This is a genomic window from Caballeronia sp. dw_276 (assembly GCF_018449635.1).
GTDB lineage: Bacteria > Pseudomonadota > Gammaproteobacteria > Burkholderiales > Burkholderiaceae > Caballeronia.
On the sequence record NZ_JAAVUV010000011.1, the window covers coordinates 1 to 56,599 of the forward strand.

Genomic DNA, 56,599 nt, shown 5'->3' on the forward strand with positions numbered 1-56,599 from the left:
GGCCGGTGCGATCGATGTCGAGGCGAAGGTTGCGTTCGGGAAATGCGCGACGTCGAACCAGTCCTTGTCCTGCGCCTGCTTGTTGTAGCTGTCGTCGCCGAGATCGTAGCTGGCGGTATCGATGTTGATGCTCGCGTTGCCGCCAGTCGGCTTGGCGGGATCGAAGTCGAGGGTTGCGGTGAACTTCTTGAACTTGCCATCGACGGGCACGTTCATTTGCTTGGACGTCGCCGTGACCGTGCTTTTGGCGGTATCGACCTGGGCTTGAGCGAACGCGGAAACCGTCGCGACCAGCGAAGCAGCCGAAACGCCGGCAATCCACCAACGGGAAAATTTCACGTGTTTCATGTAGGTCCTGGTGCGATGCGAATATTGAGACAAGCCGCTATTTGAGAATCAAAAGCAAATCCGCGCAACCCGCCTGCGGGAAACTGGCTATCAACAACCAGGAATCAATAAAGTCCAAATTTCGGCGAATACACCCCGAATTTGCACGTATCGGGCTTACCGAAGAAACGGGATCATGCGTGCGAGCAGGCCATCACGATCGACGAAATGGTGCTTCAGCGCCGCGAGCACGTGCATGGCAACCAGAACCAGCAGCGTGTAGTTCAGGTAGATATGAACCATTTTCAGCGTGACTTTCAGCGCGTTGTCCGGCCCGATGATCGTCGGCAGCGGCAGCACGCCGAGATAAACGACCTGAATCCCGGCGGCCGAACTGTACAGATAACCCGAGATCGGAATGATCAGCATCAGTACGTAAAGCAGGAAATGCGTGAGATGCGCGACGCCCTTCTGCCACCCCGGCATGCGCCGCGGCATGGACGGCGCCTTGTGCGTGCTGCGCCAGAGCACGCGGATCACGGCGAGCGCGAACACGGTCACGCCGATCCATTTATGCCACGAGAAGTACTTGAGTTTGGTTGGCGTGAAACCGGGGATGTCGGTCATGATCCAGCCGAGATAGAAGCCGCAGATAATCAATAGCGCGATCAACCAATGAAGGCCGATTGCGGTGCGGCTGTAGTTCTCGGAGCTGGCGAAATTCGGGCTGCGTTCCATACGGTGTCCACCAGAAAAAAGTGCGGAATTGACGTTTCCGACCTATGGGTTTATCGCTGGCAAAAGGGCGGCAAACCGAGAAGCAGGTCTTAAGGCCGCCATCCTACCCGAACAAGTAAAAAACGGCTTTCGGGAGGGAAAGATTTGCCGATCAGCAGATGGCTTCAGGCTGACGCCGGGATGTCTTGGACATGACATTTCGCTGCCATGCTGGAAAAACGGACTGAACCGGCATCGAACATGGTGGGAAAAGCGCCACCGCCGCGACAGCGGAACACCTCCAGGATTGATTGATCGGACCAAAACGTCCGGGCGCATCATATACCGGTGTGTTTCGGGCGCCGCCGTGCCTAGACGCGCCGAAGCGCCGCCGTTTGTTACCATGCGCGCTGGCCCGGCCCTTGCTCTTTTAAGCGGCTGCCCCGAACCAGGACGCAACACGACACTGAATAACACGCCCGCACGAGCCAGCATTCCACTCATGGAAGAAGACGAACTGATTGCCTGCCACGAATGCGACACGCTTTTTCACAAGCGTGCGCTGCCCGCGCGCAGTTCAGCAAAATGCACACGCTGCGGCGCCACGCTCTATCCCAGCGTGGCATCGAATCTGGACAAGCTTTGCGCCATCACGCTCGCTGCGCTGATCACGTTTCTGATCGCGCAGGCGTTTCCCATCGTGGAGCTGGAAACGAACGGGATCACCTCGCAGACCACGCTGATCGGCGCGATCGTGGCGTTGTGGGGCGAGAACATGGAAGTCATCGCCGTGATGGTTTTCTGCGCGACGATCCTCTTTCCGCTCACCGAGCTCGTCGCCATGCTGTATCTCATGGTCGCGCTGCGTGCCGGGTTCGTGCCGGCCGGGTTCAGCCAGGTGCTGCGCGCGATCCAGTTCGTGCGCCCCTGGGGAATGATCGAAGTCTTCATGCTCGGCGTGCTGGTCACGCTGGTGAAAATGGTGAGCATCGCGCGCGTGATTCCTGAAGCCGCGCTCTTCGCGTTCGGCGCATTGACGCTGCTTTTCGCGGTGATCCTGACTTTCGATCCACGCGCGCTCTGGGAAATCGCCGAGCGCCTGACCAAACGCGGTCCTCTCCGATACACCCCGTTCGGCGGCCTGCAATCCGGCATGGGCGCCGACCGGCAAACCGATCTCCAGGCCGAATCCCCGCTCGATTTGCTGCGGCCGCTTTCGCCGTCGGCAAGCACGCCGGCCGACGCATCCCCGGCCAATGCCGCGTCGGCCAACGCCGCGTCCCCACAGCCGAAGCCATGACTGACATACCCGCTTCACCGAAAGCCGAAGAAACCACGGAACCCGCGGAAAGCACGCCGTTCTACACCACGGCCTCGCGCGCCGGCCTGATTGGTTGCCACGCATGCAACCTCGTGCAAAAACGCGCGGTCACGGTCGAAACGCAGCGCTGCACGCGTTGCGGCGCCAAGCTTCACAGGCGCAATCCGGATTCCGTCGCGCGCACCTGGGCGCTGTTGCTCTCGGCCGCGATCCTCTACATTCCGGCGAATCTGTATCCCGTGCTGCACACGTCGTCGATTGTCGGTTCCGAGGACGACACCATCATGAGCGGCGTCGCCATGTTCTGGAACGACGGCGACTATCCGCTCTCGGCAATTATTTTTATCGCCAGTATCCTCGTGCCGATGTTGAAACTCGGCACCCTCGCCTATCTCACCTGGGCCACGCAAACGGCATCGAAATGGCGTCCGCGGCAGCGCACGACGCTTTATCGGATCGTCGAAAAAATCGGCCGATGGTCAATGCTCGATGTCTTCGTCGTCACCCTCACCGTCGCGCTCGTGCGCTTCGGGTCGCTGGCCGTGATCACGCCGGGGCCGGGCGCGCTGGCGTTCGGCTGCGTCGTGGTGCTGACCATGCTCGCCTCCATGCAATTCGACCCGCGGCTGATGTGGGATCACATCGAACCTTCAGGAAAGAAATATGACTAGCCCGCAAGGCCCCTCCAACGATACGGCCAAGGGCCCCAACGAGCCTTCCCGAAATGCCGGCGGCGGCGGATTGCCGCCGAACCTGCCCGATCCCGTGATCGAACCGCGCAGCCGATGGATCCCGTCGCTCGTCTGGGTGATTCCGCTGGTCGCGGCGCTGATCGGCATTGCGCTGGTCGTGAAGTCGGTCGCCGGGCGCGGACCGACCATCACGATCAGTTTCGTGAGCGCCGAAGGGCTGGAGAACGGCAAGACGAAGCTGAAATACAAGGACGTGGATGTTGGTACGGTCAAGAACATCACGTTGTCGAAGGACCATTCGCGTGTTCTCGTCGATGTCCAGCTGACCAAGGTCGCCGAGGATTTCGCGGTGAAGGACACGCGCTTCTGGGTCGTGCGTCCGCGCGTGGCGGCGAGCGGGGTGACCGGGCTCGGCACGTTGTTGTCGGGCGCCTACATTGGCGTCGATGCCGGCAAGTCGAAGGAGGACGAGACGCATTTCGTGGGGCTCGAATCGCCGCCAGCGGTGACCGGCGACCAGAAGGGCCGCCAGTTCACGTTGCGCGGTGATTCGCTGGGTTCCATCGATATTGGATCGCCTATTTATTACCGTCGCGTTCAGGTGGGCCAGGTTGCAGGCTTTTCACTCGATAAGGACGGCACCGGCGTCACCATGCAGGTCTTCGTGAACGCGCCGTACGATCAATACGTGGGCACGAATGCGCGCTGGTGGCACGCAAGCGGCGTGGATCTGCGGCTCGACTCGAGCGGCTTCAAGCTCAACACGCAATCGCTCGCGACCGTGGTGCTCGGCGGCATTGCGTTCCAGACGCCGCCGAATCAGGAACCGGGTCAGCAGGCGCCCGACAACATGACATTCCGCCTCGGTTCCGACGAATCCGACGCCATGCGCGATCCGGATGGCCAGCCCATACGCGTTGTCATGAACTTCAACCAGTCGCTGCGCGGTTTGTCGGTGGGTGCACCTATCGATTTCCGCGGCATTTTGCTGGGCAGCGTGACGGGCATCGCGATTGAATACGATCCGAAATCGCGCGCCTTCCAGATGCCGGTCACCATGAACATCTATCCGGACCGCCTGGGCAAGCGTTTCCGCGATTCGGTTCCACGCCAGAACACCGTCGCCGGGCAGGAATTGCTGCAAAAGCTGGTCGCAAACGGCTTGCGTGGACAATTGCGCACCGGCAATCTGCTGACCGGGCAGCTTTACGTTGCGCTCGATATCTTCCCGAAGGCGGCGAAGGCCACGGTGGATGTCGCCGCCGATCCGCTCGAATTGCCGACCGTGCCGAACACGCTCGACGAACTGCAGTTGCAGGTCGCGGACATTGCGAAGAAGCTCGACAAGATTCCGTTCGACGATATCGGCAACAACCTGAACAGCGCGCTGAAGAACGCAAACAGCCTCTTCAAGCAACTCGATACACAAGTGGCGCCCGAAGCGCGTGACACGCTGACCGCCGCGAAGAAGACCTTCACGGAAGCGCAAAGCACGCTGCAGCAGGATTCGCCGCTGCAATCGGACGTTCACCAGGCGCTGCAGGAACTCACGCGGACGCTGCAATCGCTCAATGCGCTCTCCGATTATCTGGAACGTCATCCGGAATCGCTGTTGCGTGGAAAACCAGGAGATAAGCCATGAGTCTGGCCGGAATGTTCAAGGCCGCCGGCGGCGCGTCGGCGCTCGCCTTCGTGGCGGCGCTCGCCGCATGCAGCAGTTCACCGCCCGCGCGTTTCTATACGCTGGGCGGCGCCTCCAGCGACAACGCCGTGAGGACGGCCGCGCCTGCATCGTTCTATCTGGAACTGGCGCCCGTGGATATGCCGCCGCAGGTCGCCAAAAACCAGATGGTCGTGCAGGACGGCGCCGCGCAAGTGCGCGTGCTCGAGGACCAGCGCTGGGCATCGCTTCCTGCCGACGAAGTGCGGCGCGCGTTATCGGCGGATCTGTCGCAGCAGCTTGGCGCCATCGATGTCTATGGCACGCCGCATCCAGAAGGCGTGGCGGTGTATCGCGTGAAGGTGAATGTGCAGCGCTTCGAGTCGTCGCCGGGAAAACGCGCGTTGATCGATGCCGTATGGAGCGTGCGTGGCGTCAGCAATCAGGCGGTTTTGACATGCCGGACCGTGGCCGAGCAACCCGTTGCGGATGGGTATGACGCGCTGGTCGCGGGGCATCGGCAAGCCGTGGATTCGCTGGCGGGCGCAATTTCCGCCGGTGTGAAGACCGTGAGCTCGGCGCCCGCGCCGTTGACGGCTGCCGCGCCGGCCAAAGGCGCGAAGGCGGCAATCCCGACGCCGCCGCGCGTGTTGCCTTGTCCGGTGGCGGCCATGTCGGCGGCACAGTGATTCGGGTTCGACACCTGCATTAACCGTAGGCCAGCTGCCACTAATGCAACCCGGTTGCACCGAAAGGTGCGCCGGGTTTTTTGTCGCCCGACCACAACGCCCTAATCTCGAAATTAAGTCGGTACGCGCCGGGGCGGTTAAGATCGCTCTCCGTGACTACTCATTGCAGAATCCAAAATACAGATGATGAAACTGATCGGTTCGCTCGCCAGCCCGTACGTTCGAAAGACGCGGATTGTGATGGCAGAAAAGAAGATCGACTGCGAACTGGTGCTCGAAAACGTCTGGGCATCTGATTCGAATATCCATGCTTACAATCCGCTCGGCAAGGTGCCTTGCCTGATCCTGGACGATGGCGAAGCGGTTTTCGATTCGCGCGTGATCTGCGAATTCGTCGATACGCTCACGCCGGTGGGCAAGCTTTTGCCACAGGAACGTCGCGAACGCACTGAAGTGCGGTGCTGGGAAGCGCTTGCCGACGGCATGCTGGACGCGGCCGTGCTGATCCGCCTGGAAGGCACGCAACGCGAGGAAGCGAATCGCAACGACGCGTGGATCGCCCGGCAGCAACGCAAGATCGACGACGGCCTGAAGGCGATGTCGAAGGGACTCGCCGCCAAGAACTGGTGCTCGGCGAATCACTTCACGCTCGCCGATATTGCTTGTGGGTGCTCGCTCGGTTATCTCGATTACCGTATGCCCGAGTTGAACTGGCGCGAGGATTACCCGAATCTCGACAAGCACATGCAGCGCCTGTCGTTGCGTCAGTCTTTCATCGATACATTGCCAGTTTGATTTCTGACCGGCTCGACGAAAAAAGCCCCTTGCGGGGCTTTTTTTATTGCAGCGTGATTACTTCGCCAAAGCCTTCTTCAGTACCGTATTCGCCTGTTCGATCGCGGCGCGCGTGGCCGGCGTCTTCGCCAGCGCGTTGAGCATCACGAAGTCGTGGATCGTGCCTTCATAACGCACGGCCGTCACGCGGACGCCCGCCTGCGAGAGCTTGCGGGCGTAGGCTTCGCCTTCGTCGCGCAGGACGTCGTTTTCGTCGGTGATGACAAGCGCTGGCGGCAAGTCCTTCAACTGATCGAGCGTCGCCCGCAGCGGCGATGCCGTGATCTTCTCCCGATCGGCCGCGTTCGGCGCATATGCGTCCCAGAACCACTTCATCGCGTTCTTTGTGAGCCACGGGCCATCGGCAAACTCGTTGTACGAGCCGTCGTCGAAGTTTGCGTCGGTGACCGGATAGAACAGCACCTGATAACGCAGCGCCGGGCCGCCCTGTTCCTTCGCCATCAGCGTGACAGCCGCCGCCATGTTGCCGCCGACGCTGTCGCCCGCTACGGCCATGCGGGTCGCATCGACATTGAACTGTTTTGCGTGCTCAGCCACGTAGCGCGTCGCGGCGTAGGCCTGCTCGGTCGGCACCGGGAATTTGATCTCGGGCGAGCGATCATAATCGACGAAAACCACGGTCGCCTGCGCGCCATTCGCAATTTCACGGATCAGGCGGTCGTGCGTGTTTTTATCGCCGAGGACCCAGCCGCCACCGTGGAAATACATGATCACAGGCAGCACGCCTTTGGCATGCGCCGGACGCACGATGCGAAGCGCGATCTTGCCGGTCGGACCGGCATCGATCACGCGGTCTTCGACCTGCGCGGCCTCCTTTTCCACCGGCTGCGACTGGGCGCCGGCGAGGACATTGCGGGCATCGGCGGGAGACAGGGTGTAGATCGGCGGGCCTTTTTGCGCGGTGAGTGCATCGATGAACTGCTGCGTCGCCGGTTCGAGGACGGGCGCAGCGTGCGCGATGACGCTTGCGGTCAGCGTTGCAGCGACAGCGGATGCGATGGCAATAGACTTGAGCTTGAACATGTTGACTCCTTGGATGGTGTTGGTGGTCAAAAAAACCAGATAAAACTTCTTGAATATCAAATGCATCTACTTGTAGATAGACATCAGTAGTTGATGCTCCGGTAAAGCATGGTGAACATGAGTAAACTTTGATAAAGCAATGCCATTCGTAATGCGGCAGAAGACCTTTGGCGTTCTGCTTACGTTAATCCGGCTCTATCCTATTCAAATGCGGTAAAAAAGTGACACCGCTTTAAAAATCGGAAATCAAAATCTACCTACTCAAAGGTAGACTAAGCGTGGTTAATTTCCATTAAATTTGATAAACGCTTATTCATTCTTAACAATATTCCGAACAATTACTTTTCATTACAGCGTCACGAGCGCGAAGAATGCCAATTCCCGATCACCGTTTCACGGTTTGCGTAACTTCATCGAGACGAACCTTGGAATGAAACAATCGACACGCTAACAGACTGCCCTGATACGCCGCGAACAATGCCCGCGCCGTTACCTCGGGCTTGCCGTTCACCCGCAGGGTTTCCTGCTTCTCGCCCTCGGCCAGCACTTTCGCCAGCCATGATTCATTCGCCTTGAAAAAGGCTTGAACCGCGTGACGAACGTCGTCGGGCAATGATTGAATATCCGCAGCCAGCATTCCGCACAAACACACCTGATCGCCTTCGCCCACGATCTTGCCGAACAGCTTTACGTATCGATCGAGTTTTTTCTCGGCGGACGCCGAGCTGTCGATGGCGTAAATAGACGACATGACATCTGCGCTATAGGTATTCACCGCTTCGAGCACCAGATCTTCCTTCGACGGGAAGTAATAGTGAATGCTCGATGTCTTTACCCCGACCAGCGCCGAGAGGTCTCGATAACTGAAACCGTTATAGCCACGCGTCATCAACAGGATTTGCGCGTGATCGAGCAGTTGCTCGCGAACGGTATTCTTGTCTGGAGTTTTCTCGGTGTTCATATCGGGGTTGTTTCAACCTGCGGATACCTGCAATGAGTCGTAATTTATCTACTAGAAGGTAGATAGTCAAGTAATTTTTAAGATTAAAGAAGATTAAGACGATCAACAAAAAAGCGGGCCGCAGCCCGCTCTTCGACCATCCGCACGGCTATGCGCGTCATCGAGGCGTCAACAACGCCGCCTGAGCTTCGCGCCGCGCCGGCTGCGCCGTTGCCGCATGTTCGATGATGCCGCCGCCCAGACAAACATCGCCTTGATAGAGCACCGCCGATTGTCCCGGCGTGACGGCCCACTGGGCATCGTTGAAACGCAGCTCGAAGCGGCCATCCGCCTCCGATGCGCCCACCACGCAGGCCGAATCCGCCTGCCTATAACGCGTCTTCGCCGCGCACTCCAGCCCTTCAAGCGGCGCCGCGCCTGCAACCCAGCTCGTGTTTCCGCCAACGAGCGAATGCGACAACAGCCACGGATGATCGTGACCCTGCACCACATACAACGTGTTCGACGCCATGTCCTTGCCCGCGACGAACCACGGATCGCCGCTGCCGTCCTTGCTGCCGCCGAGGCCAATGCCCTTGCGTTGCCCGAACGTATAGAACGCGAGCCCGACATGCTCGCCGATCACCTTGCCATCGGGCGTTTTCATCGGGCCGGGTTGCGTAGGCAGATAGCGGTTCAGGAATTCGCGAAACGGCCGTTCGCCGATAAAACAAATCCCCGTCGAATCCTTCTTCGCCGCGTTCGGCAAACCGATCTGCGCCGCGATCTCGCGGACCTTCGTCTTCGGCATCTCGCCGAGCGGAAACAGCGTCTTCGACAACTGCGCCTGATTCAGCCGATGCAAAAAGTACGATTGATCCTTGGTGTGATCCGTGGCTTTGAGCAGCTCGAACAAACCGTCGCGTTCCCGCACGCGCGCGTAATGGCCGGTCGCGATGGTTTCGCCGCCAAGCGACATCGCGTGGTCGAGGAAAGCCTTGAATTTGATTTCGGCGTTGCACAGCACGTCCGGATTGGGCGTACGGCCAGCTGAATATTCCCGCAGGAATTCGGCGAACACGCGATCCTTGTATTCGGCCGCGAAGTTGACCGCTTCCACGTCGATGCCGATCAGATCCGCTACCGACACTACATCGATCCAGTCCTGCCGGGTCGAGCAATATTCGCTGTCGTCGTCATCTTCCCAGTTCTTCATGAACAGGCCGATCACGTCGTAGCCCTGCTCTTTCAGCAGCCACGCGGTCACCGACGAATCCACGCCGCCCGACATGCCCACCACGACTTTCTGTTTTCCGGCCTTGCTCATTTTGCTTTCTGCCTGATGCTTGAATAAATCCGAAACTTAATCCCGCACCGGCGCGACCGAGTGCGTATGAATGAAGTCGAGCGGCACGCGCCGCCCGGCGAGGTAATGATCGAGACATTCCAGCACGGCCGGCGACCTGTGCCGCCCGGCGCAAGCGCGCAGTTCGTCGGCGGTCATCCACATGGCGCGCACGATGCCGTCGTCCAGTTGCGCACCCGCGACCGGGCCGGATGTCGTGCCACAAAACGTAATCCGCAGATACGTCGCCGATTTCCCCGGCCGCTCGAAATGCGTGAGATACGTGCCGACAAGCGCCTCCGGCTCGAAACGATGTGCCGTTTCCTCGAGCGTCTCGCGCTTCACGGCATCGACAAGCGTTTCCCCCGCTTCCAGATGGCCGGCCGGCTGATTAATCTTGAGTCCGTCGGACGTTTGCTCCTCGATCACGAGAAAGCGCCCGTCCCGCTCCACAATGGCCGCGACGGTGACGCGCGGTGTCCAGCGTTCAGTATTCATGGGACCGTATTTTACCGTTTTGCGCGTTTTCCCGCCGTTCGCGGAGTTGATGAACGTTGTTGCCCGATGGCGTCAATTTTCGCGAATGTTTCGGTTACAGTGGCAATCAGTCGCAAAAATCAGCTTAAAGAACCGCCCGCTGGACCGCTCATTCACGTGCGCAGGCGTCTCCACCCAGCAACAGCGCGAGCGACTGCACACGGCCATAACAGAACTAGAACGTGAGGAGGATAAAGATGCATATCGGAGTGCCTGCCGAGACGCGGGCGAACGAGGCGCGCGTCGCCGCCACGCCCGAGACGGTCAAGAAGCTCGTGTCGCAAGGTCACCGGGTCACGGTGCAGCGCGGCGCGGGGCTGCCGGCGAGTTATATCGATGAAGCCTTCGCCGCCGCCGGCGCCGAGCTAGTCGATGCCAACACCGCATTCGCCGCCGATCTCGTCCTCAAGGTCCATTCGCCCAACGAAGCCGAATTGCCGTTGCTGAAACACGGCGCGGTCCTGGCCGGCATGCTCGACCCCTTCAACGCCGACAACAACACGCGTCTCGCCGCGTCCGGCATCACCGCGTTCGCGCTTGAAGCCGCGCCGCGCACGACGCGCGCGCAGAGTCTGGACGTGTTGTCATCGCAGGCGAATATTGCCGGGTACAAGGCCGTGCTCGTTGCGAGCAACATCTATCAGCGCTTCATGCCCATGCTGATGACCGCGGCCGGCACCGTGAAAGCGGCGCGCGTGCTCGTGCTGGGCGCGGGCGTCGCGGGCTTGCAGGCGATCGCCACGGCCAAGCGGCTGGGGGCGGTCATCGAAGCGTCGGATGTGCGTCCTGCCGTGAAGGAGCAAATCGAATCGCTGGGCGCGAAGTTCCTCGACGTCCCCTATGAAACCGATGAAGAGCGCGAAGCCGCAGTCGGCGTCGGCGGATACGCGCGGCCAATGCCCGCAAGCTGGCTCGCGCGGCAATCCGTACTCGTCGCCGAACGCGCGAAGCAAGCGGATATCGTGATCGCGACAGCGCTGATTCCCGGACGTCCCGCGCCGACCTTGATCGCGGCTGAAACCGTCGCGCAGATGAAGCCGGGCTCGGTCATCGTCGATCTGGCCGCTGGACGCGGTCCCGAATTCGAAGGCCGGCGCGGCGGCAATTGTCCGCTGACCGAACCCGATCAGGTCGTGATGAAGCACGGCGTGCATCTGGTCGGCTACACCAATCTTGCATCGATGGTCGCAACCGACGCCTCCGCCCTTTACGCGCGAAACCTGCTCGATTTCATCAAGCTGATCGTGACGAAGGAAGGCACGTTGAACATCGATATGGCCGACGACATCGTCGCAGCCACGCTCTTGTGCCGCGACGGCCAGGTCACGCGCGGGATCAAAGGAGACTGACATGGAACTGGTTAATCACACGGTCATCAACCTGATCATTTTCGTGCTCGCGATCTACGTCGGGTATCACGTTGTCTGGAACGTCACGCCTGCCTTGCATACGCCTTTGATGGCGGTCACGAACGCGATATCGGCGATCGTGATTGTCGGCGCGATGCTCGCCGCCGGACTCACCATAGGTGGCGCCGGCAAGTTCTTTGGCACGCTTGCCGTGTTATTGGCGGCGGTCAACGTGTTCGGCGGATTTCTGGTGACGCGGCGAATGCTCGAAATGTTCAAGAAGAAAGCGCCGAAGCAAATCGCCTCGTCGAAGGAGATTGCGCAATGAGCATGAGCGTAGTCACCCTCCTGTATCTCGTGGCGTCAGTGTGTTTCATCCAGGCGCTCAAGGGTTTATCGAATCCGAAGACAGCGCGTATCGGCAACACGTTCGGCATGGCCGGCATGGCGATCGCGATCCTCACGACCATCGCGTTGATCGTGAAGCAGGCTTCGGCGCTGGGATCGGATCTGTCGCTGGGTTTGGGATTGCTGTTTGCGGCGCTCGTGGTCGGCGGCGCGATTGGCGCGTACGTTGCAGCGAAAGTCGAGATGACGAAGATGCCCGAACTCGTCGCCGCCATGCACTCGCTGATCGGTCTGGCGGCGGTTGCCATTGCGTATGCCGTTGTTTCGGAACCCTCGGCATTCGGACTTGCCGCGTTGGGCGAGCCGATTCCCGTGGGCAATCGCGTGGAGTTGTTTATCGGCACGTTCGTGGGGGCGATCACGTTCTCGGGTTCGGTGATCGCGTTCGGGAAGCTCTCGGGCAAGTATCAGTTCAGGTTGTTCAAGGGCGCGCCGGTGGTGTACGCCGGCCAGCACATGATCAACTTGCTGCTCGCCATCGCGATGCTCGGCTTCGGCATCATCTTCATGTTCACGCAGTCGTGGCTGCCGTTCGTGATCATGACGCTGATCGCGTTTGCGCTCGGCGTGCTGATCATCATCCCGATCGGCGGCGCGGATATGCCGGTGGTTGTATCCATGCTCAACTCGTACTCCGGCTGGGCGGCGGCGGGCATCGGCTTCTCGCTGAACAATCCGATGTTGATCATCGCCGGATCGCTGGTGGGTTCGTCGGGCGCGATTCTCTCGTACATCATGTGCCGCGCGATGAACCGCTCGTTTTTCAACGTGCTGTTGGGCGGCTTCGGTAATGAAGGCGGCGCGGCGGCAACCGATGGCGCGAAGGAACAACGACCGGTGAAATCCGGTTCCGCCGATGACGCCGCGTTCATGCTCGGCAACGCCGAAACGGTGGTGATCGTGCCGGGTTATGGATTGGCCGTGGCACGCGCTCAACACGCGTTGAAAGAACTCACCGATAAGCTCATCGAGAAAGGCATCGATGTGAAGTACGCGATTCACCCGGTGGCCGGGCGGATGCCGGGGCATATGAATGTGTTGCTGGCCGAAGCCGAGGTGGACTACGAGTTGGTCCACGAGATGGAGGACATCAACGGCGAGTTCCAGCAGACGGACGTGGTCCTGGTGCTTGGGGCGAACGATGTGGTGAACCCGGCGGCTAAAACCGATCCCAAGTCGGTGATCGCCGGGATGCCGATTCTGGAGGCGTATCGGGCGAAGACGATTATCGTGAACAAACGGTCGATGGCGGCGGGTTATGCAGGGCTTGATAACGAACTGTTCTATATGGACAAAACGATGATGGTTTTCGGGGATGCGAAGAAAGTGATCGAGGATATGGTGAAGGCGGTGGAGTGAAGTGCGCTATCGGGATCGGCGTCTCAATTGAAACGCCGATTTCCAATTTTTCGATGTTCATAAGTCTGGATTCTCAACGCATATCCATGTACTATCAGATTTTAATCTGATTGGAATCGTACCATGTTACTCGATCGAGCCGACCAAGCGATTTCGTCAACCGATCTACAGAAAAATACGAAGGCACTTTTGGACCGTATTACGTCAGGCGAGCAAGACCGTTATGTCGTCATTCGCGACAACCGACCTGCGGCCGTTTTAATGCCTACCGAAAGGTATGAGGCGATCATGAACGAGTTAGAGGATTTGAGGATTGACGCGTTGGCTCGGGAGCGACTTGCAACGCTGGACGAATCGACTAGTCTTTCGCACGCCGACATGCTGAGCTACTTTGAGAAAGCCGACTGATGGTGTGGACGGTCAAGTATCACCCCGCCGTGAAACGCGATTTGCTAAGCATGGGGCGCGTTGAAGCGGCGGCTATTCTGAAGGTCATCGAGACTCGCATTCTTCACGGTGAACCCGACAAGTCTGGTAAGGCGCTTAATGGTCCGCTGGCCGGGTGCCGCCGTATCCGCACAGGGCAGACGCGAATCGTTTATCGCGTGAATGGACAACGCGTGGAGGTCCTGATAATTGCCGTCGGCATGCGTCGGGATAACGAAATATATGAAGCGGCGACAGACCGCGTCGACTAGCTGTCCGCCGTCAATCAAAACGCTCCGCCTATGGCTGGATCAATCCACGCCTTCTGTTCCTATCAAGTTAGTGCAAGTCCAGGACGCGCGGCGGGTCGATAAGCCCACCCCCGCCCCCGCGTACAATATCCCCCTTCGATTCCCCTAAAAAAGCACCGCCCCATGGCCACTACTTTCCTTTTCGACTGGTTTGTCCCTTGCCCGCGCGGTCTCGAGGCGCCGCTCGCGGCCGAACTCGCCGAAATCGGAGCGAAGCATGTAGAAGGCTCGCAATTTCGCACCGGCAAGGAAGTCCCGGGCGGCGTGCATTTCCGCGGCTCCTGGGCGGCCGGCATGGCGGCGAACCTGCATTCGCGCATCGCGAGCCGCGTGTTGCTCAAGCTCGCTCACGGTCCGTACCGGAGCGAACACGACATCTACGAACTCGCGTATCAGCAGCAATGGGAAAAGTGGTTCTCGCCGAATGAAACCATTCGCGTCGATATCACCGCCATCAAATCGCCGTTGCGCAGCCTCGAATTCGCGACCCTGCGCGTAAAAGACGCCGTCTGCGACCGCCTGCGCGAACTCACGGGAAACCGTCCGAGCGTCGATACCGCGCAACCCGACGTCCGCGTCTTCGCGTTCCTGACGCTGAATGAATGCACGCTTTACATCGATACCTCCGGCGATCCGCTTTTCAAACGCGGCTGGCGTCTGGACAAAGGCGCGGCGCCGTTACGCGAAAACCTCGCCGCCGGCATCCTGCGCCTGACCGGCTGGACGCCCGGCACGCCGTTGTTCGACCCGATGTGCGGCAGCGGCACCTTCCTCGCCGAAGCCGCGCAAGTCGCGCTGAACATTGCGCCGGGCGTCGAACGCCGTTTTGGTTTTGAAAAGCTCAAGCAATACGACGTAACCGCGTGGCAAAAGCTGAAGGGCGCCGCACTCGATGCAAAACACGCCGCGCGATCATCCGGCAAGGACTTGCAGATCTACGGCAGCGACATCTCCGGCGACATGCTCGACAAGGCCTATTCGAACCTCGAACGCGCCGGTTTGCCGGAACTATCGTTGAAACAGGTCGATGCGCGCCACATGACGCCGCCGTCCGGCGAACCCGGCATCCTGGTCGCGAACCCGCCGTACGGCGAACGGATCGAAGTGCGCGGGCGTGGTCCGCGCGGCGAACTTCGCGAACCGAAGAACCGTGGCCGCGATGAAGACGAAGAAGCGTTTCACCGCGCGCAACCCGATCCGGCCGATCAGGAATTCTTCATCTCGTTCGGCAACGCGCTCAAACAGCGCTTTCCGGGCTGGCGCGCATACGTGCTGACATCGGATAGAAAATTGCCGGGCATGTTGCGCTTGCGCGAATCGACAAAAACGCCGCTTTTCAACGGCGCGCTCGAATGCCGCCTGTTCCGCTTCGACCTGATTGCCGGAAGCGTGCGCAACCGGCCGGCCGCGGCGGAACCCGCGCCCGACCAAACTCCGGAAGCGCCCGAAGCGAAGGAATAACGCTGGGCCAAGCGGCGCTACAATCGCTGAATGAACTCATCGACTGAAGCCCAATCCTTAAGCCTCGACGTTTATCGCAACCGCCGCGAGCGCGTCCTCGCGGCGCTGCGTGAATCGGGCGGCGGCGTGGCGATCATCCCGACCGCGCGCGAAGTCATGCGCAACCGTGACGCCGATTACCCATATCGCCACGACAGCTATTTCTACTACCTGACGGGCTTCACGGAACCCGAAGCCACGCTCGTACTCGACGCCAGCGCTCATCCTGACCAACCCGCGGCCATCCTCTTCTGCCGCGAGAAAAACGTCGAACGCGAAACGTGGGAAGGATTCCGCTACGGTCCCGAAGGCGCGCGCCTCGCGCTGGGTCTGGACGCGGCATTTCCCATCGATCAGCTCGATGCCGAAATGCCTCGCCTCCTCGCCGATAAACCCGCCCTCCACTACGCGCTAAGCCGTTCCGCCGAACTGGATTCACAAATTCGCGGCTGGCTCGCAGCCGTCCGGGCGCAAAGCCGGATTGGGGTGAAAGCCCCATCGAAAGTGGTCGATTTGCTGCCCGTGCTCGACGAGATGCGCCTGATCAAGGACGACCACGAACTCGCGATCATGCGGCGCGCCGGCACGATTTCGGCCGAAGCCCATCGCCGCGCAATGCAAACCTGCCGTCCCGGCATGCACGAATACGAGATCGAAGCCGAGTTGCTCTACACGTTCCGCAAACGCGGCGCGCAAGCCCCGGCGTATGGTTCGATCGTCGCGGCCGGCGCGAATGCGTGCGTGCTGCATTACCCGGCAGGCAACGCGATTGCACGCGAAGGCGACCTGATTCTGATCGATGCCGCGTGCGAATTGGACGGCTACGCGTCCGACATCACGCGCACGTTTCCGGCGAGCGGGCGGTTCACATCGGCGCAAAGGGAGATTTACGACATCGTGCTCGCCGCGCAATACGCTGCCGTCGATGCCACCCGCGCCGGCGTGAGTTTCGATGCGCCGCACGAAGCGGCGGTGCGGGTCCTGTCGCAGGGATTACTGGACACGGGGATCATCGACCGAAATAAGTTTGCGACCGTCGACGATGTGATCGCCGAACGCGCCTATCAGCGTTTCTACATGCACCGTACGGGTCATTGGCTCGGCATGGACGTGCACGACGCCGGCGATTATCGCGATGCAAACGCACCGCTCGACGACCACGGCGCGCGCGCGTGGCGCACGTTGATGCCGGGCATGACGCTGACCATCGAGCCAGGTCTGTACATTCGCGCCGCCGCCGACGTGCCGGAACGCTACGCGGACATCGGCATCCGCATTGAAGACGATGCCATCGTCACCGCCAGCGGCTGCGAGCTGACAACGCGCGAAGTACCCGTCGATGCCGACGAAATCGAAGCCTTGATGCGCGACGCGCAATCTTCCGATGCAAATTGAAACCACAGAAACCATCGGCCACGAATTGCCGGCCGATTATCACTTCGATATCGCTATCGTCGGCGCCGGTCCGGTGGGGCTCGCGCTCGCCGGATGGCTGGCGAAGCGCAGCGCGACGTCGCGTTTGTCGGTCGCGTTGATCGATGCGCGCGAACCAGGTTCCGCGTCGAACGATCCGCGCGCGATCGCGGTATCGCACGGAAGCCGCGCGATGCTGGAATCGTCGCTGGGTTTTCCCGCCGATGCCACACCGATCAAACGCATTCACGTGTCGCAGCGCGGCCGGTTCGGCCGCACGTTGATCGATCACGATGAACACGGTTTGCCTGCGCTTGGTTATGTCGTGCGTTACGGCTCGCTGGTTTCCACCCTCTCGGAAGCGGTGAGCAAGACCGGCGTGCACTGGTTCACGCAAACGACGGCATCCACGCCCTTGCACGATCACGATGGCGTGACGCTGCCCATCCATTCACCGGCGGAGGGCGATCGCACGATTCGCGCGCGCATTCTGGTGAACGCGGAAGGTGGGTTGTACCAGGAAACGGATGCATCGACTTCAGTCAAGAACACGCGCGATTATGGCCAGACGGCGATTGTCGGAACGGTCAGTGTGAGCTCGCCACAACCGGGCGTTGCGTGGGAGCGCTTCACGCCCGAAGGCCCGATCGCGTTGTTGCCTTCCGGCGGCGCGCGTCAGGCGGATTACGCGCTCGTGTGGTGTTGCGAGCCGGAAGAAGCGGTGCGCCGCTCGCAACTTCCCGACGACGCATTTCTCGCCGAGCTGGGCGCAGCTTTCGGCGAACGCATGGGCCGTTTCACAAAAATCACCGGCCGCGCGATGTTCCCGCTCGGGCTTAACGCGCTGAACGCGCTGGTCGACCGGCGGACGGTCGCTATTGGAAACGCGGCGCAAACGCTGCATCCGGTCGCGGGACAAGGCCTCAATCTCGGTCTGCGCGATGCGCATGCGTTATGCGATGCGTTATCGACAAACGGCCCCACAACCGTCGCGCTCGGGCTTTTCGCGCAACGCCGCGCGCTGGACCGGCGGATGACGATTGGCGCCACGGATACGCTCGCGCGCGTTTTCACCATCGACTTTGCCCCGCTCGCTGCAATGCGCGGCCTCGCGCTGAGCGCATTGGAACTCGTGCCGCCGGTCAAAACAGTGCTGGCCCGGCAGATGATGTTCGGACAGCGCAGATAACTGTGCGTGAATCGTTTGCTTTTAGGATCAGGTCCGCACTTCGCGCCATACGGCCAAATCTGCTGAGTGGGGTGCCCGAAAAATCGAGCGTTCACTCTATGACGTTCGTAACTTTCATAGAAGATTTAACAACTTGCAGCGCGATTGGAACGAATTGACGCAGTGCGTTCGCGGTAAAATACGCGTTTTCCTCTAACGCTTTTGCGTCCTTTCAGATTCGGACGCTGCCAGTTTCATGCCCATTTCCACACCGGCCATCGGCCCCCATATTTTGCGCAATAACCTGTTCGTGGCCCCTATGGCCGGGGTGACGGACCGCCCGTTCCGGCAATTGTGCAAACGCATGGGCGCGGGGTACGCGGTGTCCGAAATGGTCGCATCGAACGCGCAGTTGTGGAAAAGCGAAAAGACCCTGCGCCGCGCGAATCACACCGGCGAGGTCGAGCCTATCTCGGTGCAGATCGCCGGCGCGGACCCGAAGATGCTCGCCGAAGCGGCGCGGCACAACGTCGCGAACGGCGCGCAGATCATCGATATCAACATGGGCTGCCCAGCCAAGAAGGTCTGCAACGTGGCGGCCGGTTCCGCGCTGCTGCAAAACGAAGCGCTTGTTGCGCAAATCGTGCAGGCCGTGGTGAACGCGGTGGGCGTAGGCCCGGACGCCGTGCCCGTCACGCTGAAAATCCGCACCGGTTGGAACCGCGAAAACAAGAATGCGCTGAATATTGCGCGCATTGCGCAGGACGCGGGCATTTCCATGCTGACCGTTCATGGCCGTACGCGCGCCGACCTTTACAAGGGCGACGCGGAATACGAGACCATCGCGGCCGTCAAAGCCTCGGTGCGAATTCCGGTCGTGGCGAACGGCGACATTGGCACGCCCGAAAAAGCGCGCCACGTGCTGGCCGTGACCGGCGCGGACGCCATCATGATCGGACGGGCCGCGCAAGGACGTCCGTGGCTCTTTCGCGAAATCGAACACTTCCTCCTGACGGGCGAACATCTGCCTGCGCCGCGTATCGACGAGATCCAGCAGCTGATGAATGCGCATCTCGAAGATCACTATGATTTCTATGGCGAATTCACGGGCGTTCGCACAGCGCGCAAACACATCGGCTGGTACACTCGCGGCCTTTCCGGCGCCAACACGTTCAGACATCGGATGAACACGCTGGATTCCACACGAGAACAATTGCTCGCCGTGAACGAATTCTTCGACGCCCAAAAGGCGTTGTCCGACCGTCTCGTCTATGTCGAAGAACTCGGCTCAGACGCTGATAACGGCGGCAACGACGCAGCGGAAGAATCGTGCGGCACGCAGAACCAAACAGACCGATTAGCCGCATGAGCAGACACAACATAGAACAATGCGTCCGCCAGAGCCTGGACAATTATTTCCAGGACCTGGACGGCTCGAAACCGCACGACGTCTACGAAATGGTGATTTCGTGCGTCGAAAAGCCGATGCTCGAAGTCGTGCTGAAACAAGCCGACGGGAACCAGTCGCTCGCAGCGGAGTATCTCGGCATCAATCGCAACACGCTGAGAAAGAAGCTCCAGCAGCACGGCCTGATTTAAGTCATTTGTCTCATTGATGTACCTCCCGGACCGTCGCGGCGTACGGCGGTCGATCCGAATTTACTGATTCCCTCGACTCCCCTACCGGCTTCCGCCGTTCCCATCATGATCAAGCAAGCGCTCCTCTCTGTTTCAGACAAGTCTGGCATCGTCGAATTTGCGAAATCGCTGTCCGAGCTCGGCGTAAGCCTGCTTTCGACCGGCGGCACCGCAAAACTTCTTGCCGATGCCGGCTTGCCCGTCACCGAAGTCGCCGACTACACCGGTTTTCCGGAAATGCTCGACGGCCGCGTGAAAACGCTGCATCCGAAGGTTCACGGTGGCATTCTTGCCCGCCGCGACTTGCCGGAACACATGGCCGCGCTCGAGCAACACGACATTCCGACCATCGACCTGCTGGTGGTCAATCTTTATCCGTTCGTGCAGACGGTATCTAAGGAAGAATGCTCGCTGGAAGACGCGATCGAGAACATCGATATTGGTGGTCCGACCATGTTGCGCTCGGCCGCGAAGAATCATCGCGATGTGACCGTGATCGTCGATCCTTCGGATTACGCGACGGTTCTCGAGGAAATGCGCTCGGCCAACAACACGGTCAGCTACCCGACGAACTTCCGGCTCGCGACCAAGGTATTCGCGCACACCGCGCAATACGATGGCGCCATCACGAACTATCTGACGAGCCTGACCGAAGCGCTGGAACACAAGAGCCGCAACACGTTTCCGTCGACGTTCAATCTCGCCTTCACCAAAGTGCAGGACCTGCGTTACGGCGAGAACCCGCATCAAAGCGCGGCGTTTTATCGCGATATCGCGACGTCCGCCGGCGCGCTCGCGAACTACGAGCAGTTGCAGGGCAAGGAACTGTCGTACAACAACATCGCGGATTCCGATGCTGCCTGGGAATGCGTGAAGACCTTCGACGTGCCGGCCTGTGTGATCGTGAAGCACGCGAATCCGTGCGGCGTGGCGGTCGGCGCGGACGCGCACGAAGCGTATTCGAAGGCATTCCAGACCGATCCTACTTCGGCGTTCGGCGGCATCATCGCGTTCAATCGCGAAGTGGATGAAACGGCGGCCCAAGCCGTTGCCAAGCAGTTCGTGGAAGTGCTGATGGCGCCGTCGTTCAGCGACGCAGCCAAGCAGATTTTCGCGGCCAAGCAGAACGTGCGTTTGCTGAAAATCGATCTTGGCGACGGCCACAACGCGTTCGACCTGAAGCGAGTGGGCGGCGGCTTGCTGGTGCAATCGCTGGATTCGAAGAACGTCCAGCCGCACGAATTGCGCGTGGTCACGAAGCGTCACCCGACGCCGAAGGAAATGGACGACCTGATGTTCGCGTGGCGTGTCGCGAAGTATGTGAAGTCGAACGCGATTGTGTTCTGCGGCGGCGGCATGACGCTCGGCGTGGGCGCGGGACAAATGAGCCGCGTGGATTCGGCGCGCATTGCGAGCATCAAGGCGCAGAACGCGGGTTTGTCGCTGGCGGGATCCGCCGTGGCGTCGGACGCATTCTTCCCGTTCCGCGATGGGCTCGACGTCGTGGTGAACGCGGGCGCAACCTGCGTGATCCAGCCGGGCGGCTCCATGCGCGACGACGAAGTCGTCGCCGCTGCGGACGAACACAACATTGCGATGGTGCTCACCGGCACGCGCCACTTCCGCCATTAAGCACGGTTGATCTTCGCAAAGCCCGGTGGCCAACAGGTTCTCCGGGCTTTTTACTTTCTGCGGCGCGCTGTTAGTATCGCAAGCACTACGTTCCAACGGCATTCCATGAGAATTCTCGGCATTGACCCGGGCCTGCGCGTGACTGGATTCGGCGTCATCGATAAAACCGGCCACACGCTGACCTACGTGACCAGCGGCGTCATCAAGACGGCGGACGCTGATCTGCCGTCGCGTCTGAATACGATATTCGAAGGCATTTCGACATTGGTCCGGCAACACTCGCCGGATCAATCGGCCATCGAAAAAGTGTTCGTCAACGTCAATCCGCAATCGACTCTGCTGCTCGGGCAGGCCCGTGGCGCGGCCATTTGCGGGCTGGTTGCGAACGGCGTGCCGGTCGCCGAATACACGGCGTTGCAATTGAAGCAGGCCGTCGTAGGCTACGGCCGCGCAACGAAAGAACAGATGCAGCAGATGGTGGTGCGCTTGCTCGCGCTTTCGGGCGTGCCCGGAACGGATGCCGCCGATGCCCTCGGCATGGCCATCTGCCACGCGCACGCGGGTGGCGCGACGGCAATCCTCGGCGGCATTGCGCCATCCCTGGCTAAGAAAGGCCTGCGCGTACGGCGCGGCCGCCTTGTCGGCTAACTCCATTACAAGTTCCTAAACATGATTGGTCGCATTGCAGGCGTCTTGCTTGAAAAAAACCCGCCGTATCTGCTCGTGGATTGCGGCGGCGTGGGCTACGAAATCGCCGTGCCGATGAGCACCTTCTACAACCTGCCGAACAGCGGCGAAAAGATCGTCCTGCTGACCCAGTTGATCGTGCGTGAAGACGCGCATTTGCTGTACGGCTTCGGCACGCAACAGGAACGCACGACCTTTCGCGAACTGCTCAAGATCAGCGGAATCGGTGCGCGTATGGCCCTGGCGGTACTGTCGGGCATGAGCGTCCAGGAACTCGCGCAAGCAGTGACGATGCAGGACGCCGCGCGCCTGACGCGCACGCCCGGAATTGGCAAAAAGACGGCGGAGCGCCTGCTGCTGGAACTGAAGGGCAAACTCGGCGCGGATCTGGGCACGGCAGCAGGCACCGTGGCCGGCCCGGATCACGCGAGCGATATCCTGAACGCTTTGCTGGCATTGGGTTACTCCGAAAAAGAGGCGCTCATGGCGGTAAAGAATGTTCCTGCCGGGACAGGCGTTTCAGAAGGCATCAAGCTGGCCCTGAAGGCGCTGTCCAAGAGCTAGTGAGGCAAGTCTCCCACGCCGTTGATCCGGCCAACAGTCGGCCGATTGGCTAGCTTTCGGCGCTTTAGTCACGCGGTACAATCAACGCATGATAGAAACCGACAAACTCGCCGCCGAACGCATCATCTCGGCCACTCCGGTCTCGCCGAACGAGGAAGTGTTCGAGCGGGCGCTGCGGCCGCGCCAGCTCGAGGAATACGTCGGGCAGGAAAAGATACGGGATCAGTTGCAAATCTTCATCGAGGCCGCGCGCAGGCGCTCCGAGGCGCTTGATCACGTGCTGCTGTTCGGGCCGCCCGGTCTCGGCAAGACCACGCTTGCACACATCATTGCGCGGGAAATGGGTGTCAATCTGCGGCAAACATCGGGTCCCGTGCTGGAACGCGCCGGCGATCTCGCCGCGTTGCTGACCAATCTCGAAAAGAACGACGTGCTTTTCATCGATGAAATTCATCGGCTGTCGCCGGTCGTCGAAGAAATTTTGTACCCGGCGCTCGAGGATTATCAGATCGACATCATGATCGGCGAGGGTCCTGCGGCGCGTAGCGTGAAGCTCGACTTGCAGCCGTTCACGCTGGTAGGGGCCACCACTCGCGCCGGCATGCTGACCAATCCGCTGCGGGATCGCTTCGGGATCGTGTCGCGGCTGGAGTTTTATACCGCGAGCGAATTGGCGCGGATCGTCACGCGATCGGCATCGTTGTTGAAGGCGAATATTGTCCCGGAAGGGGCGTTCGAGATTGCCAAGCGCGCGCGGGGTACGCCGCGTATTGCTAACCGCCTGCTCAGGCGGGTGCGCGATTACGCCGAGGTGCGGGCGAACGGCAATATCACGGCGGATGTCGCCGATGCCGCCCTGAAGATGCTCGACGTCGATCCTGTCGGCTTCGACCTGATGGACCGCAAGCTACTGGAAGCCATCCTGCACAAATTCGATGGCGGCCCGGTCGGCGTCGACAACCTGGCTGCGGCAATTGGCGAAGAGCGCGACACGATTGAAGACGTGCTGGAGCCTTATCTGATCCAGCAAGGTTATTTGCAGCGCACGCCGCGCGGACGCGTTGCCACGCTGCTCACGTATCGTCACTTCGGGCTCGCGGCGCCTGATGCAGGCCCTGTTCGGGATCTTTGGGACGCAAACTCACCCGAATAGCGGCTTACCGCGGCACTTCCTTCAGGTCGTCGTCGCTGCTGGGCGCGGCCAGATGCGCAACGTCGCCCCACGCGACGACCTTCGCGTGACCATTCTCGAAGTCCACCGTGTTGATGCTGGTGTTCAGCAACAACCAGTCGCGTGGAACTTCGAGCGGAATCCCGCGCGCATACCGGTAAATGCAATCCAGCACGCCACCATGCGCCACGCACGCAATCCGTCCGCCCGGATGCGCGGCCACGATCGGCTCAACAGCCTTCAACACCCGCTGCGAAAATTCTCTTTGAGACTCGCCACCCGGCGGCGCGAAATCGGGATCGTGGCTCTGCCAGACAGCGTGTTCGGCAGGAAATTTAGTCAGGATCTCTGCGCTATCGTGGCCTTGGAAGTCCCCGTACAGACGCTCGCGCAACCCTTCGTTCAGATTCAGCGATAACCCGAGCGCATCGGCAAAAGGCTTGGCCGTTTGCTGCGCACGTTGCAGGTCGCTGGAATACACCGCGTCGAGCCGCGCGCCGGATTGCGACTCGCGCAACAGGCGCTGTGCCAGCTGCTCCGCTTGCGCAACCCCGCTCGCGCCAAGCAGAATATCAATATGCCCCTGAATCCGCTTGATACGATTCCAGTCGGTTTCGCCGTGCCTGATAAAGAGGACTTGCGTAATCATGGGGATTCCAAAAGATGCGCTCGGGCTGAGCCGGCGCTGTGAGAAGACATCAGGGACGTACTTGCAGCCAGAACGTGACCGGCCCGTCATTCACCAGCGACACTTGCATGTCCGCGCCGAACTCGCCTGTCTCGACAATCGGATGCGCGGCGCGCGCCTGTGCAACGAAGTAGTCGAAGAGCTTGCGGCCTTCGTCCGGCGGCGCTGCGGGCGTGAAGCTCGGCCGCAAGCCGCTGGATGTATCGGCGGCGAGCGTAAATTGCGAAACCAGCAGCACGCCGCCCGCGCGCCCGGTGCCGTCGATATCGCGGACTGGCAAGTTCATTTTGCCGGCGGCGTCGCTGAAAACCCGGTACGCCAGCATCTTCGCAAGCAGCTTGTCCGCCGCCGCGGGCGTATCCCCGCGCTCGGCGCACACAAGCGCCAGCAGGCCTGCATCGATAGCGCCCGTTACCCGGCCTTCCACACGGACATCGGCGCGAAGAACGCGCTGAATGAGCGCAATCACGGACTCAAGCCGTCAGCGTGACGCGCGCAAAGCGGCGTTTGCCCACCTGCACGACAAACTCGCCGGCTTCGACTTTCAGGCCCTTGTCGGACACGATCGCGCCGTCGATCTTCACGCCGCCTTGCTCGATATTGCGCAACGCTTCGCTCGTCGATGGAACCAGCCCCGCCTGCTTCAACAACTGCCCGATGGCAAGCGGCGCACCGCTGAGCGTCACCGACGCGATCTCGTCGGGCACCCCGCCCTTCGCTCGATGATTGAAGTCTTCAAGCGCCCGTTCGGCATCGGCCTGCGAGTGGAATCGCGCGACGATTTCCTGCCCGAGCAGGACCTTGAAATCACGCGGATTGCGGCCGCCTTCGGCTTCGCTCTTGAAGCGCGCAATCTCTTCCATGCTTCTGAACGACAGCAGTTCGAAATAGCGCCACATGAGCGTGTCGGAAATGCTCATCAGCTTGCCGAACATGTCCGTGGGCTTCTCGCTGATGCCGATGTAGTTGTGCTTCGATTTCGACATCTTCTCGACGCCGTCCAGCCCTTCCAGCAACGGCATGGTCAAAATGCACTGCTGCTCCTGACCATATTGCTTCTGCAACTCGCGCCCAACCAGCAGATTGAACTTCTGGTCGGTGCCGCCGAGTTCCAGGTCGGCGTTCAGCGCCACTGAGTCGTATCCCTGCATGAGCGGATAGAGCAACTCGTGGATGGAGATGGGCATGCCGCCCTGATAACGCTTGGTGAAATCCTCACGCTCGAGAATGCGCGCCACCGTGTAGCGCGAGGCAAGCTTGATCATTCCGTCGGCGCCAAGCGGCATCGACCATTCGCTGTTGTAGCGCATTTCGGTCTTCTCACGGTCCAGCACAAGCGCGGCTTGCTCGAAGTACGTCTTCGCGTTCGACTCGATCTGTTCGCGCGTCAGCGGCGGGCGAGTAGCGTTTCGCCCCGAAGGATCGCCAATGAGCGATGTGAAATCGCCGATCAGGAAGATCACCGTATGGCCAAGGTCCTGCAGCTGACGCATTTTATTCAGCACAACCGTATGGCCGATATGAATGTCGGGCGCGGTCGGGTCGAGGCCGAGCTTGATGCGCAGCGGCTTCCCGCTCAACGCGCTGCGCGCGAGCTTCTGCGCGAACTCGGCTTCGATCAGCAGTTCGTCACAACCCCGTTTCGCGATGGCAAGCGCGGCCTGCACTTCGTCGGTAAGGGGCAAGGTTTTCGCAGCCGAAGCCGGAGAGTCGTTCGGTTCTGTGGTCATGCTTGCAACTTTTCGGATGATTTATTCGGGACGGGGACAGGCGCGCAAAGGTAATGGTCGCGGCGCTGCGGCTCTCATGCAGTAATTCGCAAGCTCAAAAATCAGCGCGGCTTTTGCTTGGTTCAGGGATCGGATTTTACGTGATGTCGTGCGCGTTCGCCCCGTTTTCCCCACGCGTTAGCCATTCGGCCAGGTTTTCGACCCCAGAGACAGCGAATCCTGAACGTAAAACATGGCCGAATGGCTAACGCTGGGGTCGACGGCTTAACGCCCGGCGTTGATGCGTGGATAATTCATTCATGGCGGCCGTTCGGACCGCGGGATCGCATCGAAAAGGAGAGGCAACGTGGCGCGACGTACCGAAGCAGGAGAAACAGGCAACGCAGCGGACGGCGTGTATTTCGGGCTCATGTCCGGCACGAGCATGGACGGCGTGGACGGCGTCGCGGTGCAATTCACGGAAGGCAGGCCGCCGGTTGTGCTCGGCGAGGCGCACGTCGGCTTCTCGGAAGGCCTGCGTGAAGCGCTCTTTGCCCTGCAGGCACCCGGCGAAAACGAACTCGAACGCGAAGCGCTGGCAGCAAACGCGCTGGCCACGCGGTACGCGGTGTGCTGTCACGAACTGGCAAGCATGAACGGTTATTCGGCGGCTAAAGTGCGCGCGATCGGCGTGCACGGACAAACTGTGCGGCATCGGCCGGAGAAGGGTTATACGCGGCAGATCAACAATCCCGCATTGCTTGCCGAAATGACGAACATCGACATCGTTGCGGACTTTCGCAGTCGCGACGTCGCTGCAGGCGGTCAGGGTGCGCCGCTTGTACCGGCGTTTCACGCGACCATTTTCGGTTCGAAGAACGAAACGCGCGTGGTCTGTAACCTGGGCGGAATCAGCAATATCACGGTTTTATCAGCAGGTGGCGGAGTGCACGGATTTGATTGCGGTCCGGCCAATGCTTTGCTCGACGAGTGGGCGCACCGCCACCTGAACCGCCCTTTTGACGAAGGCGGTCATTTCGCGTCACAAGGACAGGTGAACCGGCCATTGTTGAACGCCTTGCTCGATGAACCGTTCTTCGAACAACGTCCGCCGAAAAGCACCGGGCGCGATCTATTCAACCCCGCATGGCTCGATGCGAAGCTCGCCGGATTCGACGCGGTTTCACCCGCCGACGTGCAGGCGACACTCGTTGCTCTAACGGCGGTAACCGTTGCACGGGAAATCGAGCGCCACGCGTCCGATTGTCGGGCGGTCTATGTTTGTGGAGGGGGCGCACGCAACCCGGTACTCATGAGCGCGATCCAGCAGGCGCTTGCGGACACTGGTGTGACCGGCGTTCCTGTCATGACTACGGACGCGCTCGGCGTGCCACCGCAACAGGTCGAGGCGTTGGCGTTCGCTTGGCTGGCTATGCGCTGCATGGCGCGCGCGACGGGAAATGTGGCAGCCGTGACCGGGGCTGCGGGTGAACGCGTTCTCGGCGCTATTTATCCGCGCTGAGGACCACAGGAACATATCTAGGGTGACGGAAACAAATCCGTCCGCATAAAGAAAAACGGAGCCATAAGGCTCCGTTTTATCAAACCATCCAACCGCGTGCTCTAACCAGACTCAAGCCGAGAACGACGATCCGCAACCGCACGTGCTGGTCGCATTCGGATTCTTGATCACGAACTGCGCGCCATTCAGGTCGTCCTTATAGTCGATCTCTGCGCCGACGAGATATTGATAGCTCATCGAATCGATCAACAACTGGACGCCGGCTTTGTCCATCACGGTGTCGTCTTCGTTGATGGCTTCGTCGAACGTAAAGCCGTACTGGAAGCCCGAACAGCCGCCGCCCTGCACAAACACGCGCAGCTTCAATTCCGGATTACCTTCTTCGTCGATCAGTTGCTTGACCTTGTCAGCAGCTGCATCCGTGAAAACGAACGGCAGCGGCATTTCGGTCGTGGGGGTATCGGTGACAGCGTTCATTCGAACTCTCCAAAAAAGCTTCTAGGGACTATTGTAGGGCTGATCTCAATATCGTGCTGGAAGCCCATGTAATCAATAGGCTATCTCGCCACACTATTCCGAATTAGCCGCGGCTGCTTGTGCGTTGTTCACCAGGCGGTGTGCCACGCAAACGAAAAAAGCCGCCAGCGCATACACGCAGGCGGCTTTTTGAGCCATTTCGCCGCCAGAGCGACGAAACCGCCAAACAGCTTAACGCTTCGAGAATTGTTTCCGGCGACGTGCCTTGTGGAAACCAACCTTCTTACGTTCAACTTCACGAGCATCGCGGGTAACGAAGCCAGCTTGCGACAGCGTGGGCTTCAGCGTTGCGTCGTAGTCCATCAACGCGCGGGTGATGCCGTGGCGAACAGCACCGGCCTGACCCGTTTCGCCGCCGCCGTTCACGTTGACCTTGATGTCGAACGTGGTGGCGTGGCTCGTCAGTTCGAGCGGCTGGCGCACGATCATCAGCGACGTTTCGCGCGAGAAATAATCAGCAATGGGCTTGCCATTGACAATGATCTCGCCCGTACCGGACTTGATGAACACGCGGGCAACGGCGCTCTTGCGGCGGCCCGTACCGTAATTCCAATTACCGATCATATGGGCTCCCTTTAGATCTCGAGCGCTTTAGGCTGTTGAGCCGTATGCGGATGCGTTGCGCCAGCGTAGACCTTGAGCTTCTTGATCATAGCGTAGCCGAGCGGACCTTTCGGCAACATGCCCTTAACGGCTTTCTCGAACGCGCGGCCCGGGAAGCGTTCTTGCATCTTGTTGAACGTCGTTTCGTAGATGCCGCCCGGATAGCCCGAGTGACGGTAGTACTTCTTGTCAGTACCCTTGTTGCCCGTGACGCGCAACTTGCTGGCGTTGATGATGACGATGAAATCGCCAGTGTCGACGTGCGGGGTGAACTCGGGTTTGTGCTTGCCGCGAAGTCGGGCGGCCACTTCACTGGCGACACGTCCGAGAACCTTATCCGTCGCGTCAATCACGTACCATTCACGCGTCACCTCATGGGCTTTTGCGGAAAACGTCTTCATGATCGATCCAAAAAATAATTCTGCCCTGCTTTGTCCCGCTTGTATGTTCGTGCGCATCGAGGCGCGTGCGGGCTCTCCCTGGTTCTCGTCCGCGGGCATGGTGCGGATAGAGAACTTTGAATTATAAGGGAAATTTCAGCGCGAAGTCAAAACAAGCGAAGACACACGCTGAAATGACATTTGGGGGAACCAAATTGCTGCAAATTTCGGCACGTTGTTCACCGTCTCGGCAACAGCGTCGTGCTTCGGGAAACAGGGGCGAAAAAAAGCCCGGGCCTTGGGCTCGGGCTGAATCCACCTAGGAGGAGGTGGAGGAGACAGGAGCAAGTATATGAACTGGGTTTGTGCAAAGCAAGTAAATTTACATCGTGGGATTGAATTTCATAATGCAAAACAGTGAAATAAACCGTATTTCTCAGAAATATCGTTTGAAATCAATATTTTGAAGCAATAAGCCCGCAATCCGATGTTGCAGATTCCCAGTTATACACCCTTTTCGCGATAGGGAAATTCCCGATTTACCACCCTCATCGCGCTGCAACACCGCTATTGAAAAACGGTAATGGAAACGCCAGCTATGATTCCAGCAATAAGCTTAAACGCTACAATCGGCGGGAATAGACAAGTGCCGGACGGCACCGGAGTTTTCTCATGGAATGCAAAGTTAGCTGGATGGGACAAGACGGAATGGCGTTCGCCGCAGAAACGGGCAGCGGCCATCTGGTCACCATGGATGGCGCGCCGGAGGGCGGCGGACGCAACTTATCCCCGCGTCCAATGGAAATGGTCCTTCTGGGAACGGGCGGCTGCACGGCGTACGACGTCGTGATGATCCTGAAGAAAAGCCGTCAGGAAGTCGTCGGTTGCTCAGTGACGCTCAAAGCCGAACGCGCGAGCGAAGATCCGAAGGTTTTCACGAAGATCCACTTTCACTTTACGGTGACGGGCAAGAACCTGAATCCGGCGACCGTCGAACGCGCAATTACGCTTTCGCACGACAAGTATTGCTCGGCGTCGATCATGCTCGCGAAGACGGCCGAACTCACGCATTCGTTCGATATCGTTCCAAGCTGAAAGCGCGTATCGAAGAAAAAGGATGAAAAAAGCCGGCGTCACCCTGACGCCGGCTTTCTTTTTGAAGAGTCACAAAGCAGGCCGATAAGCCGGATTCTGTGCGCGCCCAACGCCCGAAAGCGTGAACGCGTGGCAGCCATTCCTCTAGTCGCGCCATTACTGGCGCGCTCAAGCTCCCTACCCGCAGACGAGACGGAGGCACCGTCCTGCATCGCGAAGATGCGCGCCTGCCTACTTGGAATTGCTCCGGGTGGAGGTTACCGTGCCGGTCTGCCTTGCAGCAGCCGCGGTGCGCTCTTACCGCACCGTTTCACCCTTACCTGATCCCCAGGCTTGCGCCCGGGGCCATCGGCGGTTTGCTTTCTGTTGCCCTGTTCCGCGTGTCGCCACGGATGGCCGTTAGCCATCACCCTGCCTGTTGGAGTCCGGACTTTCCTCGCCCTTTCCGGCCGAAACCGGATCAGCCGCGACTGCCTGGCCTACTTTGCGGGTCGAATTTTAACATGCGCCGGACTGGCTGATGCCGTAGATCAAGGCCCGTTCCGACGACGGCCGGGACGGAAAACCTGCGGGTCATCGTAGAAAGAATGCGCTTCGTTTTCCGGCCACCAGCCCGGGACGCCCAGCACGGGGAGCGGCGTGAAGCATCGGCTGGAAATGGGTTCGGAATCGAGGCGGCAGGATACTTCGCGATCGAGAATCGCGCGGCGTTCGGTATCGGCGGCGAGGAAATACGTCGGCTCGACTTCCACGATCCACGCGTGTCCCGTGCACGCCTTGTATGGCGCGATCAGCTTTTCGAGCAACGCGTGGCCAAAAATCCGCGCTTCGCAAGCCGTCCCCCACGCCGCCCGATGCTCGATAAACACCGCGCGCCAATCAAAAGCCCGAAGCGCCGCCGCGAGCGACGGGTCGGCGCAGGCAAACAGGATGGCGTTTTCATCGAACAGCGTGAGGGCATCGCGCGTGGCGCCGCGGCTCGAGCCGATACCGAGCGAATCGATTTCCGCCGCCTGGCGCGCGTTGAGGGCCGCCTTGATGCGCGGATACTGAAACCACATCGCGCCGTTGAAGAAATCGTGGAGGTTATGGCGCGTCGGCACGCATCCGGTTGCGGCAATGTGCCCTTCATAGGACGTGCCCGCCGGCAGATCATCTTGCGCGATAAATGCCAGCGGCTTGCCGCGCCCGGTCACCCGCGGTTCGGTGTGTGCATCGGCGTTCAGAGTGGAGAGGTATGCCGGATAACTATCGAGCGCTGCTTGCTGCCAGCGTGCGCCGCGCTCAGCCAAAGGCGCAAGCCAGGCACGCGACCAGTCGATATCCGCAAAGTCCGCCAGTGCGCGGGCATCGGACAATTTCGCCGGTCGCCGAGTGTTTCGAGCCGGATCAGACATGCAACCCGACGCGGCTTAAACCAGCCGCCAGCCGATTGATTCACCACCGCCGAGCGGGACGATCTCATTATCGCCGGCCATGAATTCAGCCGGCAGCGTCCACTCCTCGCGACGCAGCGTGACCTGCTCGGAAGCGCGCGGCAAGCCGTAGAAATCCGCGCCGTGGAAACTCGCGAAACCTTCGAGCTTGTCGAGCGCACCGGCTTGATCGAAGGCCTGGGTGTAGAGCTCGAGCGCGTGCAGCGCCGTATAACAGCCGGCGCAACCGCAAGCATGCTCCTTCAAGCCCTTCGCGTGCGGCGCGCTGTCCGTGCCGAGGAAAAACCGCGGATTCCCCGATGTCGCCGCCGCCAGCAACGCCACGCGATGCGTCTCGCGCTTCAACACCGGCAAGCAGTAATAATGCGGCCGAATCCCGCCGACAAACAACGCATTGCGGTTGTACAGCAGATGATGCGCGGTCAGCGTGGCGCCGGTCGGGCCGTCGGCGTCGCGGACATAGTCGGCGGCATCCTTGGTCGTGATGTGCTCGAACACGACTTTCAGCGCCGGAAAATCGCGCCGCAAAGGCGTCATGACCCGATCGATAAAAACCTTCTCCCGATCGAACATATCGATGGCCGGGTCTGTCACCTCACCATGCACGAGCAGCGGCAAGTCATGCTCCTGCATCGCTTCCAGCGTTTTTGCACACTTCGCGATGCTCGTCACGCCGGCATCGGAATTGGTCGTCGCGCCCGCCGGATAAAGCTTTACGCCATGCACGAAGCCGCTTTCACGCGCGCGGCGGATTTCGTCGGGCGGGGTGTTGTCGGTGAGATAAAGGGTCATCAGCGGTTCGAACTTCGCGCCCGGACCGTCCTTCGGCAATGCCGCCAGGATCCGCCCGCGATACGCCGCCGCCATTTCGGTCGTCGTCACCGGCGGCCGCAGGTTCGGCATGATGATCGCGCGGCCGAACTGGCGTGCGGTATGCGGCAAAACGGCGGCGAGCACGGCGCCGTCGCGCACGTGCAGGTGCCAGTCGTCGGGACGGGCAAGGGTGACGGAATCAACGGAAACTGCGGACGAAGAAGAAGCGGACATGGGCGTGGTGACGATGAGAATATTCAGGATAGGCCGGGGGCAAGACAGACCTTCATTTTCCAGCCGCCCAAACCGGTAACTTTGCCTCGCCGCCAGCGCCCGCACCGTGGAAATTCAACAACGATGCCGCCCGCGGCCCGACGACGCGATTTTTTGGCGGTTTCGTCGGTGCTATGCTTTGGTTACCCGTATTGTAACGGGTAGCTCCATTCACCCCGTCTGCAGCCCCAGCAATGTGCCAACTTCTCGGAATGAACTGCGCGGAACCCACGGACGTGACTTTCTCGTTCACCGGTTTCGCGGCGCGTGGCGGCGTGACCGACCATCACGCGGATGGCTGGGGCATTGCGTTCTTCGAAGACAAAGCGTGCCGGCTCTTCATCGATCATCAATCGTCGGCCAGTTCACCGCTCGCCGAGATGGTGAAACGTTATCCGATCAAGTCCAAGAACACGATTGCGCATATTCGCAAGGCTACGCAGGGGCATATCCTGCTGGAAAATTGCCATCCGTTCATGCGCGAACTGTGGGGCCGGCACTGGATTTTCGCGCACAACGGCGACCTGAAGGATTACAAGCCTTGCCTGAACGGCCAATATCAGCCGGTCGGCACAACGGACAGCGAACTCGCGTTCTGCGCGTTGCTGCAAGGTCTGAGGCGCGAATTTCCCAGTAGCCAGCCGCCGCTCGATGAACTTTTCGCCGCACTTGAAAAGCTCACGCGCGAAATAACGCAATTCGGTGTATTCAACTTCCTGATGTCGAATGGCCAGGCGCTGTTCTCGCATTGTTCGACGCATCTGTACTATCTGGTACGAAGCTGGCCGTTCTCGACCGCGCATTTGATCGATGCCGACATGTCGATCGATTTTGCGAAATACACCACGCCCGAAGATCGCGTGGCAGTGATCGCAACCTCGCCACTCACCGACGATGAAATCTGGACCCGCTTCGAGCCGGGCGACCTGGCGCTGTTCCAGCACGGCGCGCTGCTGAAAACGGTCAACGTACCGGTTCCGGCGGATGTCGCGGAGAAAGCGCGCGAGCCCTTGTGCAAGGTTTGCGTTGAATCGGTGCTGCGCGCGGATACTATCGAAACAACCGCCGACGTGGAGACCGAACTCGGCATTGAATAGCACTACACTTTGAAGATCACCTGAACTCACGCTCGTTCCACCCATCCGGGAGCACATGCCATGTCAGGAAAGTTCGTCATCGATAAAGCCCGCAACGGCCAGTTCTATTTCAATCTTCGCGCCGGCAACGGCGAACCCATTCTCAAAAGCGAAATGTATGTGACGCGGGCTTCCGCGGAACATGGCATTGCATCGGTGAAAACCAATGCGCTGCTCGACGAACGCTACGAGCGCAAGACCGATAAAAGCGGCGCGCCCTACTTCAATCTGAAGGCGGGGAATCACGAGATCATCGGCGTGAGCGAAGCGTATAGCAGCACGTCGGCGCGCGATGCAGGTATTGAATCCGTGAAGAAAAACGCTCCGGATGCGGTAACGCAGGACAACACAAAAGCGCACGACGAATGATAAAGGCCGTTCCAACGCGAGTTGAAACGGCCTTTTTGCATGAAGCGCCCGGAGCCTGAACGAAGCCCGGGCACGAACACTTCAGTGCAGGATCTTCGCCAAAAAGTCCTTGGCCCGATCCGATTTCGGATTGTCGAAGAACGCTTCCTTCTTGTCGTCTTCGACAATCAAGCCGCGATCCATGAAGATCACCCGGTGCGCGACTTTCTTCGCGAAGCCCATTTCGTGCGTCACGCACATCATGGTCATGCCTTCTTGCGCGAGTTCGACCATCACGTCGAGCACTTCGTTGATCATTTCCGGGTCGAGCGCGGACGTGGGTTCATCGAAGAGCATGGCAATCGGATCCATCGATAACGCCCGAGCAATCGCCACACGTTGTTGTTGACCGCCGGACAACTGGCCGGGGAATTTATCTGCTTGAGCGGAAAGACCCACACGATCCAGCAGCTTCAACCCCTTCGCCGTGGCTTCATCTTTCGAACGCCCCAGTACCTTGATCTGCGCGAGCGTCAGGTTCTGCACAATCGATAAATGTGGAAACAGCTCGAAGTGCTGGAACACCATCCCGACCTTCGCGCGCAGCTTCGACAGGTTCGTCTTCTTGTCGCCGAGCGATTGACCGTTGATGGTGATCTCGCCTTTCTGGAACGGCTCGAGTCCGTTCACTGTCTTGATCAGCGTCGATTTACCCGAACCTGAAGGCCCGCAGACCACGACCACTTCGCCCTTTTTGACTTCCGTCGTGCAATCAGTGAGCACTTGAAACGGGCCATACCACTTCGAAACATTCTTGAGTGAGATCATCGAGCGACCTTTTTCTGAAGACTTTTGACCAGACCGGATGCGGCCAGGCACACCACGAAATAACAGGCGCCGGCGAACAACACCATCTCGACGGTCGTCCCGTCGCGGTCACCCACGTTCGTTGCCGTGCGGAAAAAATCCGCGAGGCTGATCACGTACACAAGCGACGTGTCCTGGAACAACACGATGGCCTGCGTAAGCAGCAATGGCACCATCGCGCGAAACGCCTGCGGCAAGATGATGAGTTTCATCGACTGCATGTAGGTCATGCCGAGCGCGAACGCCGCGTTCACCTGACCGCGCGACACCGCCTGAATGCCCGCGCGAATGATTTCCGAATAATACGCAGCCTCGAAGAGCGAGAACGCGACCATTGCGGAGGCCAGACGAATATCGACTTCCGCCGACAAACCCAGCACATTCTGCAGGAATTGCGGCACGATCAAAAAGAACCACAGCAAGACCATGACGAGCGGGATCGAACGAAACAGCGTGACGTAGCCCTTCGCAAACCATACAAGCGGTTTCACGCCCGAAAGCCGCAGCAACGCGAGCACCGTTCCCCACAAGATCCCGAACACGAGCGCGAGCACCGTGATCTTGAACGTGATGATGGCGCCCGTCCAAAGCGTAGGCAGCGAACTGATGACGCCGCTCCAGTTGAATTGATGCATTACTTGCCTCCAATGTAGCCAGGCAACCGGGTTTTCGCTTCCACCCAGCGCATCAGTTGCATGACGATCAGATTGATCAGCATGTAGGCAAGTGTCACGGCGATGAACGACTCGTAGGACTGCGCGGTGTAATCCACGAGTTGCCGCGCTTGCGCCGACAACTCAAGCAGACCAATGGTCGACGCGACCGCCGAGTTCTTGAACACGTTCAGGAACTCGGACGTGAGCGGCGGCACGATCATCCGGTACGCGACCGGCATCAGGATGTACCGGTACGTCTGCCATTCGGTGAAGCCCATTGCGAGGCCCGCGGCGCGCTGTCCGCGCGGCAACGTGGCGATGCCCGAGCGCACTTGCTCGCACACGCGAGCACCGGTGAACAGCCCGAGACAGACAATGGATGATGTATAGAACTGCACGTTGGGCGGCAGTTGCTTGAACCAGTTGCCAATGGATGGCGGCAGCAATTCGGGTATCACCAGATACCAGATGAAGAACTGCACGAGCAGCGGGATGTTGCGAAAGATCGCGACATAAACGGTGCCGATAGCCGCGAGCTTGCGATTGGGCACCGTGCGCAGAATGCCGAAAAGCGAACCCACGATGAGCGCCACGACCCATGACGCAAGCGACACGGTGACGGTCACCCAGAAACCCGAAATCAGCCAGCCGAGATACGTGGTCGGCTCGCCAGTCGAGACGGGGCTTAAGAAAACGCCCCAGTTCCAGTGGTAGGACATGAACTCCCTCCAAAAGAAAACGGAAGAAGCAGCGCTCCTTCCGTTTCCATCAATCCAGACGAGATCGAGATTAGTCGATGGCCTTGTCGTTCGGGCTCTTGAAAAGAGCCTTCATGTCATCGCTTTCCGGGAAGTTCAGGTTGAGGCCCTTCGGCGGAATCGGGCTTTCGAACCACTTCTTGTAGATCTTGTCGCCTTCACCCGAGGTTTCGACCTTGGCGATGGCGTCGTCGACTACCTTCTTGAATTCCGGATCGTTCTTGCGCAGCATGCAGCCATACGCTTCACGCGATTGCGGCGCACCGACGATCACGAAGTCCTGCGGATTGCTCGACTTCGCGCGTTCGCCGGCCAGCAACGCATCATCCATCATGAAGGCAACGGCGCGTCCCGTCGACAGCGTCAAAAACGAATCGCCGTGATCCTTGGCGCTGATGATGTTCATGCCCATGCTCTTGTCCTGGTTCATCTTGCGAAGCAGGCGCTCGGACGTGGTGCCGGCGGTCGTTACAACCGTCTTGCCCTTCAGGTCGGCAAAGTCCTTGATCCCCGAGTCCTTCTTGGTCATCAGGCGCGTGCTGATCACGAAAATGGTGTTGGAGAACGCGACTTGTTGCTGACGTTCCAGGTTGTTCGTGGTCGAGCCGCACTCGAGGTCGATCTGGTTACCCGTCACGAGCAGCAGGCGGTTCTGCGACGTCACCGACTTCTGCTGGATCTTCAGGTTCGGCAGGTTGAGCTTTTCCTTGACGGCGTCGACCACCTTCAAGGCGAACTCATACGAATAACCGATGACTTGTTGCTTGTCGTCGTAATACGAAAACGGAATCGACGATTCGCGGAAGCCCAGGTAGATATTTCCGGAATCCTTGATCTTCTTAAGCGTATCGTTATTTTGGGCTTGCGCGCCTGAGGCAAAAACACCCAAGGCAGCGAGCAGCAGTGCGGCTTTTTTAAACTTCATGGTTGTGATCTCCTTGAAAACCGGGGCAATTTTAGCAGGGTAATAAATTTGAAAGAATGAATGTTGTCCACACTTGATAATTTTGAGACACCTGCTGTACGCCTTGCGCAGCGCGCACTTTAGCGACTTTTCGGTCATTGCGCTTCGTCTCCTTTTGTTCTTTTACTTCTTACGCGAAAAGCCCGGAGAGTCGTTCAAGACGTCACCGGGCAGTTAATGCTTTTTCGCTTTATTGCGGCTTCATGAAAGTCTGTGCTCGCAAACGTTCGCAGCCATCAAAATCATGGATAAAGTCCGCGCATTTCACGCGCTTGAAGAATCCGCGTACATGCCACGATAAACGCCGCCGTTCGCACCGACACCTTGTGCTCGCTCGCAACAGTCCACACCGCAGCGAATGCTTCGCGCATCACGCGCTCGAGTCGCTGGTTGATTTCATCTTCCGTCCAGAAGAAGCTCGAGAAGTCCTGCACCCATTCGAAGTACGAAACCGTCACGCCGCCCGCGTTCGCAACCACGTCGGGGATCACGAGAATGCCTTTGTCGTGGAGGATGTCGTCGGCGGCGGTCGTGGTCGGGCCGTTCGCACCTTCAACAACGATCTTCGTGCGGATCTTCGGCGCGTTTTCTTCCGTGATCTGGCCTTCGAGCGCGGCCGGAATCAGGATGTCGCTTTCGACGGTCCAGAACTCGTCCTTGCCGATCACGTCAGCGCCTTCGAAGCCGCTTACGCCTCCGTGCTTGCCTACGTAGTCAAACAGCGCGACTGCATCGATACCCGATGATTTGTAGAGCGAACCCGTGTGGTCCTGCACCGCCACCACTTTCGCGCCGGCTTCCTGGAACAGGCGCGCCGCGATTCCGCCGACGTTACCAAAACCCTGCACGGCGATCCGCGCGCCTTCAATGTCAAAGCCGATGCGCCGCGCCGCTTCCGAACCGACCACGAACACGCCGCGTCCGGTGGCTTCCTTGCGGCCGAGCGAACCGCCGAGCGAGATTGGCTTGCCGGTGACAACACCCGTTGCCGTCTGGCCCTGGTTCATGGAGTACGTGTCCATCATCCACGCCATGATCTGCTCGTTCGTGTTGACGTCCGGCGCGGGAATGTCGGTATTCGGTCCGATAATGATGCCGATTTCGCTGGTGTATCGACGTGTCAGACGCTCCAGTTCACCACGCGACAACGTGCGCGGATCCACACGAATACCGCCTTTCGCGCCGCCGTACGGCACGTTGACCGCCGCGTTCTTCACCGACATCCACGCCGAGAGCGCCATCACTTCGGACAACGTCACGTCCTGGTGATAACGCACGCCGCCCTTGCCCGGACCGCGCGACATGTTGTGCTGGACCCGATAGCCTTCGAAGTGCGTGACGGTGCCGTTATCGAGTTCGATAGGGCAATCGACAATCAGAATGCGCTTCGGGCGCTTGAGGGTTTCTATCCAGCGGGAAAGCGAGCCGAGATACGGCGCGACGCGATCGACCTGCTGAAGATAGTTGCCCCAGGGGCCGAGATGGGTGGAATCGAGATAGGAGGGAATGGCGTGCTGAACAGCAGGTGCAGTTTGTTCTTGTTGCTGCGGTGACATTGAAGCTCCAACGTTGTGTGGAATATCTTCATTGTCGAAAATTCGCTTATTGAAATCCAATGCCGTTTCATCATTGCGTTATGTTTTTCTTGCATAACGCCCCGAAAGCTTATGGAGTCTGGGTTTCAACCGAACGCGATATCTCTTCGCCTACCGCTTCCCAGAGATTTCGCATCAGCGCCTGACGCGGGTCGTCGCCCTTTGACGCCATCTTGTCACGATACAAACGAATTTCCATGGTCAGCGTGAACTGACCTGCGGGCGTGCCGCGCGTTCCCCGGTCGAGACGGATCAGCAGGCCTTCATCGACTTCATTGGCTACCGCGCTGTGCGGCAGGAACGCCACGCCGTGACCGGCGAGGGTCATCGCCTTGAGACCTTCGGCCATGTCGGTTTCGTAGACCTTTTCGAGATACAGCCGCGCCGGCGATGTCGCAATGATCACCTCCGTCATGCGTCCAAGGTAGGCATTGGGCGTGTACGAAAGGTACGGGACGCGGGCATCGGCGGCGCCGGGCAACACGTAGCGCGCCCGGCCGCCCTTGTTCACCGATGAAAACGGGCTGATCAATTCGGCGCCGAGCGTGAGCATGTCGTAGCGCGCGGGATCGAGTGCGACCGGGTGGCTCGGATGGTGATAACCCATCACCAGATCGCAGCCGCCTTCCACCAGCGATAAAACCGCGTCGTGCACGTTGAGCGCACGCAAACGTGTGTTAATGCGGCCCAGCCGCGCTTCGATGTGCTGAAGCCATCGCGGAAAATAGGTCAGCGAGAGCGTGTGGGGAACCGCGAAGTCGATGGTTGCATCGGGCACGCCGGTCTGTCCGCGCAAGAGCGTGCGTGCTTCGTGGAATTGCGAAAGCATGGCGAGCGCTTGTTCGTAGAAAACCTGGCCGGCTTGCGTGAGGCGCGTTGGATAGACCGAACGGTCGATCAGGTCCGTGCCGAGCCACGCTTCGAGCGCCTGGATGCGTCGTGAGAACGCCGGTTGCGTGATGTGCCGCAATTCAGCCGAGCGGCTGAAACTGCGCGTCTCCGCAAGCGAGACGAAATCTTCGAGCCATTTCAGTTCCATGCTGCGCCTTCGGGCTGGTTGGGGTGCGTCGTGGACGCATCGGCATTTTACCGTTGCGCATGAAGCGCTCGCACCATTGTTACGCCGGGCGCACTTGCCCGGTGCTGCGGCGCAGCGTTACCGGTGCGCGCCCGCTCCCGTGCAGTTATCGACTCGAACATCTTTGAACCGACGCAGAAGCGCGCCGCCATTCGCTTGCGCGGGCATCGGCGGAAAAGATGGATTTCATTGGCATGATGCTTGCAATTTCTCGTCGGCCCCGCGCTGCAGCCCATCCAGAGGACCCGATGAAAAACCTGATCACATCCTTGAAAAGCGGCAACTGGCGTTCGCTGGTTGCGTGCTTCCTCTACTTCGATACCGGCTTCACCGTCTGGGTGCTCTACGGTCCGCTCGCGCCCTTCATCAGCAAAGACATCACGATGACCGCCGCGCAACAAGGCTTCCTCGTCGCGGTGCCGGTCCTGGCCGCCGCGATCCTGCGCGTGACGCTCGGCAACCTGTATCAATCCACCAATGGCCGGCGCGTCGCGCTGATGGGCGTGTTGCTTTCATCGGTTCCGACGATTGTGTTGCCGCTGTTGTCGGGCACGCCGTCGTATTCGTTGTTGCTCGTGCTGGGCGTCTTTCTCGGCATGGGCGGTGCGAGCTTCGCCGTCGCGTTGCCGATGGCTGGCAGCAACTATCCGCCCAGAGTGCAGGGCCTGGTTCTGGGGCTGGCGGCGGCGGGCAACATCGGCGCGGTGCTCGATGGTTTCCTCTTCCCCCATCTCGCCGATGCCTTCGGCTGGAAGATGGCAACCGCCGCCGCATTGCCCTTGCTCGCGATCACGGCGATTGCATTGTTCGCGTGGGCGTCGGACGCGGGCGTAAAAAACGGCAGTACATCGCGCGCGATGGGCAGTTTCGTGATCACGCTGGCCGGGTTGATCGTGCTGGTTCTTGCCGTGCATGGCGGGGTGTTTGGCGGCGGACGTACTGGCGTTTTATTGCTGCCGGTGCTGGGCGCGCTGCTCGCAATCGCCGTGTTGCCAAAACATTACCGCGCCGTGCTCGGCGAACGCGATACGTGGGTCGTCATGCTGATCTACAGCATCACGTTCGGCGGGTTTGTCGGCATGTCTTCGTATGTGACGTTGCTGCTCACCAATCTTTATCAGATGCCGAAGATCGAAGCCGGCCTCTTCATGGCGATGCTCGCCGCGCTCGGCGCTATCGTGCGGCCGTTTGGCGGGTACCTTGCGGATCGTGTGACTGGCGTGAGGGCGCTGCTGGTTTTGCTCGCGGTGATTGCTGCGGCTGATTTCGCGTTTGCCATCTGGATGCCGCCGGTGGCGGGCGGTATCGCGTTGCTGGTTTGTCTTTATCTTTGCTTCGGGCTGGGCAATGGCTCGACGTTCCAGCTCGTGCCGCAGCGGTGGAAAGGCAAGACGGGCCTGCTTTCGGGGATTGTCGGGGCGGCTGGCGGAATCGGCGGGTTTTATCTGCCGGTGATCATGGGGATGGCTCGCGAAAGTACCGGCAGCTATCAGATGGGATTCGCGACGTTCGGCGTGCTGGCGGTGGTTGCGTTTGGGTTCCTGTTGGCGCTGCGTACGAAATGGTTGAGGTGGGCATCGCCGGAAATGGTGGGCGGTGCGCACGGCGGTTCCGGGACCTTGGTGCATGCGACCGAATGACGTCCGGTGAGTGCTAAAAAAGCGTCGATGCCTTCTGCCGGCATCGACGCTTTTTTATGCGCGCACCGCTTCTATCGTGGCCTCCGGCTCCACTGCCTTCTGCTGCTGCAACGCCCACATCTGCGAGAACAACCCACCGGCGCGTACCAAATCCGCATGCGTCCCGCGCTCCACGATCCGTCCGTGATCCATCACGATGATCTGCTGTGCATGCACGACCGTCGATAACCGGTGCGCAATGATCAGCGTCGTGCGCTCCCGCGCGATCAGATCGAGTTCATGCTGGATCGCGCGTTCGGATTTGGAATCGAGGGCGGACGTGGCTTCATCGAAGATCAGAAGCGGCGGATTCTTGAGCAACGTCCGCGCGATCGCCACACGCTGCTTCTCGCCACCCGACAACTTCAATCCGCGCTCGCCGACCGGCGTTTCATACCCCGCCGGCAGACTTTCGATGAACTCATGAATATGCGCCGCACGCGCCGCCGCGATCACTTCGTCGCGGGAAGCCGATGGCCTGCCATATGCAATGTTGTAATAGATCGAATCGTTGAAGAGCACCGTATCCTGCGGCACGATGCCAATCGCCGCACGCAACGAATCCTGCGTGACGTCGCGGATATCCTGGCCATCGAGCAGAATCCGTCCGCCTTGTTCGCGGTCGAGATCGTAGAAACGGAAGAGCAGTCGGCCGAGGGTGGACTTGCCCGAACCGCTGTGGCCGACAACGGCCGTCGTGGTCCCGGCGGGAATCGTGAAGTCGATGTTGTGCAGGATCGGCCGCGAACTTTCGTAGGAGAAACTCACGTTTTCGAAACGCACTTGCGCGCCATTGACGGCGAGCGGCAGCGCATTGGGCGCATCGGGCACTTCGCGTCCTGCGCCGAGCAACGTGAACATGCGGTCCATGTCCGTGAGACTTTGCTTGAGTTCGCGATACACCACACCCAGAAAATTCAGCGGGATATAAAGCTGCAGCATGAATGTATTGATCAGCACGAGATCGCCGAGCGTGAGGCGTCCGGCAATCACGCCCTGCGTTGCGCGCCACAAGATGAAGACCAGTCCCGTGCCAATAATGAACTGCTGTCCGAAATTGAGCACCGACAACGAGCGCTGCGAGCGAATCGCAGCGGCTCGGTATCGAAGCAAATTTTCGTCGTAACGTTGTGCTTCCCATTCCTCGTTGCCGAAGTACTTCACCGTTTCGTAATTCAACAATGAATCGATGGCGCGCGAATTCGCCTTCGAATCCAGATCGTTCATTGTGCGGCGGAAATGCGTGCGCCATTCGGTGAGCTTGATCGTGAAGACCACGTAGGTAACCAGCGCAATCAGCGTGACGATGGCGTAATACGCTTCGTATTTCGTGACGAAAAACCCGAGCACGAGGCCGACTTCAACGAGCGTCGGCAAGATGCTGTAAAGCGAATACGAAACGAGTTGCTGAATGCCGCGTGTGCCGCGCTCAATATCGCGCGACATGCCGCCAGTCTGCCGCTCGAGATGAAACCGCAACGACAGCGAATGCAAATGCCGGAACACTTTCAGCGCGAGTTGCCGCACGGCGCTTTCCGTGACCTTCGCGAACAGGATTTCGCGCAGTTCGGTGAAAAGCGAAGTGGACAGGCGCACGATCGCGTACGCCACCACGAGCAAACCAACACCGCTGATGAGAATGATCGCCGCCGAATCCTGCGCGCGCCCGAGCGCGGTCAGATGCTGGATGGAACTGAGGCTGTCGATGACCTTCTTCATCACGATCGGCACGCCCAGGTTCGCCACCTTCGCGCCGATCAGGCACGTGAGCGCAAACGCCACGCGCCACTTGTACGTGGTGAGATAAGGCAGCAGCGAACGAATGGTCTGCCAGTCGTTGCGCGGGCCGTGGGCTATAGGAACGGGTTCGGAGGGCGAATTGCGGCGCATGGATTCGAGGTCTGCAGAGGTCCCGCGCCGTATAACGAAACCACGCGGACACAGGATGTATTGCGGGCGGGCGCCCGTCTCAGAATGCGGGCTTTCCCGTACAATTCGATGCTTGCGCGGCGCCGCCGCCGGACAAAACCTGCGCAGCGCAGCGCCCTAAAAGCCTGCTAAACGATTCAAAATCGTTCAAGCGCGGGGCAACATCGTTTAATCCTGCATTGTCGCAGAAGGCGCCCTGCCGCGCTGACCGGCCGGACGCCACTTTTAATGGAACTCAAGCTCGTGACCGAATCTCTGCAACTCCCGAACAAGCCGGTCGCGCTGCGCGTAGTACCGCAACCGTCCGATGCCAACGTCCACGGCGACGTCTTCGGCGGCTGGATCATGGCGCAGGTCGATATCGCTGGGTCCATTCCGGCGAGCCGGCGCGCGAACGGGCGCGTGGCGACCATCTCCGTCAATTCGTTCGTGTTCAAGCAGCCCGTGTTCGTGGGCGATCTGCTGAGCTTTTACACGGATATCGTGAAGACGGGGAATACGTCGGTGACGGTTTCCGTCGAGGTCTACGCGCAGCGCATGAGCCTCGCGCAAGACGTCGTCAAGGTGACGGAAGCAACGCTGACCTACGTGGCCACCGACAGCGACCGCCGTCCGCGCGCACTGCCCGCGCTCGACTGAATTGCGTTATCAAGGTTGGCAGCGCGCGCGGCGATCCGCATCTGATTGCTGAGCAAAAGCGCGGGGATATCTTCGGCGGGCAACGGCTGCGAGAAGAAAAAACCCTGCATTTCGTCGCAATCGCGGGCAATCAGGAAATCGAGTTGCGCCGCCGTTTCGACGCCCTCCGCGATCACTTGCAGTTCGAGCGAATGCGCGAGCGCGATGATCGCCGACGTGATCGTTTCATTTCCGCTCGGCGTGCCGATATCCGCAACAAACGAGCGGTCGATCTTCAGCCGGTGCACCGGGAAACGCTTGAGATAAGCGAGGCTGGAATACCCGGTGCCGAAGTCGTCGATGGCAATTCCAACGCCGAGCGTCGCGAGATCGGACAAGGTTGTCACGGCTTCGTCGGCGTTGTGCATGATCGCGCTTTCGGTCAGTTCAAGTTCGAGGAACTGCGGCTCGAGGCCGGTCTCCGTCAACACCGATGTCACCAGTTCCCGGATATCGCGCTGCTGGAACTGCCGCGCCGACAAATTCACCGACATCCGCGCGAGCGGCAAACCTTCGTCCTGCCACGCCTTGTTCTGCCGGCACGCTTCGCGCAAGACCCATTCGGCCAAAGGCCCGATCAGCCCGCATTCTTCGGCAACCGGAATAAACGAACTCGGCGATACAAGCCCGAATTCCGGATCCATCCAGCGCACGAGCGCCTCCATGCCGACGACATCGCCCGTCTTGAGGTCGACTTGCGGCTGGTAGTGCAGCAGGAATTCGCCGTCGCGCAACGCACGCCGCAACCGCCGCTCGACGTTCATCCGCGCGCCCACGCTAGCGTTCATTTCCGGCTGATAGAACTGATACGTGTTGCGCCCCATGTCTTTCGCGCGATACATCGCGAGGTCGGCTTTCTTGAGCACGGTCTCGGCGTCGGCGCCGTCCTGCGGGAACAGGCTCGCGCCCATGCTGCAGCCCACGTACAGTTCGGTTCCATCGAGCCACACAGGGTCTGAAATAGCACTGCGAACGCGCTCCATCCAGCCGATCAGCGCGCTCTCGCACGCAATATCGGGCAGCACGGCGACGAATTCATCGCCGCCATGACGCGCGATGGTGTCGCCCGTGCGCCCGCAACGCGCGAGCCGCTCGGCGACGACGGACAGCAAACGGTCGCCGACGCTGTGTCCCAGGCTGTCATTGACGTTCTTGAAGCCATCCAGATCGACGAAAACCACGGCGAGCGTCGTGTCCCCGGCACGCGCCCGTTCGATCGCTTCCTGCAGCCGGTCGCGCAGCAGATTGCGGTTGGGCAGGCGCGTGAGGGCGTCGTAGTTGGCCTGATATTCGAGTTGCTCCTGGTATCGGATGACTTCGGTGACGTCGTTGATCACGCCGACGTGATGTGTCGTCTGGCCGTTTGCATCGGGCACGGGCGCGACCAGCAACTGGTTCCAGAACAGCACGCCGTCCTTGCGGTAATTGCGCAGCACCGCGCTCACTTCGCGGTTCGCGGCGAGGCCTGCGCGGATCGCGTTGAGCCCTTCCTGGTCGAGGTCATCGCGCTGCAGGAAACGGCAATCCCGGCCGACGATCTCCGTCGGGTCGTAACCCGTGATGCGTTTGAACGCCGGGTTCGCGTACTCGATCACGTTGCCTTTGCCCGTCGTCGCGGTGATCAGCACGGCGTTCACGCAGGCGTCGAGCGCCCGGCTTTGCAGGCGCAGCGCAAGTTCCGAGCGCTTGCGGCCGGTCGTGTCGTCGTAAGTACCCAGCACGCCGATAATCCGCCCCGCCCCGTCGAGCAACGGCAACTTGCTCGTCAGGGACGTACGCATCTCGCCGCGGACAAAAAAGTCGCGCTCCTGATTCATGACCGGCTGTCCGGTCGCGATGACCAGATTGTCCTCGGCGCGAAGCAGTTTTCCGGCCGCAGCCCAGGGCAGCGTGCAATCGGTCATGCCGATGACATCCTCCTTGCGGGCGAGCCCGGCATCGCGCGCGAACGCGGAGTTGCAGCCCAGATAGCGCGACTCGAGGTCCTTCCAGAAAATCCGCTGCGGAATGTTATCGATGAGCGACTCGAGCATCTGCTTCGAGCGCCGCGCTTCGGTTTCCGCGTTGATCCGGTCGGTGACATCGTTGGCCAGCATGAAGATGCCCGGCTGCCCCGAATACGTAAGCGAATGCGACGAGATATCAGCGCTGACTTCCGCGCCGTCGTGCCGCTTGTGGCGCCACACGCCCGCTGAATGCTGGCTGCCCGGGTGATCTCCGGCGCTGCGCGCGAGCAACGCGGTGAACTTGTCGAAGTCGTTATCGGCGTGAAGATCGCGCACGGACATCGAAAGGAATTCGAGCTCGGTGTAGCCGTAATGCGAAAGCGCCGCCGGATTCACGGCGACGAACCGGTATGTGTCGCCATCGACAATCCACATGGGCACGGGATGCGCGTCGAACAGATCGCGGAAACGCTCGTTGCTGCGCTGCATGGCCCGCGCGATGCGCAACTTGTCGCGCGACGAACGCTCGTGGCTGGCGAATGTGTACATGAGTGCGGCGCCGCCAGCGAGCATGGAGACGATCAGCAGGAACACCGCGCGGCTCGATGCACGGGCGGATTCATTCAGCGTGGCGGCAAGCGAGTCGGATTCCCGGGCGCGCAACTGCGCCAGTTCGACATCGAGCGTTTCCTGGTCTTCGCTCAAGCGCACGAATGCGGCGCGCGCCCAGTCACGCGTGGCGCCGGGTGCGTCGGCCGCGGCGCGTTCGAACGCCGAATGCGCGTCGCGCTTGGCAATACGCGCGCTTTCCGCGAGGGCGTCGAAGGCGCCGTGCATGCCCGGCTCGAACGCGAACTGGGCGCGCAGGCCGCTTTCCAGCGCATCGACGTGTGATTCGAGATCCGCGCGGACATCGGCGGGTTTGAGCACGCCTGTCGCTTCATAGCGGCCGATTTCCGGAAGACTGCCGCCGAGCGCGCTTCGATATGCATCCAGGTCGCGCATCAGGCTGAGCGAGCGCCGGGTGCGGACGTCGGCGTTACCTTGCAGCCCGATCTGCTCGTAAGCGACGAACGCGTTCGCGCCCATCGCCACGAGGACGACCGCGATGTTGACCAGCAGGCGGCGCGAGAAGATTGATTTCATGGTTCCGATAACCGTCCACGGCGCGCGCTTTGGGAGTGAACGCGAGCCGTCGGTTCGAATACAGGTTATCGGCAGGGAATGCGGGGAATTTAGAGTAAGCGCTTAATCAGCGAGACCGAACTCTTTCATGGCGGGGACGAAATCGTGGTTCACCTCGCTTTTGCGCGACAACTTGGCGAGCGCATAACGCTGGAAGGCGGACAGCTCGGACCAGCGGCCGAGGCTTGGCGAACCGATGCCGCACAGGCTGCTCTGGCGGATCACGCTTTCCGGCACGACGTCCGTATGCGCCCAGATCGGGTCGCTGTCAGGGGCGAACGTTTCGGGTTTTGCATCGGCGTGCGTGCGCAGCATTTCGGCAATAGTTTGATCGAACGCGGGTTCGATGGCGGCGTCGTCCTCCACCGGAAAGCGCGCGAGCAATTCGCGGTCGCTGTGCGGCAGGCGGCGCCATTCATCGAGGGAAATGCGCTGTCCGAATCGATCCAGATTAAAACGCACGACGAGCGGGATGAAGCTCAGATTCTCAGTCGACTCCAGTTCGAATCCGAACAGGCGCGGAGCGTCGTAAAGTGCCATGGCGAGTGCCTCGTGGGCGAGAGGGTCAAGGGAAGCGAGTGAGGCCGCTGTAGGTTATCGTAGGGCCTTGAACGGCTTGTAGTGTGTCTGTTGCACCATAAAGCAGCAAGCGTTATGCCCGGATTTCTCTTATAAATTCTTATAGGTAGCGGCTAAAACGCGACATCGTAAGCAATTAGCAAGAGAACCAGATCATGAATGAGACAGATATCGACGATCAACCCGGTTACGTGGAACGTCAAGTCAAGCGTCACAGAATGGGCGAGATCCGCGAGACCGCCGACGACGTTGGTCAGGAATGGCCCGTCGCGCTCGTCTACAACGGCATTTCGCACGCGGTGATGATGTGCACGCCGCGCGATCTGGAAGCCTTTGCGGTAGGTTTTTCGCTGACCGAAGGGATTGTCGAGCGCGGCAGTGACATTCACGACATCGAGGTGTTTTTCCACAACGCCGAGGGCGACACGCTGCCGCATGCCGAAGTGCATCTGCAGGTCGTGCAGCAGGCATTTGTCGCGCTAAAGCAGAAACGCCGGGCGCTGGCCGGACGAACGGGTTGCGGCGTGTGCGGTATCGAAAGTATCGATCTGCTGGATTTGCAGCCCGAACGCGTGCCGGATACAGGCTTCCTGACCCGTCTCGCCGATGACGCCATCGCCCACGCCGCGCGTGAACTGCCGGCGCACCAGCAGTTGTCGAAGTTGACGGGCGGATTGCACGCCGCCGCCTGGTGCGACGAAACCGGCGCCGTCAAATACGCTTTCGAGGACGTCGGCCGTCACAACGCGCTCGACAAGCTGATCGGCCATCTCGTTCTGCAACGCGTGGATACCACGCAAGGCTTCGTGTTTTTATCGAGCCGGGCGAGTTATGAACTCGTGCGCAAGTCGGCACGAGTCGGCGTGCCGATGCTCGTAACGATTTCCGCGCCGACATCGCTGGCCATTTCCATCGCGGAAAAAGCCGGGTTGCGGCTGGTCAGTTTTGCGCGCGAGAACGGGTTTGTGGAGTACGGGCGCGTGCAAGGCATTTGATACGCGCCCTTCTGCTCAATTAAACCGGCTGAAATCCGGCTTGCGCTTCTCGAAAAATGCCGTGAACGCCTCCTTCGCTTCGGGCGAAGTCAGCATGCTGGAGAAGTATTCCGCCTCTTTGGCCATCTGCGCGCTGACTTCATCGGCCTGACCGCCCTTCATCAACGCCTTCGTCGCCTTCAGCGATGCCGGCGGCAATGCCGCGAGTTTCCTCGCCTGCGCGAACGCAAAATCACCGACCTCCTCCGCCGATAAAACCCGGTTCACGATCCCCATATTCGCGGCTTCGTTTGCATCGAACGGTTCGCCAAGCAGCAGCTTTTCTGCCGCCCGTTGATAACCGGCAATGCGCGGCAAAAGCAGGCTCGACGCGGCTTCCGGACACAACCCGAGGTTCACGAACGGCAGCACGAATTTAGCCGTCGATGCGGCATAAACCAGGTCGCAATGCAGCAGCATCGTCGTACCGATACCCACTGCCCCGCCGGCCACAGCCGCCACGACCGGTTTCTGCGCCGTGCTGATCCGGCGCAGAAACTGGAATACGGGCGCGTCCGGCTTCGAAGGCGGCGCTTTCATGAAGTCTTCGAGATCATTGCCGGCGCTGAACGTATCGCCTGCAGCGCGAATCAGCACCACGCGCACTGACGGATCGTTTTCGGCATCGAAGAAAGCATCGGCCATGGTTTGATACATCTCGGCCGTCAGCGCATTTTTGCGTGCCGGGCGATTGATCGTGATGCTCAAAACGCCGTCGATGTGTTCCGTGATGATGTCCATTCTTGTCTCCTGAATGAATAACGGCTCGCGAACCGGAAGGCGCGCGAACCGTCGTTATGCCTTAACGGATTAGCGCTTACATCCGTTCGATAATGCCCGCCGCGCCCATGCCCGTTCCCACGCACATGGTCACCATGCCGTACTTGAGGTTGCGCCGGCGCAAGCCGTGCACGACCGTCGCGGCGCGAATGGCGCCCGTTGCGCCGAGCGGATGACCCAGCGCGATCGCGCCGCCAAGCGGATTGATCTTCGATGGATCCAGCCCCAGGTCCTGAATCACAGCCAGCGATTGCGCCGCGAACGCCTCGTTGAGTTCAATCCAGTCGATATCGTCCTGCGTCAAACCGGCCGCTTTCAACGCTGCGGGAATCGCTTCCTTCGGCCCGATGCCCATGATTTCCGGCGGCACGCCGCGCACCGCGAAACTCACGAAACGCGCGAGCGGCGTCAGGTTGAATTGCTTCAGGATCTTCTCGCTGACCACGATCAACGCGCCGGCGCCATCGGACGTTTGCGAGCTGTTGCCGGCCGTGACCGAACCTTTCGCGGCGAAAACCGGACGCAATTTGCCAAGGCCTTCCATGGTCGTGTCCTGACGCGGGCCTTCGTCGTTCTTGATCTCGCGCGCGTTGACACGAATCTCGCCCGTCGCCAGATCCGGGAAACGTTCGTTCAGCGTGAACGCGGCGATTTCATCGTCGAATTCGCCGGTACGCTGCGCTTCCAATGCACGCCGATGCGATTCCACCGAGAATGCGTCCTGCGCTTCACGGCTGATCTTCCAGCGTTCGGCCACGCGTTCGGCGGTCAAACCCATGCCGTAGGCGATGCCGACGTTTTCATCGCGATCGAAGATATGCGGCGACAGCGACGGCTTGTTGCCCATCATGGGCACCATGCTCATGGATTCACATCCACCCGCGATCATCACATCCGATTCACCGACGCGAATCCGGTCGGCGGCCATCGCCAGCGCGGTCACGCCCGATGCGCAGAACCGGTTCACGGTCACGCCGCCAACGGTGTTCGGCAAGCCGGCCAGCAATGCGCCGATACGCGCCACATTCAGCCCTTGCTCGCCTTCTGGAATCGCGCAGCCGATGATCGCGTCTTCGATCAGCTTCGTATCCAGCCCGGGCACTTGCGCGACCGCTGATCGGATCGCGTGGACCAGCAGTTCGTCTGGGCGCGTGTTCTTGAAAATGCCGCGCGGCGCCTTGCCGATAGGCGTCCGGCTCGCGGCGACGATGTATGCGTCCTGCACTTGTTTGCTCATTTGCAGCTCTCCAAAAGTCCTGCCCGCGCCTTAGTTACGAACCGGCTTGCCGGTCTGCAACATGCCCATGATCCGTTCCTGCGTCTTCGCAGTGCCGAGCAAGTCGACAAACGCGCGACGTTCGAGCGCCAGCAACCATTCTTCATCGACGAAACTTCCTGCTTCCACGTCTCCGCCGCACACCGCTTCCGCGATACGGCTCGCGATCAGGAAATCGTGATCGCTGATGAAGCGGCCGTCGCGCATGTTCACGAGCGACGCCTTGATGGTCGAGATCGCCGAACGCCCGGCCACCGGAATCTGCGTGTTACGCAACGGCGCACGATAACCGGCCGCTGAGAGCGCACGCGCCTCCTTCTTCGCGATATCGAGCAATTCGTGCACGTTGAAAACGATCGTGTCGGATGGCTTGAGATAACCCATCGAGCGCGCTTCCAAAGCCGATGCGGAGACCTTCGCCATCGCGGCGTTTTCGAACGATCTCTGCAGGAATTTCAGCAGATCGCTCGTCGCATTCACGGCGGTAGCCGCGGTCGCCGCACGCAACGCCGCTTCCTTCAAGCCGCCGCCGGCAGGCACCAAACCCACGCCCACTTCCACCAGCCCCATATAAGTCTCGACGTGCGCAACACGCTTGGCCGAATGCAGCGCGAGTTCGCAACCGCCGCCAAGCGCAATGCCCGACACAGCCGCGACCACCGGCACGCTCGCGTACTTCACGCGCAACATGCCTTGCTGGAAGTTCTTCACAAACGGTTCGATGCCCTTCGCGCCGCCCATCATGAACGCGGGCATGGCTTCTTCGAGGTTCGCGCCGGCCGAGAACGCGCCGCCCGGATTGCCGAGTTTCAACGCCGACGTTTGCCAGATCACGACGCCCTTGTAATCGGCTTCGGCCAGTTCGATGGCCTTCGTCAGGCCTTCGATCACCGCCGGTCCGATCGTGTTCATCTTGCTCTTGAACGATACGATCACGACGTCGTCTTCGCCCGCGCGGTCATCGACCCAGGCGCGCACGGCATCGGTTTCGAACAGCGTCTTGCCGTAGGTTTTCGGATCGACGCCCGCTTCGCCAATCAGCGGCGCGCGGAAAACCTGCTTCGTGTAGACATCGAGCGATGAACGCGGGATGAATTTCGATGCGCTCGGCGACCACGCGCCTTCAGCGGTATGCACGCCGCCCTTCTCGGCCACGGGACCATCGAATACCCACGATGGCAGCGGCGCCTTCGACAACGCCTTGCCTGCATCGATATCTTCCTTCACCCATTGCGCGACCTGCGTCCAGCCCGCCGCTTGCCATCCTTCGAACGGGCCTTCGTTCCAGCCGAAACCCCAGCGAATGGCGAGATCGATATCGCGCGCGTTATCCGCAACGGATTCCAGATGCACGCCGATGTAATGAAACACATCGCGGAAGATGGACCACAGGAATTGCGCTTGCGGATGCTGCGATTCACGCAGGAGCTTCAGGCGTTCTGCAGGCGGCCGCTTCAGGATGCGGCCGACGAGTTCATCCGCCTTGCCGCCGCCATCAACATACGTTCCCGTCTTCGGGTCCAGCACCTTGATGGCCTTGCCTTCCTTCTTGTAGAAACCCGCGCCCGACTTCTGTCCCAGTGCGCCGTTCTTCACCAGCCCGGCAAGCACCGCCGGCGTCTCGTACAACGCGAAGAAAGGATCGTCGGGCAGGTTGTCCTGCATCGTCTTGATGACGTGCGCCATGGTGTCGAGACCGACCACGTCCGCCGTGCGGAACGTCGCCGATTTCGCGCGACCGAGACGGGCGCCGGTGAGGTCATCGACTTCATCGAAACGCAGTCCGAACTTCTCGGCTTCCGCGATCACCGCGAGAATCGAAAACACGCCCACGCGATTCGCGATGAAATTCGGCGTGTCCTTCGCGCGCACGACGCCCTTGCCGACCACGCTCGTCAGGAAGGTTTCGAGCTGATCGAGAATTTGCGGCTGCGTGGTATCGGTCGGAATGAGTTCGACCAGATGCATGTAGCGCGGCGGATTGAAAAAGTGCACGCCGCAAAAACGCGCTTTCAACTCGTCCGAAAAGCCCGTCGACAACTCCGTGATCGACAACCCCGACGTGTTCGTCGCGAAAATCGCCTTCTCGCCGATATACGGCGAAACCTTCTTGTAGAGATCGTGCTTCCAGTCCATGCGCTCGGCGATGGCTTCGATCACGAGATCACACTCTTTCAGCTTCTCGATGTCGTCGTCGTAATTCGCGGGCTGAATATATTGCGCGTCTTCCTTCACGCCGAACGGCGCGGGCGACAGCTTTTTCAGATTCTCGATCGCCTTCAACGCGATGCCGTTCTTCGGACCTTCTTTTGCCGGCAGGTCGAACAGCAGGACCGGCACCTGGGCGTTGATCAGATGCGCAGCGATCTGCGCGCCCATCACGCCGGCGCCGAGCACCGCCACCTTGCGTATGTTCAGATTGCTCACGTTTGTCTCCGGGAGGGATATTCGGTATGACGATGCGCCACGTCCATCAGGACGAAGCGCATAGCAAAAGAGGCCTAGAACAAGGCTTCGTCGTATTCCATCAGCGTCTTCGATCCGGCGCGCGCGGCGCGAATCGTCGATGCCGTTTCAGGCAGCAACTTGGCGAAGTAGAAACGCGCAGTGGCGAGCTTCGCCTTGTAGAACGGATCGCCTTCGGCTTCTTTATCCAGCGCGATACGCGCCATGCGCGCCCAAAAATACGAGAACACCAGATGCCCGACGGTGCGCAGATAAGGCACGGCAGCGGCGCCGACTTCGTCCGGATTCTGCATGGCCTTCATGCCGATTTCCATCGTCAGTTTCTGCACCTTGTCGCCAATGTCCGCGAGCGGGTTGATGAATTCCTGCATCTCCGGCTTTACGCCTTCCTCTTCCACGAAGTCCGTCACAAGCTTGCCGAACTTCTTCAGCTTCGCGCCCATATCGCCAAGAATCTTGCGGCCGAGCAGGTCCAGCGCCTGAATCGAATTCGTGCCTTCGTAGATCATGTTGATGCGGGCATCGCGCACGTATTGCTCCATGCCCCATTCGGAGATGAAGCCGTGGCCGCCGTAGATCTGCATGCCCATGTTCGTGCCTTCGAACGCGTTATCGGTCAGGAAGGCCTTGATGACCGGCGTCAGCAGCGCGACCAGGTCGGCTGCGTCCTTGCGTGCGGTTTCATCGGCGTGCGACAGTTCTTTATCGATGTTGAGCGCCGCCCAGTACGTGAACGCACGGCCCGCTTCGGCGTAGGCCTTTTGCGTGAGCAACATGCGACGAACATCCGGATGCACGATGATCGGATCAGCGCCCTTCTCAGGCGCTTTAGGCCCGGTCAGCGAGCGCATTTGCAGGCGTTCCTTCGCATACGTCAACGAGTTCTGATATGCGATTTCCGTCAGCCCGAGCCCTTGCATGCCGACGCCCAGACGCGCGGCGTTCATCATCACGAACATGGCGTTCAAGCCCTTGTTCGGCTCGCCGACAAGCCAGCCCTTCGCCGAATCCAGATTGATCACGCACGTTGAATTACCGTGAATGCCCATCTTGTGTTCGATGGAACCGCACTTCACGCCATTGCGTTCGCCGGGAGCGCCGGCATCCGTCGGAATGAATTTCGGCACGATGAAAAGCGAGATGCCCTTCGTGCCATTCGGTGCGCCCGGCAAGCGAGCCAGCACCAGATGCACGATGTTCTCGGCCAGATCATGCTCACCGCTGGAGATGAAAATCTTCGTGCCGCTGATGGCGTAGGAACCGTCGCTGTTCGGCTCCGCCTTCGTGCGCAGCATGCCGAGGTCCGTGCCGCAATGCGGTTCGGTCAGGCACATCGTGCCGGTCCAGGTGCCATCGACGAGTTTCGGCAAGTACGCTTTTTGCAGCTCGGGCGCGCCGTGCGCGTGCAGGCACTCATAGGCGCCATGCGAAAGGCCGGGGTACATCGTCCAGGCCTGATTCGCCGAGTTCAGCATTTCGAAGAGCGCGTTGTTCACGAACGCCGGCAAACCCTGGCCGCCGTATTCCGGATCGCAACCGAGAGCAGGCCAGCCCGCTTCCACGTATTGCTTGTAGGCTTCCTTGAAGCCCGCAGGCGTGCGCACGACGCCATCGCCTTCATACGTGCAGCCTTCACGATCGCCCACCTGGTTCAGCGGGAAGAGCACTTCGGCGCAGAACTTGCCGGCTTCTTCCAGAACCTGATTGATCGTGTCGGCGTCGAGGTCCGCATGCTTAGGCATGTTCTTGACCTCGTTTTCCACGTTGAGCAATTCGTGCAACACGAATTGCATGTCACGCAGCGGCGCTGTGTACTGTCCCATTCTTCATCTCCAAGTGTCCAGGAAGCTTGGGCCCTGAGCGCCGCCGAATCCGCTGCGTTACCGCGTTCTGCTGATTAGCTGATTCGTCGACGCCTAATGGCCGTTGCTTTGATACGAAACAATCGTTTTTTCCAGCGCGTCCCGCGTCAGTTGCACTGCCTCCGGTAAATGCAGGAAGCGCGCGTCATGATGCAGACCGAGCGTGAAACTATAGAGTTCAAAAAGCATCAGCGCAGGATCGGTGTCCGCACGCAAATGGCCTTCGTCCTTCGCCTGGTTGATCGCGCGCGTCAGCGCTGCTCGCCAAGTCGTCACGCTATGCACGAGTTGATCACGCACTGCACTGTCGGCGCGATCGTCGTACTCCACCGCACCGCTGATGTAGATACAGCCCGTCGTCACTTCCTCGATGCGCTTTTCCATCCAGCGCGCCAACATGGAACGCAAACGCGGCAAACCGCGTGCTTCGCGAAGACTCGGGTAAAACACTTCGTCTTCAAAGCGGCGGTGATATTCCTTCACCACTTCGACTTGCAGATCCTCGCGCGAACCGAAGTGCGCGAACACGCCGCTCTTGCTCATCTGCATCCGCTCGGCCAGCAAGCCGATCGTCAATCCCTCAAGTCCGTCCCGGCTAGCCAGGTCCAACGCGGCGTCGAGGATTGCGACTCGTGTCTGTTCGCCTTTTCGCATGATTTTTACCGTTTTCATTTAATCGAAATAAAATCGAACGGCCGTACGATTATTGTAGCCGACCGTTCCTGAAACAAGCTTTTTATTAGAAACCGGGGTCTAACTTTTCATCGCGCCGATGGGACACGGCTCAAGTTTGTGCCGGTTTGTGGTTCCGAGGCCAGTGGGGCTGGCCCGAGCACGTCAATCGTAGCGGCCGATGGTGAGCATTTTCATCATCGTTCGATACGCGTTGTACGCGAGCCAATTAAGCAGACGCTCACCAGCCGGACGCGCCGCATATTGCTCGAGTGTGATCGGCCGGGCGTCTTCGTAGGCCACGAGGATCGAGTCGCGCAGCT

55 protein-coding genes and 1 other RNA gene (1 of these 56 cut by a window edge) are annotated in these 56,599 nt (G+C 60.0%); 26 read left to right on the top strand and 30 right to left on the bottom strand.

Features of this window, described 5'->3' with window-relative positions; genetic code table 11:
* Positions 1–348, bottom strand: a 348-nt coding sequence (locus tag HB633_RS21955; protein WP_213780257.1) for a YceI family protein, incomplete at its 3' end; no start/stop codon positions are given.
* 156 nt (positions 349–504) lie between these two features.
* The gene (locus HB633_RS21960) at positions 505–1,065 is read right to left on the bottom strand and encodes a cytochrome b (RefSeq protein WP_213780258.1); all 561 of its coding nucleotides are present in this window, start codon (positions 1,063–1,065) and stop codon (positions 505–507) included.
* Positions 1,066–1,546: 481 nt separating this feature from the next.
* Between HB633_RS21960 and HB633_RS21965 the strand changes: the two genes are divergently transcribed.
* The 5 genes from HB633_RS21965 (at position 1,547) to HB633_RS21985 (ending at position 6,201) form a co-directional block, all read left to right on the top strand.
* Positions 1,547–2,344: a paraquat-inducible protein A gene (locus tag HB633_RS21965; RefSeq protein WP_213780259.1), complete on the top strand. Its 798-nt coding sequence runs from the start codon at positions 1,547–1,549 to the stop codon at positions 2,342–2,344.
* On the top strand, positions 2,341–3,036 hold the full coding sequence (locus HB633_RS21970) for a paraquat-inducible protein A (RefSeq protein WP_213780260.1): 696 nt from the start codon (positions 2,341–2,343) through the stop codon (positions 3,034–3,036). Before HB633_RS21965 ends, HB633_RS21970 begins: the two co-directional genes overlap by 4 nt.
* A complete protein-coding gene (locus HB633_RS21975; protein WP_213780261.1) occupies positions 3,029–4,699 on the top strand; it encodes an MlaD family protein in 1,671 nt (556 codons plus the stop codon). The genes HB633_RS21970 and HB633_RS21975 overlap by 8 nt, the downstream gene beginning before the upstream one ends.
* On the top strand, positions 4,696–5,406 hold the full coding sequence (locus HB633_RS21980) for a PqiC family protein (protein ID WP_213780262.1): 711 nt from the start codon (positions 4,696–4,698) through the stop codon (positions 5,404–5,406). Before HB633_RS21975 ends, HB633_RS21980 begins: the two co-directional genes overlap by 4 nt.
* 183 nt (positions 5,407–5,589) lie before the next feature.
* On the top strand, positions 5,590–6,201 hold the full coding sequence (locus HB633_RS21985; protein WP_213780263.1) for a glutathione S-transferase C-terminal domain-containing protein: 612 nt from the start codon (positions 5,590–5,592) through the stop codon (positions 6,199–6,201).
* 57 nt (positions 6,202–6,258) lie between these two features.
* On the opposite strand, the gene HB633_RS21990 is transcribed toward HB633_RS21985, so the two are convergent.
* The 4 genes from HB633_RS21990 to HB633_RS22005 form a co-directional block, all read right to left on the bottom strand.
* The gene (locus HB633_RS21990) at positions 6,259–7,284 is read right to left on the bottom strand and encodes an alpha/beta hydrolase (protein WP_213780264.1); all 1,026 of its coding nucleotides are present in this window, start codon (positions 7,282–7,284) and stop codon (positions 6,259–6,261) included.
* Positions 7,285–7,669: 385 nt separating this feature from the next.
* Positions 7,670–8,245, bottom strand: coding sequence for a TetR/AcrR family transcriptional regulator (locus HB633_RS21995; RefSeq protein WP_213780265.1), 576 nt, complete (start codon positions 8,243–8,245; stop codon positions 7,670–7,672).
* Positions 8,246–8,402: 157 nt separating this feature from the next.
* Positions 8,403–9,551: a tRNA 2-thiouridine(34) synthase MnmA gene (gene mnmA / locus HB633_RS22000; RefSeq protein ID WP_213780266.1), complete on the bottom strand. Its 1,149-nt coding sequence runs from the start codon at positions 9,549–9,551 to the stop codon at positions 8,403–8,405.
* 36 nt (positions 9,552–9,587) lie between these two features.
* Complete coding sequence (locus HB633_RS22005) at positions 9,588–10,067, bottom strand: NUDIX hydrolase (protein WP_213780267.1); 480 nt, start codon at positions 10,065–10,067, stop codon at positions 9,588–9,590.
* 236 nt (positions 10,068–10,303) lie between these two features.
* On the opposite strand from HB633_RS22005, the gene HB633_RS22010 reads away from it, so the two are divergent.
* The 14 genes from HB633_RS22010 to ruvB all read left to right on the top strand — a co-directional run bounded on the left by HB633_RS22010 (position 10,304) and on the right by ruvB (position 23,714).
* Complete coding sequence (locus HB633_RS22010) at positions 10,304–11,455, top strand: Re/Si-specific NAD(P)(+) transhydrogenase subunit alpha (RefSeq protein WP_213780268.1); 1,152 nt, start codon at positions 10,304–10,306, stop codon at positions 11,453–11,455.
* A 1-nt stretch (position 11,456) separates the two neighbouring features.
* On the top strand, positions 11,457–11,783 hold the full coding sequence (locus tag HB633_RS22015) for an NAD(P) transhydrogenase subunit alpha (protein WP_213780269.1): 327 nt from the start codon (positions 11,457–11,459) through the stop codon (positions 11,781–11,783).
* Complete coding sequence (locus tag HB633_RS22020; RefSeq protein WP_213780270.1) at positions 11,780–13,222, top strand: NAD(P)(+) transhydrogenase (Re/Si-specific) subunit beta; 1,443 nt, start codon at positions 11,780–11,782, stop codon at positions 13,220–13,222. The genes HB633_RS22015 and HB633_RS22020 overlap by 4 nt, the downstream gene beginning before the upstream one ends.
* A 123-nt stretch (positions 13,223–13,345) precedes the next feature.
* The gene (locus HB633_RS22025; protein WP_213780271.1) at positions 13,346–13,630 is read left to right on the top strand and encodes a type II toxin-antitoxin system Phd/YefM family antitoxin; all 285 of its coding nucleotides are present in this window, start codon (positions 13,346–13,348) and stop codon (positions 13,628–13,630) included.
* Positions 13,630–13,920: a type II toxin-antitoxin system RelE/ParE family toxin gene (locus HB633_RS22030; RefSeq protein WP_213780272.1), complete on the top strand. Its 291-nt coding sequence runs from the start codon at positions 13,630–13,632 to the stop codon at positions 13,918–13,920. The genes HB633_RS22025 and HB633_RS22030 overlap by 1 nt, the downstream gene beginning before the upstream one ends.
* 162 nt (positions 13,921–14,082) lie before the next feature.
* On the top strand, positions 14,083–15,420 hold the full coding sequence (locus HB633_RS22035; RefSeq protein ID WP_213780273.1) for a class I SAM-dependent RNA methyltransferase: 1,338 nt from the start codon (positions 14,083–14,085) through the stop codon (positions 15,418–15,420).
* Between the two features lie 30 nt (positions 15,421–15,450).
* A complete protein-coding gene (locus HB633_RS22040) occupies positions 15,451–16,854 on the top strand; it encodes an aminopeptidase P N-terminal domain-containing protein (protein ID WP_213780274.1) in 1,404 nt (467 codons plus the stop codon).
* Entirely contained in the window at positions 16,844–18,061 is a 1,218-nt protein-coding gene (locus HB633_RS22045; RefSeq protein WP_213780275.1) for a UbiH/UbiF/VisC/COQ6 family ubiquinone biosynthesis hydroxylase, read from the top strand. Before HB633_RS22040 ends, HB633_RS22045 begins: the two co-directional genes overlap by 11 nt.
* 235 nt (positions 18,062–18,296) lie before the next feature.
* The gene (gene dusB, locus HB633_RS22050) at positions 18,297–19,409 is read left to right on the top strand and encodes a tRNA dihydrouridine synthase DusB (RefSeq protein ID WP_213780276.1); all 1,113 of its coding nucleotides are present in this window, start codon (positions 18,297–18,299) and stop codon (positions 19,407–19,409) included.
* Positions 19,406–19,639: a Fis family transcriptional regulator gene (locus HB633_RS22055; RefSeq protein ID WP_056355686.1), complete on the top strand. Its 234-nt coding sequence runs from the start codon at positions 19,406–19,408 to the stop codon at positions 19,637–19,639. The genes dusB and HB633_RS22055 overlap by 4 nt, the downstream gene beginning before the upstream one ends.
* A gap of 105 nt (positions 19,640–19,744) precedes the next feature.
* Positions 19,745–21,310: a bifunctional phosphoribosylaminoimidazolecarboxamide formyltransferase/IMP cyclohydrolase gene (purH, locus tag HB633_RS22060; RefSeq protein WP_213780277.1), complete on the top strand. Its 1,566-nt coding sequence runs from the start codon at positions 19,745–19,747 to the stop codon at positions 21,308–21,310.
* 105 nt (positions 21,311–21,415) lie between these two features.
* Entirely contained in the window at positions 21,416–21,958 is a 543-nt protein-coding gene (ruvC, locus tag HB633_RS22065; RefSeq protein WP_213780278.1) for a crossover junction endodeoxyribonuclease RuvC, read from the top strand.
* Positions 21,959–21,979: 21 nt separating this feature from the next.
* Positions 21,980–22,561, top strand: coding sequence for a Holliday junction branch migration protein RuvA (gene ruvA, locus HB633_RS22070; protein WP_213780279.1), 582 nt, complete (start codon positions 21,980–21,982; stop codon positions 22,559–22,561).
* Between the two features lie 88 nt (positions 22,562–22,649).
* Positions 22,650–23,714, top strand: a complete 1,065-nt coding sequence (gene ruvB / locus HB633_RS22075; protein ID WP_213780280.1) for a Holliday junction branch migration DNA helicase RuvB — start codon at positions 22,650–22,652, stop codon at positions 23,712–23,714.
* A 4-nt stretch (positions 23,715–23,718) separates the two neighbouring features.
* Here the strand turns inward: ruvB and HB633_RS22080 are convergent, their stop codons facing one another.
* From HB633_RS22080 to tyrS, 3 genes are read right to left on the bottom strand one after another with little or no spacing between them, the layout of a single operon-like run.
* The gene (locus HB633_RS22080; RefSeq protein WP_213780281.1) at positions 23,719–24,381 is read right to left on the bottom strand and encodes a histidine phosphatase family protein; all 663 of its coding nucleotides are present in this window, start codon (positions 24,379–24,381) and stop codon (positions 23,719–23,721) included.
* A gap of 49 nt (positions 24,382–24,430) precedes the next feature.
* On the bottom strand, positions 24,431–24,889 hold the full coding sequence (gene dtd, locus HB633_RS22085) for a D-aminoacyl-tRNA deacylase (RefSeq protein ID WP_213780282.1): 459 nt from the start codon (positions 24,887–24,889) through the stop codon (positions 24,431–24,433).
* 4 nt (positions 24,890–24,893) lie between these two features.
* A complete protein-coding gene (gene tyrS, locus HB633_RS22090; protein ID WP_213780283.1) occupies positions 24,894–26,150 on the bottom strand; it encodes a tyrosine--tRNA ligase in 1,257 nt (418 codons plus the stop codon).
* 346 nt (positions 26,151–26,496) lie between these two features.
* Here tyrS and HB633_RS22095 point away from each other — a divergent pair, with 346 nt between their 5' ends.
* Positions 26,497–27,651, top strand: coding sequence for an anhydro-N-acetylmuramic acid kinase (locus HB633_RS22095; protein ID WP_346730347.1), 1,155 nt, complete (start codon positions 26,497–26,499; stop codon positions 27,649–27,651).
* Between the two features lie 111 nt (positions 27,652–27,762).
* Here HB633_RS22095 and erpA read toward each other — a convergent pair whose 3' ends face one another.
* The 3 genes from erpA to rplM all read right to left on the bottom strand — a co-directional run bounded on the left by erpA (position 27,763) and on the right by rplM (position 29,192).
* On the bottom strand, positions 27,763–28,128 hold the full coding sequence (gene erpA / locus HB633_RS22100; RefSeq protein WP_031357523.1) for an iron-sulfur cluster insertion protein ErpA: 366 nt from the start codon (positions 28,126–28,128) through the stop codon (positions 27,763–27,765).
* 231 nt (positions 28,129–28,359) lie between these two features.
* Complete coding sequence (gene rpsI / locus HB633_RS22105; protein WP_056355701.1) at positions 28,360–28,752, bottom strand: 30S ribosomal protein S9; 393 nt, start codon at positions 28,750–28,752, stop codon at positions 28,360–28,362.
* An 11-nt stretch (positions 28,753–28,763) separates the two neighbouring features.
* Entirely contained in the window at positions 28,764–29,192 is a 429-nt protein-coding gene (gene rplM / locus HB633_RS22110; RefSeq protein WP_031357525.1) for a 50S ribosomal protein L13, read from the bottom strand.
* Positions 29,193–29,843: 651 nt separating this feature from the next.
* Here rplM and HB633_RS22115 point away from each other — a divergent pair.
* Positions 29,844–30,266: an OsmC family protein gene (locus tag HB633_RS22115; RefSeq protein ID WP_056355704.1), complete on the top strand. Its 423-nt coding sequence runs from the start codon at positions 29,844–29,846 to the stop codon at positions 30,264–30,266.
* A gap of 69 nt (positions 30,267–30,335) precedes the next feature.
* Here HB633_RS22115 and rnpB read toward each other — a convergent pair.
* The 3 genes from rnpB to pyrC all read right to left on the bottom strand — a co-directional run bounded on the left by rnpB (position 30,336) and on the right by pyrC (position 32,749).
* Positions 30,336–30,752: RNase P RNA component class A (gene rnpB / locus HB633_RS22120), an RNA gene on the bottom strand.
* Positions 30,753–30,796: 44 nt separating this feature from the next.
* Positions 30,797–31,624 (bottom strand): DUF3025 domain-containing protein, encoded by an 828-nt coding sequence (locus HB633_RS22125; protein WP_255581062.1) that lies wholly within the window; start codon positions 31,622–31,624, stop codon positions 30,797–30,799.
* Positions 31,625–31,678: 54 nt separating this feature from the next.
* Complete coding sequence (gene pyrC, locus HB633_RS22130; RefSeq protein WP_213780285.1) at positions 31,679–32,749, bottom strand: dihydroorotase; 1,071 nt, start codon at positions 32,747–32,749, stop codon at positions 31,679–31,681.
* A gap of 233 nt (positions 32,750–32,982) precedes the next feature.
* On the opposite strand from pyrC, the gene HB633_RS22135 reads away from it, so the two are divergent.
* Entirely contained in the window at positions 32,983–33,885 is a 903-nt protein-coding gene (locus HB633_RS22135) for a class II glutamine amidotransferase (RefSeq protein WP_213780286.1), read from the top strand.
* A gap of 60 nt (positions 33,886–33,945) precedes the next feature.
* On the top strand, positions 33,946–34,293 hold the full coding sequence (locus tag HB633_RS22140; RefSeq protein WP_213780287.1) for a YegP family protein: 348 nt from the start codon (positions 33,946–33,948) through the stop codon (positions 34,291–34,293).
* An 81-nt stretch (positions 34,294–34,374) separates the two neighbouring features.
* On the opposite strand, the gene HB633_RS22145 is transcribed toward HB633_RS22140, so the two are convergent.
* The 6 genes from HB633_RS22145 to HB633_RS22170 form a co-directional block, all read right to left on the bottom strand.
* Positions 34,375–35,100: an amino acid ABC transporter ATP-binding protein gene (locus HB633_RS22145; RefSeq protein WP_213780288.1), complete on the bottom strand. Its 726-nt coding sequence runs from the start codon at positions 35,098–35,100 to the stop codon at positions 34,375–34,377.
* Entirely contained in the window at positions 35,097–35,774 is a 678-nt protein-coding gene (gene gltK, locus HB633_RS22150) for a glutamate/aspartate ABC transporter permease GltK (protein ID WP_213780289.1), read from the bottom strand. The genes HB633_RS22145 and gltK overlap by 4 nt, the downstream gene beginning before the upstream one ends.
* Positions 35,774–36,514: an amino acid ABC transporter permease gene (locus HB633_RS22155; protein ID WP_213780290.1), complete on the bottom strand. Its 741-nt coding sequence runs from the start codon at positions 36,512–36,514 to the stop codon at positions 35,774–35,776. The genes gltK and HB633_RS22155 overlap by 1 nt, the downstream gene beginning before the upstream one ends.
* Positions 36,515–36,584: 70 nt before the next feature.
* Positions 36,585–37,478, bottom strand: a complete 894-nt coding sequence (locus HB633_RS22160; protein WP_213780291.1) for a glutamate/aspartate ABC transporter substrate-binding protein — start codon at positions 37,476–37,478, stop codon at positions 36,585–36,587.
* Positions 37,479–37,759: 281 nt separating this feature from the next.
* A complete protein-coding gene (locus HB633_RS22165; protein ID WP_056355720.1) occupies positions 37,760–39,073 on the bottom strand; it encodes a Glu/Leu/Phe/Val dehydrogenase in 1,314 nt (437 codons plus the stop codon).
* Positions 39,074–39,182: 109 nt separating this feature from the next.
* Positions 39,183–40,151 carry a LysR family transcriptional regulator gene (locus tag HB633_RS22170; protein ID WP_213780292.1) on the bottom strand — a complete coding sequence of 323 codons (969 nt, stop codon included), beginning with the start codon at positions 40,149–40,151 and terminating at the stop codon, positions 39,183–39,185.
* A 287-nt stretch (positions 40,152–40,438) separates the two neighbouring features.
* On the opposite strand from HB633_RS22170, the gene HB633_RS22175 reads away from it, so the two are divergent.
* A complete protein-coding gene (locus tag HB633_RS22175; protein ID WP_213780293.1) occupies positions 40,439–41,830 on the top strand; it encodes an MFS transporter in 1,392 nt (463 codons plus the stop codon).
* Positions 41,831–41,884: 54 nt separating this feature from the next.
* Here the strand turns inward: HB633_RS22175 and HB633_RS22180 are convergent, their stop codons facing one another.
* Positions 41,885–43,759 (bottom strand): ABC transporter ATP-binding protein/permease, encoded by a 1,875-nt coding sequence (locus HB633_RS22180; RefSeq protein WP_213780294.1) that lies wholly within the window; start codon positions 43,757–43,759, stop codon positions 41,885–41,887.
* Between the two features lie 267 nt (positions 43,760–44,026).
* Between HB633_RS22180 and HB633_RS22185 the strand changes: the two genes are divergently transcribed.
* Complete coding sequence (locus HB633_RS22185; protein ID WP_213780295.1) at positions 44,027–44,437, top strand: acyl-CoA thioesterase; 411 nt, start codon at positions 44,027–44,029, stop codon at positions 44,435–44,437.
* Here HB633_RS22185 and HB633_RS22190 read toward each other — a convergent pair.
* Both HB633_RS22190 and HB633_RS22195 read right to left on the bottom strand, forming a co-directional pair.
* Positions 44,383–47,568, bottom strand: coding sequence for an EAL domain-containing protein (locus HB633_RS22190; protein WP_213780296.1), 3,186 nt, complete (start codon positions 47,566–47,568; stop codon positions 44,383–44,385). The genes HB633_RS22185 and HB633_RS22190 overlap by 55 nt on opposite strands.
* A gap of 102 nt (positions 47,569–47,670) precedes the next feature.
* Entirely contained in the window at positions 47,671–48,147 is a 477-nt protein-coding gene (locus HB633_RS22195; RefSeq protein WP_213780297.1) for a nitrate reductase associated protein, read from the bottom strand.
* Positions 48,148–48,341: 194 nt separating this feature from the next.
* On the opposite strand from HB633_RS22195, the gene fdhD reads away from it, so the two are divergent.
* Positions 48,342–49,181: a formate dehydrogenase accessory sulfurtransferase FdhD gene (gene fdhD / locus HB633_RS22200; RefSeq protein ID WP_213780298.1), complete on the top strand. Its 840-nt coding sequence runs from the start codon at positions 48,342–48,344 to the stop codon at positions 49,179–49,181.
* 15 nt (positions 49,182–49,196) lie between these two features.
* Here the strand turns inward: fdhD and HB633_RS22205 are convergent, their stop codons facing one another.
* The 6 genes from HB633_RS22205 to HB633_RS22230 all read right to left on the bottom strand — a co-directional run.
* Positions 49,197–49,961 (bottom strand): enoyl-CoA hydratase, encoded by a 765-nt coding sequence (locus HB633_RS22205; RefSeq protein ID WP_213780299.1) that lies wholly within the window; start codon positions 49,959–49,961, stop codon positions 49,197–49,199.
* 76 nt (positions 49,962–50,037) lie between these two features.
* Positions 50,038–51,237, bottom strand: a complete 1,200-nt coding sequence (locus HB633_RS22210; protein WP_213780300.1) for an acetyl-CoA C-acyltransferase — start codon at positions 51,235–51,237, stop codon at positions 50,038–50,040.
* Positions 51,238–51,267: 30 nt separating this feature from the next.
* On the bottom strand, positions 51,268–53,703 hold the full coding sequence (locus tag HB633_RS22215) for a 3-hydroxyacyl-CoA dehydrogenase NAD-binding domain-containing protein (RefSeq protein WP_213780301.1): 2,436 nt from the start codon (positions 53,701–53,703) through the stop codon (positions 51,268–51,270).
* Between the two features lie 74 nt (positions 53,704–53,777).
* Positions 53,778–55,565, bottom strand: a complete 1,788-nt coding sequence (locus HB633_RS22220) for an acyl-CoA dehydrogenase C-terminal domain-containing protein (RefSeq protein WP_213780302.1) — start codon at positions 55,563–55,565, stop codon at positions 53,778–53,780.
* A gap of 93 nt (positions 55,566–55,658) precedes the next feature.
* Positions 55,659–56,258 (bottom strand): TetR/AcrR family transcriptional regulator, encoded by a 600-nt coding sequence (locus HB633_RS22225; protein ID WP_213780303.1) that lies wholly within the window; start codon positions 56,256–56,258, stop codon positions 55,659–55,661.
* A gap of 183 nt (positions 56,259–56,441) precedes the next feature.
* A protein-coding gene (locus HB633_RS22230; protein WP_213780484.1) for a phospholipase D-like domain-containing protein crosses the window boundary here: on the bottom strand, positions 56,442–56,599 show its 3' end. It continues 1,120 nt past the right edge of the window; 158 of the gene's 1,278 nt are visible here — the last part of the coding sequence; its start codon lies off the right edge, out of view; the stop codon is at positions 56,442–56,444.

Coding starts and splice junctions, on each gene's coding strand:
- HB633_RS21960 (WP_213780258.1), bottom strand. CDS start 1,065: ATGGAACGCAGCCCGAATTTCGCCAGCTCCGAGAACTACAGCCGCACC.
- HB633_RS21965 (WP_213780259.1), top strand. CDS start 1,547: ATGGAAGAAGACGAACTGATTGCCTGCCACGAATGCGACACGCTTTTT.
- HB633_RS21970 (WP_213780260.1), top strand. CDS start 2,341: ATGACTGACATACCCGCTTCACCGAAAGCCGAAGAAACCACGGAACCC.
- HB633_RS21975 (WP_213780261.1), top strand. CDS start 3,029: ATGACTAGCCCGCAAGGCCCCTCCAACGATACGGCCAAGGGCCCCAAC.
- HB633_RS21980 (WP_213780262.1), top strand. CDS start 4,696: ATGAGTCTGGCCGGAATGTTCAAGGCCGCCGGCGGCGCGTCGGCGCTC.
- HB633_RS21985 (WP_213780263.1), top strand. CDS start 5,590: ATGATGAAACTGATCGGTTCGCTCGCCAGCCCGTACGTTCGAAAGACG.
- HB633_RS21990 (WP_213780264.1), bottom strand. CDS start 7,284: ATGTTCAAGCTCAAGTCTATTGCCATCGCATCCGCTGTCGCTGCAACG.
- HB633_RS21995 (WP_213780265.1), bottom strand. CDS start 8,245: ATGAACACCGAGAAAACTCCAGACAAGAATACCGTTCGCGAGCAACTG.
- mnmA (WP_213780266.1), bottom strand. CDS start 9,551: ATGAGCAAGGCCGGAAAACAGAAAGTCGTGGTGGGCATGTCGGGCGGC.
- HB633_RS22005 (WP_213780267.1), bottom strand. CDS start 10,067: ATGAATACTGAACGCTGGACACCGCGCGTCACCGTCGCGGCCATTGTG.
- HB633_RS22010 (WP_213780268.1), top strand. CDS start 10,304: ATGCATATCGGAGTGCCTGCCGAGACGCGGGCGAACGAGGCGCGCGTC.
- HB633_RS22015 (WP_213780269.1), top strand. CDS start 11,457: ATGGAACTGGTTAATCACACGGTCATCAACCTGATCATTTTCGTGCTC.
- HB633_RS22020 (WP_213780270.1), top strand. CDS start 11,780: ATGAGCATGAGCGTAGTCACCCTCCTGTATCTCGTGGCGTCAGTGTGT.
- HB633_RS22025 (WP_213780271.1), top strand. CDS start 13,346: ATGTTACTCGATCGAGCCGACCAAGCGATTTCGTCAACCGATCTACAG.
- HB633_RS22030 (WP_213780272.1), top strand. CDS start 13,630: ATGGTGTGGACGGTCAAGTATCACCCCGCCGTGAAACGCGATTTGCTA.
- HB633_RS22035 (WP_213780273.1), top strand. CDS start 14,083: ATGGCCACTACTTTCCTTTTCGACTGGTTTGTCCCTTGCCCGCGCGGT.
- HB633_RS22040 (WP_213780274.1), top strand. CDS start 15,451: ATGAACTCATCGACTGAAGCCCAATCCTTAAGCCTCGACGTTTATCGC.
- HB633_RS22045 (WP_213780275.1), top strand. CDS start 16,844: ATGCAAATTGAAACCACAGAAACCATCGGCCACGAATTGCCGGCCGAT.
- dusB (WP_213780276.1), top strand. CDS start 18,297: ATGCCCATTTCCACACCGGCCATCGGCCCCCATATTTTGCGCAATAAC.
- HB633_RS22055 (WP_056355686.1), top strand. CDS start 19,406: ATGAGCAGACACAACATAGAACAATGCGTCCGCCAGAGCCTGGACAAT.
- purH (WP_213780277.1), top strand. CDS start 19,745: ATGATCAAGCAAGCGCTCCTCTCTGTTTCAGACAAGTCTGGCATCGTC.
- ruvC (WP_213780278.1), top strand. CDS start 21,416: ATGAGAATTCTCGGCATTGACCCGGGCCTGCGCGTGACTGGATTCGGC.
- ruvA (WP_213780279.1), top strand. CDS start 21,980: ATGATTGGTCGCATTGCAGGCGTCTTGCTTGAAAAAAACCCGCCGTAT.
- ruvB (WP_213780280.1), top strand. CDS start 22,650: ATGATAGAAACCGACAAACTCGCCGCCGAACGCATCATCTCGGCCACT.
- HB633_RS22080 (WP_213780281.1), bottom strand. CDS start 24,381: ATGATTACGCAAGTCCTCTTTATCAGGCACGGCGAAACCGACTGGAAT.
- tyrS (WP_213780283.1), bottom strand. CDS start 26,150: ATGACCACAGAACCGAACGACTCTCCGGCTTCGGCTGCGAAAACCTTG.
- erpA (WP_031357523.1), bottom strand. CDS start 28,128: ATGAACGCTGTCACCGATACCCCCACGACCGAAATGCCGCTGCCGTTC.
- rpsI (WP_056355701.1), bottom strand. CDS start 28,752: ATGATCGGTAATTGGAATTACGGTACGGGCCGCCGCAAGAGCGCCGTT.
- rplM (WP_031357525.1), bottom strand. CDS start 29,192: ATGAAGACGTTTTCCGCAAAAGCCCATGAGGTGACGCGTGAATGGTAC.
- HB633_RS22115 (WP_056355704.1), top strand. CDS start 29,844: ATGGAATGCAAAGTTAGCTGGATGGGACAAGACGGAATGGCGTTCGCC.
- pyrC (WP_213780285.1), bottom strand. CDS start 32,749: ATGTCCGCTTCTTCTTCGTCCGCAGTTTCCGTTGATTCCGTCACCCTT.
- HB633_RS22135 (WP_213780286.1), top strand. CDS start 32,983: ATGTGCCAACTTCTCGGAATGAACTGCGCGGAACCCACGGACGTGACT.
- HB633_RS22140 (WP_213780287.1), top strand. CDS start 33,946: ATGTCAGGAAAGTTCGTCATCGATAAAGCCCGCAACGGCCAGTTCTAT.
- HB633_RS22145 (WP_213780288.1), bottom strand. CDS start 35,100: ATGATCTCACTCAAGAATGTTTCGAAGTGGTATGGCCCGTTTCAAGTG.
- gltK (WP_213780289.1), bottom strand. CDS start 35,774: ATGCATCAATTCAACTGGAGCGGCGTCATCAGTTCGCTGCCTACGCTT.
- HB633_RS22155 (WP_213780290.1), bottom strand. CDS start 36,514: ATGTCCTACCACTGGAACTGGGGCGTTTTCTTAAGCCCCGTCTCGACT.
- HB633_RS22160 (WP_213780291.1), bottom strand. CDS start 37,478: ATGAAGTTTAAAAAAGCCGCACTGCTGCTCGCTGCCTTGGGTGTTTTT.
- HB633_RS22165 (WP_056355720.1), bottom strand. CDS start 39,073: ATGTCACCGCAGCAACAAGAACAAACTGCACCTGCTGTTCAGCACGCC.
- HB633_RS22170 (WP_213780292.1), bottom strand. CDS start 40,151: ATGGAACTGAAATGGCTCGAAGATTTCGTCTCGCTTGCGGAGACGCGC.
- HB633_RS22175 (WP_213780293.1), top strand. CDS start 40,439: ATGAAAAACCTGATCACATCCTTGAAAAGCGGCAACTGGCGTTCGCTG.
- HB633_RS22180 (WP_213780294.1), bottom strand. CDS start 43,759: ATGCGCCGCAATTCGCCCTCCGAACCCGTTCCTATAGCCCACGGCCCG.
- HB633_RS22185 (WP_213780295.1), top strand. CDS start 44,027: ATGGAACTCAAGCTCGTGACCGAATCTCTGCAACTCCCGAACAAGCCG.
- HB633_RS22190 (WP_213780296.1), bottom strand. CDS start 47,568: ATGAAATCAATCTTCTCGCGCCGCCTGCTGGTCAACATCGCGGTCGTC.
- HB633_RS22195 (WP_213780297.1), bottom strand. CDS start 48,147: ATGGCACTTTACGACGCTCCGCGCCTGTTCGGATTCGAACTGGAGTCG.
- fdhD (WP_213780298.1), top strand. CDS start 48,342: ATGAATGAGACAGATATCGACGATCAACCCGGTTACGTGGAACGTCAA.
- HB633_RS22205 (WP_213780299.1), bottom strand. CDS start 49,961: ATGGACATCATCACGGAACACATCGACGGCGTTTTGAGCATCACGATC.
- HB633_RS22210 (WP_213780300.1), bottom strand. CDS start 51,237: ATGAGCAAACAAGTGCAGGACGCATACATCGTCGCCGCGAGCCGGACG.
- HB633_RS22220 (WP_213780302.1), bottom strand. CDS start 55,565: ATGGGACAGTACACAGCGCCGCTGCGTGACATGCAATTCGTGTTGCAC.
- HB633_RS22225 (WP_213780303.1), bottom strand. CDS start 56,258: ATGCGAAAAGGCGAACAGACACGAGTCGCAATCCTCGACGCCGCGTTG.